The 41,175-nt window shown below is 65.3% G+C and carries 34 protein-coding genes; 24 read left to right on the top strand and 10 right to left on the bottom strand.

Features of this window, described 5'->3' with window-relative positions:
• From HUK65_RS13825 to HUK65_RS13835, 3 genes are all read right to left on the bottom strand, one after another.
• Positions 1–3,546: two-partner secretion domain-containing protein (locus HUK65_RS13825; RefSeq protein WP_179906861.1), on the bottom strand; the 3,546-nt coding region annotated here is incomplete at its 3' end.
• A gap of 19 nt (positions 3,547–3,565) precedes the next feature.
• On the bottom strand, positions 3,566–5,296 hold the full coding sequence (locus HUK65_RS13830) for a ShlB/FhaC/HecB family hemolysin secretion/activation protein (RefSeq protein ID WP_179906862.1): 1,731 nt from the start codon (positions 5,294–5,296) through the stop codon (positions 3,566–3,568).
• 201 nt (positions 5,297–5,497) lie between these two features.
• Positions 5,498–7,546, bottom strand: a complete 2,049-nt coding sequence (locus HUK65_RS13835; protein ID WP_235442154.1) for a caspase family protein — start codon at positions 7,544–7,546, stop codon at positions 5,498–5,500.
• Positions 7,547–7,699: 153 nt separating this feature from the next.
• Here HUK65_RS13835 and HUK65_RS13840 point away from each other — a divergent pair, with 153 nt between their 5' ends.
• The 6 genes from HUK65_RS13840 to HUK65_RS13865 all read left to right on the top strand — a co-directional run bounded on the left by HUK65_RS13840 (position 7,700) and on the right by HUK65_RS13865 (position 13,396).
• Positions 7,700–9,364: a class I SAM-dependent methyltransferase gene (locus tag HUK65_RS13840; protein ID WP_179906863.1), complete on the top strand. Its 1,665-nt coding sequence runs from the start codon at positions 7,700–7,702 to the stop codon at positions 9,362–9,364.
• A 191-nt stretch (positions 9,365–9,555) separates the two neighbouring features.
• Complete coding sequence (locus tag HUK65_RS13845; RefSeq protein WP_235442155.1) at positions 9,556–9,981, top strand: hypothetical protein; 426 nt, start codon at positions 9,556–9,558, stop codon at positions 9,979–9,981.
• Between the two features lie 8 nt (positions 9,982–9,989).
• Positions 9,990–10,628, top strand: coding sequence for a MotA/TolQ/ExbB proton channel family protein (locus HUK65_RS13850; protein WP_179906864.1), 639 nt, complete (start codon positions 9,990–9,992; stop codon positions 10,626–10,628).
• Positions 10,629–10,632: 4 nt separating this feature from the next.
• Positions 10,633–11,058 carry an ExbD/TolR family protein gene (locus tag HUK65_RS13855; protein ID WP_179906865.1) on the top strand — a complete coding sequence of 142 codons (426 nt, stop codon included), beginning with the start codon at positions 10,633–10,635 and terminating at the stop codon, positions 11,056–11,058.
• Positions 11,055–11,459 carry an ExbD/TolR family protein gene (locus HUK65_RS13860; protein ID WP_179906866.1) on the top strand — a complete coding sequence of 135 codons (405 nt, stop codon included), beginning with the start codon at positions 11,055–11,057 and terminating at the stop codon, positions 11,457–11,459. Before HUK65_RS13855 ends, HUK65_RS13860 begins: the two co-directional genes overlap by 4 nt.
• Positions 11,456–13,396 (top strand): DUF4384 domain-containing protein, encoded by a 1,941-nt coding sequence (locus HUK65_RS13865; RefSeq protein WP_179906867.1) that lies wholly within the window; start codon positions 11,456–11,458, stop codon positions 13,394–13,396. The genes HUK65_RS13860 and HUK65_RS13865 overlap by 4 nt, the downstream gene beginning before the upstream one ends.
• 815 nt (positions 13,397–14,211) lie before the next feature.
• Here HUK65_RS13865 and HUK65_RS13870 read toward each other — a convergent pair.
• Positions 14,212–15,057, bottom strand: a complete 846-nt coding sequence (locus tag HUK65_RS13870; RefSeq protein WP_179906868.1) for a M15 family metallopeptidase — start codon at positions 15,055–15,057, stop codon at positions 14,212–14,214.
• 236 nt (positions 15,058–15,293) lie between these two features.
• Between HUK65_RS13870 and HUK65_RS13875 the strand changes: the two genes are divergently transcribed.
• Together HUK65_RS13875 and HUK65_RS13880 are read left to right on the top strand one after the other, a co-directional pair.
• The gene (locus tag HUK65_RS13875; protein ID WP_179906869.1) at positions 15,294–15,869 is read left to right on the top strand and encodes an OmpA family protein; all 576 of its coding nucleotides are present in this window, start codon (positions 15,294–15,296) and stop codon (positions 15,867–15,869) included.
• A 67-nt stretch (positions 15,870–15,936) separates the two neighbouring features.
• Complete coding sequence (locus HUK65_RS13880; RefSeq protein ID WP_179906870.1) at positions 15,937–18,120, top strand: serine/threonine-protein kinase; 2,184 nt, start codon at positions 15,937–15,939, stop codon at positions 18,118–18,120.
• 206 nt (positions 18,121–18,326) lie between these two features.
• Here the strand turns inward: HUK65_RS13880 and HUK65_RS13885 are convergent, their stop codons facing one another.
• The gene (locus tag HUK65_RS13885; protein WP_179906871.1) at positions 18,327–20,144 is read right to left on the bottom strand and encodes a PHA/PHB synthase family protein; all 1,818 of its coding nucleotides are present in this window, start codon (positions 20,142–20,144) and stop codon (positions 18,327–18,329) included.
• Positions 20,145–20,888: 744 nt separating this feature from the next.
• Here HUK65_RS13885 and HUK65_RS13890 point away from each other — a divergent pair.
• The 11 genes from HUK65_RS13890 to HUK65_RS13940 all read left to right on the top strand — a co-directional run bounded on the left by HUK65_RS13890 (position 20,889) and on the right by HUK65_RS13940 (position 31,982).
• Positions 20,889–21,275, top strand: a complete 387-nt coding sequence (locus HUK65_RS13890; protein ID WP_179906872.1) for a hypothetical protein — start codon at positions 20,889–20,891, stop codon at positions 21,273–21,275.
• 507 nt (positions 21,276–21,782) lie between these two features.
• Positions 21,783–22,790 (top strand): LacI family DNA-binding transcriptional regulator, encoded by a 1,008-nt coding sequence (locus HUK65_RS13895; protein WP_235442156.1) that lies wholly within the window; start codon positions 21,783–21,785, stop codon positions 22,788–22,790.
• Between the two features lie 86 nt (positions 22,791–22,876).
• Positions 22,877–24,181, top strand: a complete 1,305-nt coding sequence (locus HUK65_RS13900; protein ID WP_179906874.1) for an ABC transporter substrate-binding protein — start codon at positions 22,877–22,879, stop codon at positions 24,179–24,181.
• Between the two features lie 98 nt (positions 24,182–24,279).
• Positions 24,280–25,146, top strand: a complete 867-nt coding sequence (locus HUK65_RS13905; protein ID WP_179906875.1) for a carbohydrate ABC transporter permease — start codon at positions 24,280–24,282, stop codon at positions 25,144–25,146.
• A gap of 10 nt (positions 25,147–25,156) precedes the next feature.
• Entirely contained in the window at positions 25,157–25,987 is an 831-nt protein-coding gene (locus tag HUK65_RS13910; RefSeq protein ID WP_179906876.1) for a carbohydrate ABC transporter permease, read from the top strand.
• A gap of 49 nt (positions 25,988–26,036) precedes the next feature.
• Positions 26,037–27,041 carry an ABC transporter ATP-binding protein gene (locus HUK65_RS13915; RefSeq protein ID WP_179906877.1) on the top strand — a complete coding sequence of 335 codons (1,005 nt, stop codon included), beginning with the start codon at positions 26,037–26,039 and terminating at the stop codon, positions 27,039–27,041.
• Complete coding sequence (locus HUK65_RS13920; protein ID WP_179906878.1) at positions 27,038–27,811, top strand: L-iditol 2-dehydrogenase; 774 nt, start codon at positions 27,038–27,040, stop codon at positions 27,809–27,811. The genes HUK65_RS13915 and HUK65_RS13920 overlap by 4 nt, the downstream gene beginning before the upstream one ends.
• Positions 27,799–29,286 (top strand): mannitol dehydrogenase family protein, encoded by a 1,488-nt coding sequence (locus tag HUK65_RS13925; RefSeq protein WP_179906879.1) that lies wholly within the window; start codon positions 27,799–27,801, stop codon positions 29,284–29,286. Before HUK65_RS13920 ends, HUK65_RS13925 begins: the two co-directional genes overlap by 13 nt.
• Complete coding sequence (xylB, locus tag HUK65_RS13930; protein WP_179906880.1) at positions 29,283–30,758, top strand: xylulokinase; 1,476 nt, start codon at positions 29,283–29,285, stop codon at positions 30,756–30,758. Before HUK65_RS13925 ends, xylB begins: the two co-directional genes overlap by 4 nt.
• A 60-nt stretch (positions 30,759–30,818) precedes the next feature.
• Complete coding sequence (locus tag HUK65_RS13935) at positions 30,819–31,415, top strand: nucleoside/nucleotide kinase family protein (protein WP_235442157.1); 597 nt, start codon at positions 30,819–30,821, stop codon at positions 31,413–31,415.
• Between the two features lie 240 nt (positions 31,416–31,655).
• Positions 31,656–31,982 (top strand): antibiotic biosynthesis monooxygenase family protein, encoded by a 327-nt coding sequence (locus HUK65_RS13940; RefSeq protein WP_179906893.1) that lies wholly within the window; start codon positions 31,656–31,658, stop codon positions 31,980–31,982.
• A 61-nt stretch (positions 31,983–32,043) separates the two neighbouring features.
• Here the strand turns inward: HUK65_RS13940 and HUK65_RS13945 are convergent, their stop codons facing one another.
• From HUK65_RS13945 to HUK65_RS13965, 5 genes are all read right to left on the bottom strand, one after another.
• Entirely contained in the window at positions 32,044–34,122 is a 2,079-nt protein-coding gene (locus HUK65_RS13945) for a TonB-dependent receptor domain-containing protein (protein ID WP_179906881.1), read from the bottom strand.
• Between the two features lie 91 nt (positions 34,123–34,213).
• Positions 34,214–35,002 (bottom strand): heme ABC transporter ATP-binding protein, encoded by a 789-nt coding sequence (locus HUK65_RS13950; RefSeq protein WP_179906882.1) that lies wholly within the window; start codon positions 35,000–35,002, stop codon positions 34,214–34,216.
• 6 nt (positions 35,003–35,008) lie between these two features.
• Positions 35,009–36,103 carry a FecCD family ABC transporter permease gene (locus tag HUK65_RS13955; RefSeq protein ID WP_407692435.1) on the bottom strand — a complete coding sequence of 365 codons (1,095 nt, stop codon included), beginning with the start codon at positions 36,101–36,103 and terminating at the stop codon, positions 35,009–35,011.
• A 4-nt stretch (positions 36,104–36,107) separates the two neighbouring features.
• Positions 36,108–36,947 carry a heme/hemin ABC transporter substrate-binding protein gene (locus HUK65_RS13960; protein WP_179906884.1) on the bottom strand — a complete coding sequence of 280 codons (840 nt, stop codon included), beginning with the start codon at positions 36,945–36,947 and terminating at the stop codon, positions 36,108–36,110.
• A 3-nt stretch (positions 36,948–36,950) separates the two neighbouring features.
• Positions 36,951–37,985 (bottom strand): hemin-degrading factor, encoded by a 1,035-nt coding sequence (locus tag HUK65_RS13965; protein ID WP_179906885.1) that lies wholly within the window; start codon positions 37,983–37,985, stop codon positions 36,951–36,953.
• A 190-nt stretch (positions 37,986–38,175) separates the two neighbouring features.
• On the opposite strand from HUK65_RS13965, the gene HUK65_RS13970 reads away from it, so the two are divergent.
• From HUK65_RS13970 to HUK65_RS13990, 5 genes are read left to right on the top strand one after another with little or no spacing between them, the layout of a single operon-like run.
• Positions 38,176–38,568, top strand: a complete 393-nt coding sequence (locus HUK65_RS13970) for a hypothetical protein (protein ID WP_179906886.1) — start codon at positions 38,176–38,178, stop codon at positions 38,566–38,568.
• On the top strand, positions 38,565–39,236 hold the full coding sequence (locus HUK65_RS13975; RefSeq protein WP_179906887.1) for a MotA/TolQ/ExbB proton channel family protein: 672 nt from the start codon (positions 38,565–38,567) through the stop codon (positions 39,234–39,236). Before HUK65_RS13970 ends, HUK65_RS13975 begins: the two co-directional genes overlap by 4 nt.
• On the top strand, positions 39,229–39,615 hold the full coding sequence (locus HUK65_RS13980) for a biopolymer transporter ExbD (RefSeq protein ID WP_235442158.1): 387 nt from the start codon (positions 39,229–39,231) through the stop codon (positions 39,613–39,615). Before HUK65_RS13975 ends, HUK65_RS13980 begins: the two co-directional genes overlap by 8 nt.
• Positions 39,612–39,998, top strand: a complete 387-nt coding sequence (locus tag HUK65_RS13985) for an ExbD/TolR family protein (protein WP_179906888.1) — start codon at positions 39,612–39,614, stop codon at positions 39,996–39,998. The genes HUK65_RS13980 and HUK65_RS13985 overlap by 4 nt, the downstream gene beginning before the upstream one ends.
• Complete coding sequence (locus HUK65_RS13990) at positions 39,995–41,017, top strand: TonB family protein (RefSeq protein WP_179906889.1); 1,023 nt, start codon at positions 39,995–39,997, stop codon at positions 41,015–41,017. The genes HUK65_RS13985 and HUK65_RS13990 overlap by 4 nt, the downstream gene beginning before the upstream one ends.
• Positions 41,018–41,175 lie beyond the last annotated feature (158 nt).

Raw genomic sequence — 41,175 nt, forward strand, 5'->3', positions numbered from 1 at the left:
GGCATCCGAGGCCACGATGTCATAGGCGCCGACCTGCGCCTCCGGCGCGGCGCCGTCGCTGTCGAGGGTGACCTCGGCGACCGTGTCGGCATAGAGGGGGTCGGTGATCAGCCCAGCCACCGTGAAGGCGGTGGTTCCGAGTTCCGCAAGGTCGCCATAGACCCTGGTCTGGTCCTCGGCGGTGATGGTCAGGGGCGCAGGCAGGATGTCGAATGTTCCAAAACTGCTGACAGGGCGGTATTCCAGCGCCGTGTCCGAGTCTTCCGTCACACTGCGCAGCCCCGTGACCGCCAGATCACGCAGGCCGACCGTCAGATCCGATGGCGGGGCGAAGCTGGCGCGGGTTTCGAAGTCATCGGTATTGCCGAACTCCGGCCCGAAGACATAGACGCCGGGGCCGCCAATGGTTGCGACTTCGCGCTCCACGGCATCGGTCCCAAGCACGCCATAGATGATCTCGAAGGGATCATCGGGGATCACCTGGGCGACCGGGTCGATGGCATAGAGCTGCGCATAGAAACCTGGCTCCGAAGGCGCCCAGTTTGCGGCAAAATCCCAGCCCGCCGCAGTTGCGATTGCCTGAAAACCGGTGAGGTCCTGCAGCTCGGCCGTGGTGAGGCCGTCGGTGTCCGGGCTGCCCGAGCTTGTCTCCTGACCTGTTGTCTCGCGGTCCCAGAACGCGTTCGTTACCCCGTCTTCATCAAGGCCGACGAGGCCGCCGATAAAGGCGGTAGGGTCGCCCGGAACGAATTCTGCATCCGCCGCGACCGAGCCGGTTGCAAGGCCCTGTTCGATGGTGCCCAGGTTGGTCCCGACCAGACCACCGATATCGGTAAACCCGGCGCTTGTTGCCGCGCCGCGGACCTGCCCTGTGGCATAGGCGCGTTCGATGGTGCCGTCATTGGTGCCCACCAGCCCGCCGACCGCTGCATCGGTGTCGCTGATCGAACGGACGTTGCCCGTCGCTGCGACATCGGTCAGGATGCCGGGGGTATGGTTCCGGCCGACCAGGCCGCCGGTCTCGGCGCGGCCGGTGCTTTCAAAGGTGCCGTCCGGTTGCGCTCCGATGGTGATGTCGACATTCGCGCGGCTTTGTTCTATCAAACCGAAATTGGCGCCGACAAGACCGCCGACCTCGAACCGTTCGGATATACCGGGGGCTATATTTCCGGTATTGGCGATCGTGCCTTCGGCGCGGGCCTGGCGGATGGTGCCGGTGTTGGTGCCCGCCAGACCACCAAGATCGACCGCACCGCGGGCGTTGGAAACGCCTCCGCCGATCACATCAGCATCGACTGTGGCCTGCTCGATCAGCCCGGTATTGACCCCGACCAGCCCGCCAATGGCGATGCCATCACCATCGACAAGGCCATCTTCGACAGTGATCCCGCGTATCGTGCCGTTCGCCGAATTGATCCCGGCGAGTATACCTGTCGGTTCGTTCGCTCCGGTCCCACCGATCACCACGGGCGAAACCAGGCGCAGGTTCTCGATTGTGCCGATATTCTCGGCGAACAGCCCCGCAGGCGCGTCCACACCCGACCGCGCGATCCTCAGATCGCTGATGGCAAAGCCGCGCCCGTCAAGGCTGCCCGGGAAGGGTTCGAAACTGTCTTCGGTGAAGCGCCCGCCGATGGGCACGAAGCCCTCAAGGCCGTTCCAGTCCTGGGTTCCCGAAGCGTCGATATCGCTGCCCAGCGCATAACTTTCGGCAAGGCGGGTGCCGACACCCTGCAGCCCGTAGATATCGCCCAGCACCCACGGCGATCCGATCGTGCCGTCGCCGTCCAGGGTACGCAGGAATGTCGCATCGTCTGATGCTGTCTGAAAGTCACCGGCATCGAAGTCCGGCAGGTCCGGTCCGACCTGGGTCCAGTCGCCGGCCAAAAGCGTGAAGCGCGCCACATTCACCGCGCCCTCGACGCCGGTGGTGATCTCCCCGCCCGCATCGACGGTAAAGCCGCCTGCGGGGGCGATGATTGCCTGCTGCAGGTCCACATTGCCGACCGCGCTGAAGTGCAGCTCGGCGCCGCTTGTCCAGGCGATTTCGGACAGGACCGTGATTGTGCCATCGCCGGGCGCGCCATCGAATGCCGTGCCGGTCTGGACCTCGACATCGCCCATCTCCAGGTTCGCGACCAGGTCGTCCACGAAGATGTTGGCCGGGCTGTCGTCGGGGGCAAATGCCCCGCCGTCAAATTCTCCGCCGTCTGTCGGTTCAATACCCGTGATGAAAACGTCATAGGGATCAAGCAGCAGGGTGCCCGCCCGGCCCATGGGCGCGCGCCGGTCCACCAGCCCGGCAAAGCTCAGCCGTGCCTTGCCCGACACTTCGACAAAACCGCCGTCGCCGCCCAGATCGCCCCCCCGGGCCGCGATCTCGCCGCGAAACACCGTGATGTCATCGGACCAGAGGACAACCGTGCCGCCGTCGCCCAGTTCGGTTGCGTTGGCGAAGATCCGTGTCGTCCCGTCAACTCCCAGGCGCTGCGCCGTTGGCAATTCGCCGCCGCCGTGGAAATCGCCACCGATGCGGATATCGCCGCCGCCGCCGGGGCCGCTGGCGTCGATCTCGGCGCCGGCCAGAGTGATCTCGGCCCCGGTGACGGTGACGCTTCCGCCTGTCGGGCGCTTCGGTGGGATGGGCGATCTGTCGACCACGGTTGCCTGCGCGCGGGGCGCGGCCCGGGTGGTGGCGCGCCCCGTCACCTGCACCTGTCCGCCCGCGCCGCCGCCCAGCATGATGGCGCCGTTGCGGCCTGACACGCTGCGCGCCTCGACCACGCCCGAGAGGTTCACGGCATTGCGTGCGGCATCGCGCGCGGTGGCGGCCAGCATTTCGACCCGGCCGCCGTTTGCCTCGATCCGGCCGGAATTGCTGACCAGCGCCTCGTCGCCGTCGATATCAGAGGGCAATGCCACCTGCAGGAACCCGTCGCCCGAAAAGTCCAGGGTCGCCCGTTCACCCGCGCCCATGCCGACGCGCCCCATGGGAACGCGGATCGTCCCGGCGTTCGACACCCGGCCGCCAAGAAGTGCGGCATAGCCCCCCGGAACGATATCGACCGTCCCGTGGTTGCGCACCGTGCCCGGGGCGCCGGTGCCTTCGAACCGAAGGCGGCCCTGCACGAAGTCGTCGTCATCAATGTCAAGTGTCGAGGCAACGAACCCGGCGGCACGGACTTGGCCGCCGGGTCCGATCATGATCCCGTTGGGGTTGACCAGAAACACCTGACCATTGGCGTTGATCTGTCCGTCAATCCGGCTGGTGGTGCTGCCGGTCACGCGGTTGAGCAGCATCGCATCGGCGCCGGGCTGCTGGATATCGACCCGTGCCTGCGCGCCAAGCGAAAAGCTGCCCCAATTCACGATGGCAGCCTGCGACCCCTGCCTGACCGCCATATGCCCGGCACCGGGCAGGGAGATATCGACCGCCCCATGGCCGACCGCGCCATCGGTTGGCAGCGTGGCGGGATCGGCAAGCGCCACCAGTGGCGACAACGCTGTCGTGGCCAGAAGCAGTGAACGAATGAGAGGGGCGCGCATGGTCAGATATCCCCTGAATTCAGAAACGTACCGTCCCTACAAGTGAAAAGCGATTGTCATTCTGCCCGCCGCCATGGCGGATGCCGCGGGCAACTTCGGCCCGTACGCTGGCACTGTTGAAGCGCGAGTCCAGCTGCGGCAGAACCTCGATCCCGACGCCGAAGCTGGACAGGCGCCGCCGCGGCTCTTCCAGGGCCGTGGGCTGGTGAAGCCACAGCACGCCCGAGGACGCGAAGGCATAAGGGGTCATCGTGGCCTGTACCTGTTCGGTCTGGATCGGAGCGCGCAATTCACCCCGCAGGACCACGCCGCTGTCGCCGCTTTCCGACCCCGAGGCCAGGCCCGAGAGTTCGGACATGTTGGCGATGCCGATCTGTTCGCTGGCGACCAGCGGGCGGCCGAATGCGGTCTGGGCACGCCCCGAAAATGACATCACCAGGGTTTCACCCAGCGGCCGCACCACCTGTCCCGAGACTTCCAGCTTGCCAAATCCGGGCCGCGCGCCGTCGCGCGAAAGGGGCAGCGCGGCAGTTCCGCTGCGCGCGCCAAAGGCATTGAGCCCAAGCGACGCAATGGCGTCAAACGCGTAAAGCCCGCCTTCAGGCAGGGTCTGGATCATCCCGGCCGACAGCCGCAGGATGCGCAGCTCATCGCGGTGCAAGGGGAGGCGGCTGCCATCGGCGGCCACGACATCCTGCCGGTCGCGCTGCATGTCGAAACTGGCCCGCGCCGTGATGTTCAGCGCCCGCGTGCGCACGACCGGATACGCCAGGCGGAACGAGGCGCGATCAAAGGTGCTGGTGGTGGGAACGCCATCCGTACGCGGCGTGGTGCGGCTTTCGGTCAGTTCCAGGTTCCAGGTCAGCCCGCTTGTGCCAACGGGCGCGATGACACCTGCAGCCAGGGTCCGCATTCGCGGGGTTGTGCTGAACAGCCCATCCGAGGCGCCACCGCGCGACGGGTTGCCCGAGGCGCGCAGATAGAGTGTCTCACCCCGGCCCAGCAGGCCGTTGAACTCCACCCCGGTGTTGAGGGAATAGCCGCCAAGGCTCCCCGAGTGGCTGGTGTCCAGCCCGGCAAAGGCGGTGACCGGCCGGAATTCGCCGCCCAGAACCAGGCGGGTGGCGCCGGGTGCGGTCCCCTGAGCCAGCGCCGAATCCAGGGCAACCCCGAATGTGTCCCCGGCGATCAGCAGCGCGCGCTCGATCTCGGCCATGCGCAGGCTGCGCTGCCCTTCAAGCGGCGCGGTCACCTGGGCGATGCGCCCGCGCACCGGATCGGGCAGCGCGTCGGCTTCGATGCTTTCGACAAAACCGTCGACGACAACCAGACGGAGGGTGCCCCCATCGCGCAGTTCCTGCTGCGGCAGGACCACCCGCGCCAGCACGAAACCGGCCTCGGCATAGGCGGCTTCAAGATCCTGCGCGGCAAGGAAGATCTCGGAAACGGGGATCACCTTACCGGTCAGGCGCGCCTCGGTCGCGCGATGCGCTTCGGTCATGGCGGCGAAACCGCCGTCGATCTCGAGGCCCCGGATGGTCACGGTCAGCCGGTCCGCCCCGTCCGGCGCGCCAAGCCCGGGGGCGCCGGTAAACTCCACCACGCCGCTCAGCGGACGCGCATCGGGCGCAAGCGTCGGAGGCGTGACATCCGCCGCCGTCTGGGCACCCGCGGCCAGAGGCGACAGAAAAAGCGCCAGTGCCAATGCCGGTAGCCCGGTTCGGTTGAATGGCGCTGTGCCGCGCTGCATATGCTTCGCGCCTCTCTGTCCAAGTCACGGTTCTGTGGCGCTGCCGAAACTCGCAGGCAGCGCAATGCTGGCCAGTGGTTAGTAAACGAAAAAATAGCACGAGGGCTGGGTTTGAACCTATCGCCGCGCGCGCATCGCAAGATAATTCGGCGAAATCCGGGTATTCTTGCCACAGTCGGCAGCGGCCGGGCGCGGAGCGGCTCAGTTCTGCGCGCTCATCAGGAAACCGCCATTGCGCCAGGCGCGCAGGGGATCGTCCAGAGACGGCCCGGTGGCCCCATCAATTGCGCCGGTGTAATGGCCGGCGGCCCGCAACTGCTCCTGCAGTGCCCGGATTGTGGGCACGGTCCAGTCGGTTTCAGGGCGGGTCAGTTCGTTCAGTGCCCGGCCATCGTCGGCCGCCACGGCGCGCAGCAGGAACCCGGCTGCCCGCGCAGGATCGCGTGGAACACCGCGGCCTTCGTCCAGAAGCGTTGCCGCGGCGTGGTAGCCGTTTGGCTCTCCCTCGCGGGCGGCGCGCAGGAACAGGTCCAGCGCCGATTGCCCCGTCTGCGCGATGCCGCGATCCTCCAGCACTCCGAGATTGAAGGTTGCGATGGCAGAACCGGCCGCCGAGGCCTGGTCAAAGAGATCGATCGCGCGCGCCACATTGCGTTCGACGCCGCGCCCCTCGAACAGTGCAACGGCAAGGTTGATCGCGGCATCGGGGCTTCCGGCTTCGGCGGCTTGTTCGTAAAGCCGTATTGCCGCGTCGATATCGCGCGGAACGCCGTCACCGACCTCATGCAGGAGGCCCAGGCTGACCATCGCCCGCAGATCGCCCGCCGCCGAAGCCTGCCGGTACAGCGCGATGGCCGCGTCCTGCGCCCCTGCTGCGGCCTTGGCGCGGGCCAGCAAGGCAACCAGATGCGGCACGCCCGGAAAGGCGTCAACCGCAGCCTGGCAGGCCGCAACCGCGGCCTGGGCGTTGCGCGCAAGGGTGGTGAATTCGACCCCGGAGGTATTGGCGGTGGCATCGCGCGGGTGGGTCGCCAGTCGTTCGCACTGGCGCACCGGGGCATCATCGGCCGCAGCCGGCAGGGCCTCCAGCATCCGGCGCGCATCATCTGCGTTTGCCCCATGGGGAAAGAGGTCCAGATACCGCGCGGCAAGGGGGCGCATGCGCGTGCGCTGCGCAAGCGACCAGAGCCGCTCGGCCTCGATATCCGCAGTGCCGGGCAGGCGCCGGATCACGCTGCTGCCCACATCGCCGTCACCGATCTGCAGGAAATTCTGCACATCGGCGATATGGGCGCCCTGCGGGAACCGTTCCAGATAGAGATGCATCAGCACCGGATCCTGCGCCCGCGAGGCCACCTGCCAGAGCATGGTTTCAGGCGATACGCTTTCCTCGCCGGGAAGGAAGCGGAACTGTCGGGTGAGCGAGGAATTCTCCCACGGAATCTGGCGCCCGCCCGTGGCCGACAGCACATCCCGCCGCACCCCGATCATCAGTTCGGATATGTCCTGACCGGGCGTGTGAATGCGGCTCAGGATCGCTTCGGCGAAAAAACTGTTCCGGCCAAGCCCGTCATAGGCAACGTCATCCGGGTTGGTGGCAAAGGCGAACAGGAAATCCGCAGCACTGCCCACCCGCGCCAGCCCGTCCATATCACCATCGGCGCCCAGCGGGTTGTCCCGGCACGCATCCAGGAAGATCAGCTTCAATCCCGGTGTGTCCTCAAGCGCAACCAGCCATTCATCCAGCGGTATCACCCCGTCCATGAAGGTCGCAGGGTCTGTCAAAGTGGCATCGGTCGGCACCAGATAGTTGCGCGCACCGGCCTGCAACCCGTGGCCTGCGAAATAGACCGCCGTAACATCGGCGTGATGTGCGGCCTCCAGAAACTCGGCAAAATGCGCCCGCATCTGATCTTGCGTGAGGTCCTCGCCCAGGTGGACGTCGAACTCCAGGCTTTCGAACGCCGCCGCGATGTCGCGGGCATCGTTGAGCGGGTTTTCCAGCACCGGGACATCGGTGTAACCGGCATTTCCGATGACCAGCGCCACCCGGACCTCGGCCCAGGCCGGGCGTAGGGGCAGCGCCAGCAGCACCAGCGCAAGGGACAGTGCCGCCACAGGTGCCGCATGACGCCGTGCCGCGCCCCAGCATGTGCCAGCCGCTGCGGGCATCGCATCGGGCATCGCATCGGGCGGGGCCGTCGCGGCATGGTTTCCGGGTTCGGGCGATACGCGCATGGGACGCAGCATGACCCAAACCCCGCGGATTCGCCAAGCCCCCGCGCGTCACGATCGCGTTCTGGTGGCTCAGCCTTGCCAGCGCGACGGCGATCCCGCTATGGTTCATGAAATCTCGCGCGCGCAGGCCGCGTGTGCTGGCATTCTTGCACAAGGGGATTGGCGATGAGCGACTGGACCGGGGGCTACGTCGCTGACATCGAATATCTGCCCGGTGTCTTTGAAGGGCAGGGGCCCGGCAACCTGGATCTGGCCTGCATCATGGCGGGGATAGAACCCGTCCGCCGGCCGGGCAGCAACGCGCCCTTTACCTATTGCGACCTGGGATGCGGGCAGGCCAGCACCGTTTCGGCCTTGGCCGCTGCCAATCCGGACGCGCAATTCTGGGGCATCGATTTCATGCCCGCGCACATCGCCCGGGCTGAAGCATTCCGCAGGGAAGCGGGGCTGGACAACCTGACGCTGATCGAGGCCGATGTGGTCGCCCTTGCCGGTGCGGCCGAAACCGATCTGCCCCGTTTCGACTATATCGCGCTGCATGGGCTCTATACCTGGGTTTCGGAGGAGGTGCGGGCCGGGATTGTCGCCTTTCTGGACCGGTTCCTGAAACCGGGAGGTGCAGCTTATATCGGCTATAATGTCATGCCGGGCTGGACGACCGTCGCACCGTTGCAGAAGCTGCTGTTCGAATACGGCGCCACCCGGCAGGGGCCCAGCGGGGTGCGCGTGACCGAAGCCATCGATTTCGCCAGGCAGATGAAGGCCGTCGGCGCCGAGGGGCTGGACGCGCTTGACAGCCAGCGGATGTTTCCCACCGGCATGCCTCCGGAGCTGGAGCAGCGCCACCTTGGCTATCTGGCGCATGAATTCCTCAATACCGGCTGGCGGCCGCGTTTCCACATCGATGTGGCGCGTGACCTGAGCGCGGCCAAGATGGAGTTCGCAGGCTCGGCCCAGCTTCTGGACAATTTCGCAGGGATCAACCTGTCGGATGAGGCAGAGAAGATGCTGGCGATGGTCCCCGCGGGCCCGCTGCGCGAGACCTTCGAGGATTATTTCACGGGGCGGCGGTTCCGGCGCGACATCTTCGTCCGGGGGCGGCGCAACATCCTGGCCGAGACGCGCGAGGCAATGCTGGCCGATGTGATCCTTGCCCTGGTCAACGCCCGACCAGACCCCGACCAGTCCGAATGGCCGCAACTGAGCACGCGGTTCACCCTGAACCGCCAGACCTACGACCCGGTCTTTGACCGGCTGGAGCAAGGCCCGGCTTCGATCGGCGAGCTGTGCGCCGCGGCACAGGGCGCGGGCCGACGGACCACGGGGAACGAGTTGCTGGGAATGCTGGCCGGTCTGGATCTGGCGCTACCTGTCCTGCACGATGTGGCGGGGTCGGTGGTCGAATCCTGCTGGCGCCACAATCGCGTGGTGACGCAGGCGGCGTATCGGTCGGTCCGCAGCACCCGGTTTCCGATTGCCGCGCCGGTCGGCCATACCGTTCTTGCCTTCAATGCGTTGCAGACACTGATCCTTGACGGGCTGTTCAGCGGGATCCCCGCCGAGGTCGATGGCTTGAGCGCGCATGTCATCGCGCGGCTCAAGCTGGACCCTGACGCGGTGCAGCAGCTCCCGGAAGCCGGGGCACCAGGCGAATCGCCGCAGCCTTCACCGGCGCCGGATGCACAGGCCGCAACCGATGACACCCCGGCCCCCCCGCCGGAACCGCGCCGCGTGGGTGAAGCCGTCCGCAGCAGCACCACCGATTTTCTGGAATACCAGCTGCCGATATGGCGCCAGCTTGGAATCCTGCCGCCGATCAAGCCCGAATGATGGTGCAGCCGATGCCGGGCCAGCCGACCGGATGACGCCTTGGCTGACGGCCGGTCCGGGCAGGGCCGAAGAAAAATCTTGACTCGCGCCGACCGGTTCCAGCCTACTGACCTGGACGGGCAGGGTGTCGATATGCCCCGTGTCCCCTCCGGACAAACCTGTGTCCCTGCCCGGACAAGGTGGAGGATATCATGTCATTTCGTGCCATGGCAGTCATTGCAGCCGTCCTTGGCATTGCGCCCGCCATCCCCGCGCAGGCCGAAACCGGACAGCTCAGGATCGAACTCAACAAGTTCGAAGAGACCGAGGACAGCGGCTGCCGCGCCTTCTTCCTGTTTCGCAACGAAACCGGCCTGACCCTGACCGGGTTCGAGATGTCGCTTGCGATCCTGGACCGGGACGGGGTGATTGACCGGCTGCTGACCATCGATGCCGCGCCGCTTCCCACGGCGCGCACAACCTTGAAACTGTTCGAAATCCCCGAAATCCGCTGCAGCGCGATTTCCGAGATCCTGCTGCACGATCTGCCCTCGTGCCAGCCGCAGAACGCCCCCGAGATGGATTGCTTCCCGCTGCTGGAACTGGTCAGCCGGACCGATGCGGCGATAGTCAACTAGGCGCAACCGTGAACGACATTGTCGACATCCTTCAGGCAGGCGGGCCGGTCATTCTGGTTCTGCTGGCGCTCTCGCTTCTGTCGCTGACGCTGATCGCGCTGAAGCTGGTGCAACTGCGCGGCGTGCGCTCCGGCGCTGCGCTGCGTGACGGGGCGCTGAAGCAATGGCTGGACGGACAGCACAGCGCAGCGCGCAATGCGCTGAGCACAGGGGCGGCGCCTGCCGACCGGGTGACCGCCACGGCCATGGCGCGGTTCATGGATGGACGCCCGGCGCAGGCCGTCGAGGCCGAGGCCGAGCTTCTGGGCAACCAGGAGGTCGAAGCGATGAATCGCCATATCCGCATTCTGGAGCTGGTGGCTGTCATCAGCCCGCTGCTGGGGCTTCTGGGCACGGTTCTGGGGATGATCGAGTCCTTTCAGCAGCTTGATCTTGCGGGCGGTTCGGCGAATGCCTCGGTGCTTGCGGGCGGGATCTGGCGGGCACTGCTGACGACGGCGGCGGGGCTTCTGGTCGCGATTCCGGCGGCAGCGGCGGCGGCGCTCTTCTCGGCCCGGATCGAGGCCGCAGCCCAGGCGATCGAACGCGCGGTCGGCCAGTTGCTGGTGATCGAGCGCGCCCGGGCCGGAACCGGGCCACAGGGCTGATCCGATGCGTCTGGCACTTCCCCAACCGCCGCGAGCCCTGATCTCGTTGGTGCCGCTGGTCGATGTGCTGCTGATCATGCTGGTCTTCTTCATGGTCACCTCGACCTATCTGGACCTTGACATGATCCCCGCAGCCGAGCGCAGCGAAGATGCCGCGGCCCCGATGCCAGCGCAGGCAGCACCGGGGGGCGCGGGCATGTTGCTGATCCGGCTGGCGCCTGATGGCCGTCCGTGGCTGCGCGGTCAGGCGCTGGATGCGGGCGCGCTGGCGGCGGCGCTTGACGCGCATCGCCGGGCCGGACCGGATGCCGCTGTCAGTGTCCTGGCCTCGCCGCGCGCCGATGTGCAGGCGCTTGTGACGCTGATGGATGCCGTCAACGACGCCGGATTGACCCGCTTGCGCGTCCTGCGCACCGAGGGTGTGCCATGAGACTGCAGCGCCCGCCCCCCCGCGCGCCCATGGAAACGATCATCGCCATGATCGATGTGGTGTTCTTTCTGCTGGTCTTTTTCATGCTCATCGGACGGATGGACGCCTCGGCCCCATTCGAAGTGCTGCCGCCCCTGGGTCTGAGCGGCTCGGACCTGCCCGCGGGCGGGTTGATCATCGCGGTGGCTCCGGATGGGCGGCAGGCGCTGGACGGGGTCGAAATGGACGCGGATGCGATCATCGCCACCCTGGCCGCCCGGGCTGCGGATGAGCCCGCGCTGCCGGTGCGTGTCAATGCGCATCATGCGGCCCCGCTGAGCCTGGTTCTGCCCTTGCTCTCCCGGCTGGAGGCCGCCGGTCTGCGCGATATCGGGCTGGTCGTCACGCCGAACCCGCCATGACGGCCGGGCGGGGGCAGTGGGCCGGCGCCGCGGCGGCTTCGGTCTTGGCGCATCTGGCGGTGGCCGCTGGCCTTGCCGTGACGCTTTCGCCGCCTCCGGTGCCGCCGCAACCACCGCCCGAGGCGCGCTTTGATCTGTCCGCACAGCCGGTCGAACAGGTCACCGCCATTGCGCAACCGACCGATGGTGCGGCCGTGCCCGAAGGACAGACAGGGGCGCCGACCCTGCCACCGGGGACCGTCCCCGTGGCGCGCGCGGCGCCGCTTGCCGCATCCGGCCCTGCGCTGTCGGCCACCGATGCGCCAACGGCGGTGTTGGCCGGACAGCCCCCGCCGGGCCAGGCTGCGACCGTGGTGCCGCCCTCTGGCGCGGCATTGTCCGCGGAGGCACCGCCTGGCGCTGCGCTGACCTCGGTGCGCCCACCCGCGGCCACGATGCACCCGGTGGCTGCCCCAACCGAAGCGGCCCCGCCCGCAACGACACCCGGCGCCGAGCGGATCGCCAGCACCGATGCGGCGCCTGAAGTCCTTTCCCCCGCCCCGGCGCAGACCATCACCGCAGCGGCCGCCCCCGCCCCGGCGCAAGGCATTGACGCCGCGCCGACCACAGGCGAAGCCGCAACAGCCGCGCCACTTCCGCAGCTTCCCGCCCCCGCCGCCTCAAGCGATGGTCCACGTCTTTCCGCAACTGCCCCCGGAGGGCAGGCGCTCGCCGGTGCAGCCCCCAGACCCGCATCGGCGCCAGCAGTCTCGGCCGTGCCCGAGCAGATTTCCAGCGCCTCGGCCGAGGCAACAGCGCTTGCCCCGGCCCCGCCCGCGGCCGAGGCCGCCCCGCCCGCACATCCGCCCGCCGATGCGCTGACCACCACCCGGGCGGAACCGCTTGCACTGGCCAGCCTGGCGCCCGTGGTGGACAGGGCCCCTGCGTCCGCTCCGCCAGCGCAGGCAGTCGCCGCCACCGCCACCAAGGCTCCGACGGTTCCCGCAGGCTTGCCTGAGGCGCCATTGCTGCCGTCACAGCCGCCGCAGGGCGCGCATGTCCTGGGCAGTCCGCCGGGTGATCTGGCACAGCCCGCCGCGCCTGCAAGCGCCGCGGGTGCACGTGCGCAGGCGGCACTGGCCTGGTCCGGGGCCGACCGGGACCAGATCGACCCGGTTTCGCTGGCCGCGATCCAGTCCTTCATGCAACCGGCCGAACTTGCCCGCCTGCAGGCGGGTGACGACCCGGTGCGCGACGGGATTTCGGCGCTTCTGGCCTCGGTGCCCTGCGCACGGATGCAGACCGTATTCCTGCCCGAGACCGGCACGCTGGAACTGCGCGGCCATGTCCCGGACGAAGGGCTGCGCGACCCGGTGCTGGAGGCGCTGATCGGGCAGGTCGGCGCTGCGATCCCGGTCGCCGACAACCTGCGGATCCTGCCGCGGCCGCAATGCGAGGTGCTGACCGGCATCGCCGATCTGGGCCTGCCGCAATCGACCCTGCAGGATACCGACCCCCGCCTTGTCGGCCCCGATGCCCACGCCCGGGAATACCATTACCTTGACGGTGACACGCTGACATTCGAGGTCACGACCCCCGATTATCCGGCGCATGTCTACATCGACTTTTTCGATGCCGACGGGATGGTCCTGCACCTGCAACCGAACGAGATGCTGGACACCGTGCTGATGGATCCGAAATCGACCCTGACAGTTGGCGTCGATGCCACCGGCACCGAGATCTTCAGCATCACCGTGGCGCCGCCCTTCGGCAATGAAATCGCCGTGGCCTTCGCCGCCTCCACGCCTGTCCACGAGGCCCCGCGCCCGGTGCGCGAACCGGCCGGGCCATATCTGGACTGGCTGCACGAACGCATCGCCGCAGTGCGTGCCGCCGACCCGGAGTTCAAGGGCGAGTGGGTCTATTTCTTCATGTCGACAGCACCGCGCAGGCAGTAACGCGTGCCGGAACCGGGAAGTTCATTCGCGCCGTTTGCCCGGGGCGCAGTGACGGCCCTGCTGCACAAGGCAGGCGAAGGACAGGTCCCGCTTTTGCCGGACCGATCCATTCCGGAGCATGGGGAGCGCCTATGCCGGGCGTAGGGAAACCATTCGTCACGGCACCCCTGATCCGGAACCCTGCGACCTGATGGTCGAGGTCCCTCGCTGGCCGGGCGGTCCCACATATTGCATACCGGTTCCGACGCGGCTTTGGCGGTGATCGCCGCCCCATCGCGGCCATGGCCTCTGGCGGTGCGCAACAGCGCAGGAACGTGCCGAACTTGCGGGCCGGTGGATGCGGGTGCAGCCGGACCGGGTTGCTGCGCGAACCGCGTGTACGGCGACCGGGTTCGACGAAAGGCACGTGTGCCTTGGATGATGTGCTGCTCGACCGTGGCGGGCTGATTGAAGGGTAAGGCTCTCCGTTCTGGCGAGGGCGGTGCTTTTCGCACTGCGAGGGGCGCCGGAAGCAAATTGCGACAGCCCAGATGCGTCATTCAGGTTGCAGATCACCAAAAGGCCGCCGTTCGACCGGAGCTTTGTGCCTTGGAGCGCCAGCCCCAGAGGCGGGTCGAAAGCCGCCCGATCATGCCGCCCGGCGCCCGCCCCCCCCCGGGGAACCCGTGGAAAACGGGCCAAAAGGTTGCCGCCCCAACCTTCCACACTGAAAACAAGAACTTCACAAGCGCAATATGAGCAGGTTGTATTGAGAATGCGGGTTGAGAAACAGATATCCTTTGCCAGGAGCATGCTGCCCCGCAGCCGCACCGGCATCAGATCCGCCCCTCCTCGCGCCACTGCAGCAGCTTTTCGCGGCTGACTTCGAAATGCATGCTGTCCTCACGTCCGAATGCCGCCCCCCAGATCCAGCCTTCGGCGGCAAAGAAATCGGCGAGGATCGTCAATCCAAGCTGTGTTGTCCCGGCGCCAAACGCATCAAGGCGACCGTCGATATTGAGATCGACAGCGGTGCCGAAGGAATGTGACGACAGCCTGTTGATCGTGCCTCGGATCTGGCGCACGCACAGGGAACCGGCGGTGCCGATCCGATCATAGAGGTCCGGGTCAGCGCGACGGATCTCGGAAAACACCCGGCCCAGCGACTCCACCGCAGGCGCCAGCATGTGAACGCGGATCGGCCCCACGTCATCCAGAACCAGCAAGTCGCGCAGATCGGGGTTGGTCATCGGCTGACATGTGTCGCTCAGATCTTCGCGCGGGCGCCCGAGCAGGTCTTCAAGAAAGCGTGGCGAGGCAACGCTCATCCCCTCGTTCAGCGACCGCCTGGAGGGGATCACCACGACCTGCGTATAACTGTCGAGGATCTGGTTTTCGGTGTCCCGCGGCCAGTCAGCATCGGGATCGCTGCGGTCGTAATAGGGCAGGAGCTCCTCCTGCGAGGGGTCGGGGCGCAGGGCGATCCGCGTTTCCATATCGTCTATTCGATCATGCAGCATCTGTATCTGCTGGCGCAGCATCTCGATCTCGATCCGCGCACCGCTGTCAACCGCCGCGCCGCCGCCATCGACCTCGGTGCTGTCGCGCGACAGCAGTGCAAACCAGATGCCCGGAGCCAACAGGATTGCAGCGGCAAGGATATAGACTGGCAGTTGACGCATCGATACGGGGTCCAGTCCCTGGCAACACACCACGGGAAAGGGTCGCGCGATTCTCGCTGCGGATCAAGTCACAACGCAGCTGGGCTTCACCGGGGCGCCCTGGTCGCGCCATCCTGTCACGCCGATTTGACGGATTGATCGCTGCAGTTGGCAGAAAGGCCTATTCCGTGTATTCTGGCAGGACATTCCGGGCTTCCCGCTGGTTTGAATCAGGGTCCATAAGGAAAGGTGGCACCATGAAGTCTGCCGGAACTGTCTTTGTTGCCCCGATAGCCCTTGCCGGGCTGTTCATCCTGGGGGTGCCGCTCCCCGCGCAGGCAACCGACGCCGACGAACTGAGCGCGAGCGAGCTTGAAGCGCTGTTCAGCACGCAACGCACACGCGGCCTGGTCCTGGCGCCGACCGGCGACAGTTCAGCGCCGTCGGATGCTGCCGCAACGCCTGAAGTGTCCAGCGACTATGTGCAGTTCGATCAGGCCGAACAGGTCAATGTCCGCATCGCCTTCGATTTCGATTCCTCGGCGCTGCGCGAAGATCAGAAGCCACGGCTGGCCACGCTGTGCAATGTCATGCGCGACAGCGATATCGAAGGCTTCCGGGTGGTTGGGCATACCGATGCAGTTGGCAACCACGCATACAACCAGCGGCTTTCGCTGATGCGGGCGCAGGAGGTGAAGCGGCACCTTGTCAATGACTGTGGCATTGCCGAGGATCGTCTGGAGGCGATCGGTGTCGGGCCGGATTACCTGTATGATCCTGACGATCCGCGCAGCCCCGACAACCGGCGGGTCGAGTTTCAGGCGATGAGCTAGGCAATGGCGCGGCGTCCAGGCCCAGCCATGGCAACCGGCCATTGCCCGGTCAGATGACGGCAGACGCATGATCGAGTCGCGCCCCCATGACATCTTCAAACCCGGCGAACTGATCAACAACACCTATCGCATCGAAGGGGTGCTCGGGCGCGGGGGCACGTCCGAAGTCTATCGTGCGCGCTCCGAAATCTCGGGGCGCATTGTCGCGATGAAGGTGCTCAAATCCGAGTTTGCAGGGAATGAGGATTACCTCGTCCTGATGAACCGCGAAGAGGCGATGCGAGACATCCGCCATGATGCGGTGGTGCGCTACTCCGAGAACCACCGCACCACCGAAGGCCATGTCTATCTGATCATGGATTATGTCGATGGTCCTGACCTTCACGCGTTGCTCAAGCAGGGCGGATTGCCGGCCGAGGACCTTTTGCTGATCTGCGCGCGCGTTGCCTCGGGGTTGGCGGTGGCGCATGCGCGCAACATCTTTCACCGTGATCTTTCGCCCGACAATATCATCCTCAAGGGCGGCAAGCCCGGGCACGCCGTGATCATCGACTTCGGGATCGCAAAGGATGACAGCCCCGGCGCCGAAACCATCACCGGGGGTGAGTTTGCCGGAAAATACGCCTATGCCGCGCCGGAACAACTGAACGGGCGAGCCGATGCGCGCTCGGACATCTACGCGCTGGGGGCGCTGTTGCTGGCCAGTTTTCGCGGTATGCCGCCCGATGTCGGACGCAATCCGATGGAGGTCTTGCGCCGCAAGGGCGAGCCGCTGGACACCGAAGGTGTCCCCGAGCCGTTGAAGTCGCTCATCGACCGGATGACACAGCCCGATCCGGAGCAGCGCCTGCAATCGGCCGAGGCTGTCCTGGATGCCATCGATCCGAAATACCTCCCCGACGATCTGCCCCTGCGCCCGACGACCTTGCCGCCGCAGCGCGAAGCTGCCCGCACGGACGAAGCGGCGCCTGCGACCGAACGTTCGCGCATCAGGGGCCGGGGCGGCGATGACCAGGTCCCGGCGCGCAGTGGCCGCAAGCGGGTTGTCGCCGGGGTCGCTGTCCTGGCGCTGGCGGGGATCGGCGTGGGGGGGTATTTCGGGGGCGTTCCGGGCCTGTTTCCGGGGGGCGCAGGCCTGCCCGTGGCCGATCCCTACACGCTGGTTGTTTCGCGCGCCGCGGGCGCCGCGCCCGTTGCCGAAGGCCATGTTCCCAGCGCCGAGGTGCGCGACGATCTGGCCGCAATCCTTGCGGCACAAGGCGGAGAGGCGCGGCTGGAGCTTGCCACCGGCGACATTCCCGATGGTTGGGGCGCCGGGATTGCGCGGCTGATCGATACCGTCATCGCGCTGGAGGAGTGGCAGATATCCGCCGCGGGCAGCCAGATCGAGGTCACCGGCATAGCCGAGGAGCGGGGCCAGCACGAGCGGGTCAGCTTCGCACTCACCGCGCCTCTTCCGGGCGATTTGTCGGTGAATTCGGATATCCTTCTGGGGCCGGTGCGGCTGCCGGTGTCCGATGTCCGCGAGGTGCTGGCCGCCGCCGCCGAGTGCGGACCGCTGCACCTGTCCGACGCGCCTGACGTCGCCTATTCCATGGGCGAGCGGATTTCCGTCACCGGCGCCATCGAAGGCCCCGAGATGCGCGAAGTGATCTTCGATGCGCTCTCGGCGATTGCCGGGGATCGTCCGGTGGTTCTGGATCTGGACGTGCTCAATCGCGGGTTGTGTCTGCTTGAGGGCACGCTTGCACAGGTGCCGTCGGGCGATATCGAAATGCGTTTCGGATTTGGTGACAGACCTCAGGACAATCCATCCGGGCGCTACTATGTCGGCGAAAACCCGGTGATCGACATCATCCTTCCGGCTGATCTGGAGGACGGTCACCTTTGGGTTTCGATCATCGACGTCAAGGGGTCGGTCTTTCATCTGCTGCCGAACATCAACCGACAGGAAACGGCCGTATCCGCCCTGCGTGCCGGGCGCGCCGAGACGCTTCCGGTGCGCGTTGCCTATGGGGTGGAGGAGGCGCAGGGCAATGCTCGGCTGGCTTTTCTCGTGGATGACACGGCGCTGGGCAAGAACAGGATACTGGTGTTGCACGGCCCCGAGCCGCTCTTTGATGAGTTGCGGCCCACTTCGGAGTCGATCGACAGCTTTTCCGAAGTACTGGACACGGCAATTGCAAGGTTCACGGGGTCGGCCACGGTCACGGCCAACAGCCGCATACTGGTCTCGGCCGAACAGGAGTGAAGCATCCCTCAGGTGATCGCCGATTTCAGAGCGGTCCACGGCGTTCTCGGGCCCGGGGCCATGGTTCGGCATGCAAATGTGTCCCTTGGGTGGGTGATGATCATCCGAAGCTGCCCCACCTGAACGGATGCCGTGGAGGCCCCGGCCAGCGCGAGCTCCACAATCAACGCGTCCACCTCCGAGCGAGAGCTGGCGATGACGGTCGCTCAGGGCTGCAGGACGTAGCTGCCAGGTGCGTCGCCCAGCCCGCGGGATTTCACCTCCGGGGGCGCTCCGGTGTCGCCGCTATGGGTTTTCAGCCAGTCCGCCCATTCGAGCCACCATGATCCCTTCTGCGGCTCATGCGCCGCCAGCCAGCGATCCGGGCCCTGATAATGCGCCCCGGCCGTGCGGTGGCCGATGCGGTAATGGCGCCGCGGGTGGCCGGGTTCCGACAGGATACCGGTATTGTGCCCGCCCTTGGTCAGCACGAAGGTCAGGTCGCAATCGGTGAAGAGCGCGGTCTTCCAGACCGACCGCCAGGGGGCGATGTGATCGGTTTCGGTGGCGACGACGAACATCGGCACCTCAATGTCCTTCAGCGCGATCACCCGCCCTTCGACGGCGAAGCGTCCGGCGGTGATGCGGTTCTCCAGGAAAATCCCGCGCAGGTATTCCGAATGCATACGTGCGGGCATCCGGGTGGTGTCATTGACCCAGACCCCGATATCGGTGGGCAGGTCGGGCTCTCCCAGGAAGTATCGGCGCACGGCGCGGGACCAGATCAGGTCCTCGGACCGGATGGCGGCAAAGGCGCCCGACATCTGCGGCCGGTCCAGATAGCCCTGCGACCACATCATGTCCTCAAGAAAAGCGACCTGGCTTTCATCGAGGAACAGCAGCAACTCGCCAGCTTCGGCGAAATCCACCTGCGCCGCCATCAGCGTGACCGAGGCCAGCCGGTCATCATGGTCGCGCGCCATGGTGGCGGCGGCAATGGCCAGCAGCGTGCCGCCCAGGCAATAGCCATTGGCATGAACCCGCGCCCCGGGCAGGATGCCGCCGATCACATCCAGCGCCTGCATGATGCCCTTCAGGCGGTAATCCTCAAGCGACAGATCGGCCTGATCTGCGCCCGGGTTCAGCCATGAGATGCAGAACACCGTGTACCCCTGATCGACCAGCCAGCGGATGAAGGAGTTATGCGGCGACAGATCCAGAATGTAGTATTTCATGATCCAGGCGGGCACGATCAGCACCGGTTCGGCATGGACCTGCTCGGTGCTGGGTGCATACTGGATCAGCTCCATCAGATCATTGCGATACACCACCGTCCCCGGCGTGGCGGCCAGCGCCGTACCCAGGGCGAAATCCTCGGGCACCGGACGGTGCTCCTGTGTCAGCACGCGGCGGGCGTCATCGGCGTAATGCAGCGCGCCGTCGAAGAGGTTGCGCCCGGCGTTCTTCCACGTGGCTTCAAGAATTTCCGGATTCCCCATCGGGAAATTCGAAGGCGACACGGTATCGAGAAGCTGGCGCATCATGAAGCCGGTGCGCTCGTTGTTCTGCTTGCGCAGCCCGCGCAGATCGGCGGTGGCTGCCTGCCACCAGTCCTGGGTTGCCAGAAAGCCCTGCTGCCACAGCGCAAAGGGCGGCCTGTCCCAGCCTGGATGCGACCAACGGGTATCGTATGTGCCGGGCGCGAAGGGCTTTTTTCCGGGCTTGCCCGAAAGCCCGCTGGCCCCGAACTGCGCCAGTTTGAGCCAGTTGTCGCGCGCACGCTCCATCAGTTCAAGCTGCCGTCCTGGCGCTCGGGCCAGATGCATTGCCCAGTCGCCCCAGGCATCGATCATGGCATGCGGGGAAATGCCGCCGGTCATGCGCGCAAGGCTGGCCATCACGCCGCGATCAAGGGCAGCATAGGGATGCAGGTCACGGTCGGACGCATCCAGCGGGCGGCGTGTGACCGCCGACAGTCGCTGTTTGCGACCGGCATCCCCTGTCGATGGCCGGCTGCGTGCAGGCTTTCCGTCTGTTCCGGTCATCCGAGCCAACCCTCCGTTGCTGCAGGTTTCCCGATCGATGTGGCGCGCGACCGGGGCGGGCCTGGTCGTCCCCGGGCTGGCCGCGATTGCTGGCAACCGCAAGAGCACGGAGTGGGCAGCCCGTATGGCACCTTACAGCGTAACAGCCAGGCGAACGAACCGAAAGCTGCGTTGCGGCGCGCTCAATCCGAATTCATCCGGTACAGACCCGCAGCAAGGTCCATGCAGACACGCAAGGAGCCTCCATGACATCGGCAATGTCAGTGGGTTGAAAGAACGCAGCGGCACCTTCCGCACGGTAGAGCGACGAGGGCCGCAAGGCGCCCCATCATCGCGGTCCCGGCGGGCTGCAGCCGGGGCGCCTTGGTCCCGGGTTATGCGCTCGGACAAGGGTCAACGGCACGTGCGCGATCCCTCGACGGGTTCAGATTGTCGTCATGAGCGCCGGCAGTGTCCGTGTGCGTCACCACCGGTAGATCTATCTGCAGGGCATCGCACATGCGCCCGCCCGAGCCCGCAGTGACGCAGTCCTGAGTGACCACGAAGGGTCAGTTCCGAACGCAGATTGATGGCCCGCGGCAAAAAAGCTTGCCCAAAAGGCGGATTCAGGTGACGCTGGGTGCGGGGGAAGGCAGCTTGGGGAATGTGTGAACGATGGGCGGGCGTGGATGCGCCTGAGGCCGCTCGGAAGGGTGGCCGGGGGTGTCAGCGCAGGGAATGTCCGTAAAAGGGGGAGGAACGTCATTGCCACACGCTTACGAAAACAAGGGATCGAAGTCGGGCTCGCAGAAGGGGACCTTCATTGGCAATCCATCCGCGACGCATATCCACCTGGTTGGCCGCAACGATCATCTGAAGCTTCAGAACAACGACAGAAAGCGCTACAACATCCACTGGCGCCCCAGCGCGAAGAACCTGGTCGACAGGCAGAAGCTCAATCAGGCGAAGAAGGCGGGCAAAGGGGATGCCTACCTGGCCCAGTTCAGCGAGACGCTGGCCGAGATTGACCACCTGCGCGCTGCCTGGGATGAAATGAGCGCCATGAACGACAATGGCGTTCCCGCCTGCAAGGCGTGGCTCCGCAGCTATCTGGTGGACTATCACGGTGTGAATCCGTCGAAGCTGCGCTGAGGGGTCCGCCCCACGGACACGGCCAGCGGTGCCGTCGACCCGGGTCGCGGCCTCAATGCTGCGCGTATGGCAGGGCGCCAGAGGCAGACCCGCTGTCATGCATCATCCAATGCGCCTGCCAGCATCTCCTGCCCGACAGACTGGACCTGCCGAGCGGCCAGCTTGCCGTCGGGCTACATGGGCGGGCGGCGCAGCTCCTTCACGCGCGGCTGGCCGGGGTCCGGGAGTGGCCTTTGCGGTGTTGGTGGCGGTGGACCTGCCAACGGCAAGGAGCCTGGCAGAGGGGTGGCAGGTGCCATCCGTTCCCAGAGAACCTTGACCACAAATCACTGACCTCACGGAAAGATGCGCTTCCTGACGCGTGGGGCAGGGCGCCCTGCGCATGTAGTCCCCTTGATCTTCGGGTTGAAACTTTGCGCGCGAAAATATATGAATTTTATCGGCCAAGTTCGAAGCTGGCCGACAGGGGAAGGACAGCATCTTGTGACCGGGCAGAAAATTCGCAACATGGAAGAGTTCGCGGCCGTAAGTGGCATCTCGCGCCCGACCGTTTCAAAGTACTTCCAGGACCCCGAGAGCGTGCGCTCCTCGACGCGCAAACGGATCGAAACGGCGCTCGAACGCTATGACTTCCGCCCCAACATCTTCGCCATGAACCAGAATCGCAAGCTGACCAAGATTGTGGGCGTGGTCGTGCCGTATCTGGCGGATCCGTTCTTTGCCGAAATCGCCCGCAAGATCGAACGGCGCTGCATCGATGCGGGGTTCTGGCCGATCCTGTTTTCGGCGCATGGCGAACAGAAACTGGAAAACGCCATCCTTGAAAGTCTGCGGGTTCTCAAACCCGCAGGGGTTCTGCTGGCGCCGCTGGGGCGCGTGTCGGACCGCCAGGCGGTAGAACGCTTTTGCGACGATGTGCCCACAGTGCTGTTCGACAGCAATATCGACGGTGTGGGCAAGGTCTTCGTTGGCTCGGACAACCATGATTTCGTGACCCAGAGTGTGGAGTATCTGGTGCGCACCGGGTCTTCTCCGGTCCTGTTCGAGATGCGAAACCCCGCAAACCCGAACGCCAACAAGCGCCGACTGGCGTATCTTGCGAATATGGAGCGCCTGGGGCTGGAGCCCCATATCGTCAAGGTCGATGGCGAGGGGTGGGATTTTGAACGTATCGGCTATGAAGGCGGGCTGAAGGCCATAAGGGACAAGGCCTTTCCGACGAATACGGTGCTGTGCAGCAATGACCGGCTTGCCGTGGGTTTCCTGACAGCCTGTTTCGAGCAAGGCCTGTCCGTGGGCTATGGCGGGGATCATGCGATGCGCGTGATGTCGCATGACGATCACCCGGTTTCGCGCTTTACCTGCCCCCCGCTGACGACCGTCGCGCATGATTACGATGCCGTGTCCAACAAGGCGGTCGAGGTGCTGTTTCAGATGCTCGAGGATGGGGCGATGCCCGAGACGCGCAAGGAGTTCCTGTATCCGACCAAGCTGATACTCCGAAAATCGGCCTAAACTTATCCCGTGTGAAATTTATATTGACCGCGTGGCAATATTTGAATTAACCTTCGCCCTGTTCATATCGTTCAGGGAGGAACAGCATGAGACTCGGAAAGTCACTTGTGGCATCGACGGCGCTTGCGCTGGTCGCAGCCTCGGGCGCATTTGCCCAGACGCTTACCATTGCGACAGTCAACAACGGCGACATGATCCGCATGCAAGGGCTGAGCAATGAGTTTACTGCCCAGACCGGGATCGAGCTTGAGTGGGTCATTCTGGAAGAGAACATCCTGCGCCAGCGTGTCACGCAGGATATCGCCACCAGCGGTGGCCAGTTCGACATCATGACCATCGGCATGTACGAGGCACCGATCTGGGCCGAGCGCGGTTGGCTGGTCTCGCTTGACGGCCTGCCCGAGGAATATGACATCGACGACATCCTGCCTGCCATGCGCGCCGGCTTGTCGTTCGAGGACAGCCTCTATGCCGCGCCCTTCTATGGCGAAAGCTCCATGGTGATGTATCGCACGGATCTGATGGAAGCGGCCGGGATGGAAATGCCTGAGGAGCCCACCTGGGATGACATCGCCGCCGCCGCCGCCGCGATGACCGATCGCGACAACAACATCAACGGCATCTGTCTGCGCGGGCGCGCTGGCTGGGGCGAGAACATGGCCTTCATCACCACCGTCGCCAACTCCTTTGGCGCGCGCTGGTTTGACGAGGACTGGAACGCCCAGCTTGACAGCCCCGAATGGCTGGAGGCGGTCACCTTCTACAATGACCTGCTGCAGAACTATGGCCCTCCGGGGGCAGCCAACAACGGGTTCAACGAAAACCTGACGCTGTTCCAGCAGGGGCGCTGCGGCATGTGGCTGGATGCCACCGTGGCCGCCAGCTTCGTGACCAACCCCAGCGATTCGACCGTGGCTGACAGCGTGGGCTTTGCGCTGGCTCCCAACAGGGACGGGCTTGACAAGCGCGCCAACTGGCTCTGGGCCTGGGCGCTGGCCATCCCTGCCGGCACGCAGCAGGAAGAGGCCGCGATGGAGTTCATCAACTGGGCCACATCGAAGGACTACCTTGAGCTGGTGGCAGAGCGCGAGGGCTGGGCAAATGTGCCTCCGGGCAGCCGCACCTCGCTCTATGAGACCCCGGAATATGCGGAAGTCCCCTTTGCCGACATGACGCTGCGGTCGATCAACGCGGCCGATCCGAACAATCCGACCATCGATCCGGTTCCCTATGTTGGCATCCAGTTCGTCGCGATCCCCGAATGGGCCGGCATCGGAACCGCTGCCGGTCAGGAGTTCTCGGCCATGGTCGCAGGGCAACTGACTCCGGAACAGGCCCTTGAACGTGCTCAGGCCCTGGTCACGGATGAGATGGAGGCGGCAGGTTACTGAGCCCCTGCTGCCCCGGGTCAGGGGCGCGCATCGCGCGCCCCTCTCCACCATCCTTCACCATCGACAAGCCCGGCTTGTCCTGATGAAAGGCCAGTGCCATGTCCACCAAGGCTTCGCGCTCTGCTGCGCGGCTCATGTTGGCACCCGCAGTTATCCTGCTTCTTGCCTGGATGCTGGTGCCGCTGACGATGACCCTGATCTTTTCGTTCCAGCGCTACCTGCCCATGCGCGGCGGGTTCCAGGGCTGGGTCGGATTTGAAAACTACGCGCGTTTCATCGGCTCCAGCGCCTTCTGGCCCGCCATTCAAACCACCATCATCATTGTTGGCGGCGTCCTGCTCATTACGGTGATCCTGGGGATCCTGCTGGCGATCCTGCTCGATCAGCCGATGTGGGGGCAGGGGATGGTGCGTATCCTTGTCATCGCGCCTTTCTTCGTCATGCCGACCGTTTCGGGGCTGGTGTGGAAGAACATGTTCATGGACCCCAACAACGGCCTGCTGTCGCATCTGTGGCGGTTCTTCGGGGCCGATCCGGTCATATGGTTGTCGGATGCCTCGATGCTTTCGATCATCCTGATCGTCTCCTGGCAGTGGCTGCCCTTTGCGACGCTGATCCTGCTGACCGCCATCCAGTCACTGGACAGCGAACAGATTGAAGCCGCCGAAATGGACGGTGCGCCGGTCCTGTCACGCTTCTGGCATATCATCCTGCCGCATCTGGCGCGCGCGATTACCATCGTCATCCTTATCCAGACGATTTTCCTGCTGGCAATCTTTGCCGAGATCTTTGTCACCACCCAGGGCTCGTTTGGCACACGCACGCTGACCTATCTGATCTATCAGCGGGTGCTGGAAAGCCAGAACGTGGGGCTCGGCTCTGCCGGGGGTATCTATGCGGTCATTCTCGCCAATATCTTTGCGCTGCTTCTGATGCGCATCGTTGGCAAGAACCTGGATCGTTGAGGAGGGGATCATGGCACGCTCTGTCACGACACAACGCAAGTCACTCAATACCTTCATAGCCTGGACCATCGGCCTGCTGATCTTCTTTCCGATCCTGTGGACGATCCTGACCAGCTTCAAGACCGAAGCGCAGGCCATCGCCGACCCGCCGGTGTGGTTCTTCTTCGACTGGACGCTGGAAAACTACCGCGTGGTGCAGGAGCGCTCCAACTACAACCGCTTCCTGTGGAATTCGATCATCATCGCGGGCGGCTCCACGATCCTCGGCATGATCATCGCGATCCCGGCGGCCTGGTCGATGGCCTTCGTGCCCTCACGCCGCACCAAGGATATCCTGCTCTGGATGCTGTCGACCAAGATGCTGCCTGCGGTGGGGGTGCTCTATCCGATCTACCTGATCTTCATTCAGCTTGGACTGCTGGACACGCGGATCGGGCTGACCATCGTTCTGATGCTGATCAACCTGCCGATCATGGTCTGGATGCTCTATACCTATTTCAAGGAAATCCCCGGCGAGATCCTTGAAGCCGCCCGCATGGACGGGGCCGGGCTGAAAGAGGAAATCCTCTATGTCCTGACACCCATGGCCATCCCCGGCATCGCCTCGACCGTGCTTCTCAACATCATCCTGGCCTGGAACGAGGCGTTCTGGACCCTGAACCTGACCGCGGCCCGCGCGGCCCCGCTCACGGCCTTCATCGCCAGCTATTCAAGCCCCGAGGGCCTGTTCTATGCGAAACTCTCGGCGGCCTCGACCATGGCGATTGCGCCGATCCTGATCCTGGGCTGGTTCAGCCAGAAACAACTTGTGCGCGGTCTTACCTTCGGCGCCGTGAAATAGGGACTTCCCTCAAGTAGCGAAGCGGCAGGGCAAACAAAGGAAATCCGACATGGGACAAATCGTTCTGGAACAGGTGACGAAAAGCTTCGGCGATGTCACCGTCATCCCGCCACTGGATCTGATCATCGAGGATGGCGAATTCACCGTCTTCGTCGGCCCTTCGGGCTGTGGCAAATCCACGCTTCTGCGGCTGATCGCGGGGCTGGAGGATGTGACCTCGGGCGAAATCCGCATTGACGGCACACCAAGTGCGACCACCCCCCCGGCCAAGCGCGGCCTTGCGATGGTGTTCCAGTCCTATGCGCTTTATCCGCATATGACGGTGCGCAAGAACATCGCCTTTCCGCTGCGCATGGCGGGGCTCGACCGCGCCGAACAGGACCGGCGCGTCGAACAGGCGGCTGCCGTGCTGAACCTGACCGACTATCTGGATCGTCGCCCAGGGCAGCTTTCGGGCGGGCAGCGCCAGCGGGTTGCCATCGGCCGCGCCATCGTGCGCGAACCGGCTGCGTTCCTGTTTGATGAACCGCTCTCGAACCTTGATGCCGCACTGCGGGTCGGAATGCGGCTGGAAATCAGCGAGCTGCACAACCGGCTGAAAACCACGATGATCTATGTGACCCATGATCAGGTCGAAGCCATGACCATGGCCGACAAGATCGTGGTGCTGCGCGCCGGCCATATCGAGCAGGTCGGCAGTCCACTGGAGCTGTATAAGGCGCCGCGCAACCTGTTTGTCGCGGGTTTCATCGGCTCGCCCAGGATGAACCTGATCGGGGGCGCAGAGGCGGCAAAGCACAATGCGACCACGATCGGCATCCGGCCCGAACATATCAGCATCTCTGCCGAGGAGGGCGCATGGTCGGGTGTCGTGGGGGTGTCGGAACATCTGGGGTCGGACACGTTCTTTCATGTGCAGGATACGGGGCTTGCGGAAACTGTGACCGTGCGTGCCGATGGCGAGGTGAATTTCCGCCATGGCGACCGCATCTATCTGACCCCGCGAGAAGAGCGGCTGCACCGCTTCGATGAACAGGGGTTGCGGATCGCATGACACGGCTTGCCGGAAAGACAGCGCTGATCACAGGGGCAGCGCGCGGGATCGGTCTGGCGTTCGCCGAGGCTTACTTGCGCGAAGGTGCGCAGGTGGCGCTGGCCGATATCGATATCGACCGTGCCCAAAAGGAAGCCGCGCGCCTTGGCCACAGGGCCTTCGCGGTCGAGATGGATGTGACCCGGCAGGACAGTATCGACACGGCTGTTGCCGCAACCGTGGCGCAGTTCGGCCAGATCGACATCCTGATCAACAACGCCGCGATCTTCACGGCTGCGCCCATCGACGAGATCACCCGCGAGGATTATGCCCGCTGTTTTGACATCAATGTCGCAGGCACGCTGTTTACCATGCAGGCCGTGGCGCAGCACATGATCGCGCGCGGGCAGGGTGGCAAGATCATCAACATGGCGTCGCAGGCGGGGCGACGGGGTGAGGCGCTGGTGGCGGTCTATTGTGCGTCCAAGGCCGCGATCATCAGCCTGACGCAATCGGCCGGGCTGAACCTGATCCGGCACGGGATCAATGTGAATGCCATTGCGCCCGGTGTCGTCGATGGTGAACACTGGGACGGGGTGGATGCGTTCTTTGCGAAATATGAAGGCAAGGAGCCGGGCCAGAAGAAGCGTGAAGTGGGCGCGGGGGTGCCCTTCGGGCGCATGGGCGTGGCCGAGGATCTGACCGGGATGGCGGTTTTCCTCGCCTCCTCCGAGGCTGATTACATCGTCGCGCAGACCTACAATGTGGATGGCGGCCAATGGATGAGTTGATCCCGCTGTCCCAGGCGATGCTGGGGGAAATCCCGTCCTCCATCACTGTGCCGAACTATGACCGCAGGGCGCTTCGGCCCGGCATCGTGCATATCGGGCTTGGTAATTTCCACCGCGCGCATCAGGCGTGGTACACGCACCGGTTGATGCAGATGGGGCTGGCTCAGGATTGGGCGATCATCGGCGCAGGCGTGCGCCCCGGTGACACGGCCATGCGCGAAAAGCTCCTTGCCCAGGATTGCCTGAGCACGCTGATCGAGCTTGATCCCGCCGGAAAATCAGCCGAGATCACCGGCGCAATGCTGGATTTCCTGCCGGTCGAGAGCGACAACGCCACGCTGATTGCGCGCATGGCCCAGGCGGACATCGGGATTGTGTCACTGACCGTGACCGAGGGCGGCTATTACCTTGACCCGGAAACCGGCGGTCTGGATGCCGGCCATGAAGATATCCGCCATGATGCCAGCCGCCCATCGGCCCCGCGCACGGCATTTGGTGCGATGGTTGCCGCATTGCGCCTGCGCCGTGAGCGGGGATCGGGGCCATTCACCAGCCTGTGCTGCGACAACCTGCAAGGCAATGGCATGATCCTGCGCCAGACCGTCGTGGGGCTTGCGCGCCTGTCCGACCCGGACCTTGCCGATTGGATCGACGCCGAATGCAGCTTTCCCAACAGCATGGTGGATTGCATCGTCCCCGCCACGGGCCCGCGCGAGATCGCCCTTGCCCACAGCTTCGGGATTGCCGATGCCGCCCCTGTCACCCATGAGACGTTCCGCCAATGGGTGATCGAGGATGAGTTCTGCGCCGGACGCCCTGATTGGGACCGTGTCGGTGCGGTTTTCTCGTCCGATGTGCATGTATATGAGGCGATGAAGATCCGTATCCTGAATGGCGGCCATCAGGTGATCTGCGGGGCGGGCGAACTGCTGGGGCTGGGCACCGTTGCGGCGACCATGGCCCATGACCGCATCCGCGCGATGTTCCGCAAGATCGCCCGTGACGAGATTGCCCCCCATGTGCCCGCCGTGCCCGGGGGGGCGGCCCTGGATTACATCGGCCTGATCGAGCGGCGGTTTGCCAACCCGGAAATCCTCGATACCACGCGCCGGGTCGCCTTTGACGGCTCCAGCCGCCACGCCGGGTTCCTGCTGCCGTCCATTCGCGATGCGCTGGCCCGGGGCACGCCCCTGGAGGGGCTGGCGCTGGCCTCGGCGCTTTGGGCGCGCTATTGCCTGGGTGTGCGCGAAGACGGCTCGGTCATCGCGGCCAATGACCCGCTGTGGCCAAGCCTGCAAGCCGCCGCCCGGGCCGCGCAAGAGACCCCCGCCGCATGGTTGGAGCAGGTATCGCTTTACCGCGATGTGAAGCACGCCCCGCGCTTCGCCGATGCCTTTGTGCACTGGTATGGGCTGATCGCGTCCCGCGGGGTGAATGCAGCCATCAGCGGCTACCTCGCACGGCAGACCGCATGAGCTATCTGGGCCTTGATCTGGGGACTTCGGGCCTCAAGGCGCTGCTGACGGATGGCGAAGGGGCGATCATCGGGCAGGCCGAGCAGGGCTATCCGGTCGCCCACCCGCATGAGGGCTGGTCCGAGCAGGACCCGGCGGATTGGGTTGCCGCGCTCCATGATGTGATCGGTGCGCTGCGCGCCAGCCACCCCGAATTTGCCGATCTGCGCGGCATTGCCGTTTCCGGGCAGATGCATGGCGCGACGCTTCTGGACAAGCGCGACAAGGTGCTGCGTCCGTGCATCCTGTGGAATGACACCCGTAGCCATGCCCAGGCCGCGAAGCTGGATGCAGACCCGGCCTTTCGCCGGATCAGCGGCAATGTCGTCTTTCCGGGGTTCACCGCGCCCAAGCTTCTGTGGTTGCGCGATCACGCGCCGGACATCTTCGCGCAAGTGGCCAGGGTGCTGCTGCCCGCGGCCTATCTGACGCATGTGCTGACCGGGGATCATGTGGGTGACCTGTCGGATGCATCGGGCACGTCATGGCTGGATGTGGGTGCGCGGCGCTGGTCGGATGAGCTTCTCGCACGCTCCGGCATGGAGCGCGCGCAGATGCCGCGGCTGGTCGAAGGCAGCGCCCCCGCGGCAGAGCTGCGCCGGGATCTGGCGCGGGACTGGGGCTTGCACCATCCGGTCATCGTGGCGGGTGGGGCAGGGGACAATGCCGCCACCGCCTGCGGTCTGGGGTTGCTGGATGAGGGCGCGGGTGCGGTGTCGCTGGGCAGCTCGGGCGTGGTCATGATCGCGCGCAACAGCTGCGAACCGGCGCCGGACACGGCCGTGCATACGTTCTGCCATGCCCTGCCGGGGCGCTGGTATCAGATGGGGGTGATGCTGGCCGCGGCCGACAACCTCAACTGGCTGGCAAATCTTGTCTCGATGCCGCCGCAAGCCCTGATTGCCGAACTCGGCGATGGTATCCGCCCCCCCGGCGCGGTCCGGTATCTGCCCTATCTGGCCGGAGAGCGCACCCCCCACAACAATCCCCATCTGCGCGCCGGGTTTTCCGGTATCGGCGCCAAGTCCAGCCGCGCGGACCTGACGCGCGCCGTGCTCGAAGGCGTCGCCTTCGGGCTGCGCGATAATCTGGAGGCGCTGCGCGCCGCCGGTGCTGCGCCGAACCGGCTTCATGCCGTGGGCGGAGGCGCGCGGTCGCGCTATTGGGTCGGTGTGCTGGCAACTGTTCTGGGCCTGCCGATCGCGGTTTCCAATGCGCAGGCAGGTCATGGTGCAGCCCTGGGCGCTGCACGGCTGGCGCGGCTTGCCGCAACCGGGGCGCCTGTGGCCGATGTCATCACCCCGCAGCGCGACACGCAAGAGGTCTTGCCAGCCGCAGAGCATCGTGCCGCGTTCGAGGAGGCCTTCGCGCGGTTTCAGCATGCCGCGCGCGCCGAAGGTCAAGGTACCGAAACCCTTTCGCCGACCGTCTGAACCGAATGGAGCGCCACCTTGATTGCGACCAGGACCCCGGATCCCGTTCCGCCAGAGCTGTTGACACGGCTTCACCGCCTGCGCGGCGCGGGCCGCAAGCTGGTCGCCGTGGCAGGCGCGCCCGCCAGCGGAAAATCCTTCCTTGGCGCCGCCCTGTGCGATGCCCTGTGCCGCGATGGCGTGGCCGCAACGCTGGTGCCGATGGATGGCTTTCACCTGGACAATCGCATTCTGGATGCGCGCAACCTTCGCGCACGCAAGGGCGCGCCGGAAACCTTTGATGCGGCGGGGTTCATCGCCCTGATCCAGCGCTTCCGCACCGAAAGGGAAGTCGTCTATCCGCTGTTCGACCGCGCGCGCGATCTGTCCATCGCAGGGGCGGGCGTGCTCGATCCCGCATGCGAGGTGGTCGTTATCGAAGGCAATTACCTGCTCTTTGATGAACCCCCCTGGGTGGATCTGGCAGGCCTGTGGGATTTTTCGATCTGGCTGGACACACCGGAAGAAACGATCCTGCAGCGCTGCGTCGCGCGTTGGCTGGCGCATGGGCATGATCCCGAGGCCGCCCGAACACGCGCGGAACGCAACGATCTTGCCAATGCGCGCCGCATCATCGCGGCACGATTGGCCGCAGACATGACGCTCTCGGACCCGTGAGGTGAGTGCACGGGCAGGGCCTTGTCCATGACGGGTCAGGCAGATGCCCGCGCATGGTCAATGCCGTGACCGAGACGCGCAGCCATGAGCCGAAAAACACTTTTACTTCTGCGGGGAAACTTGGGATAAATGCCCACCCCAGCCAGCGTTTTCTGCGCAGCCCGGCATCACTGTCGCAGGCGTGATGTCGTGATACGGCCTGCACGGTGTCTTGTTCCAATCAGCAAGGAGACCATGCCGATGTTCATCGCCATGAACCGCTTTACCGTGCCGCTGGAGAATGCAGAGGCTTTCGAAGCCCTCTGGCTTGGCCGCGAGTCCCATCTTGATCGGATGGCGGGCTTTGTCGAATTTCACATGCTCAAAGGCCCTGAAGCTGACGGGATGCGGCTTTATGCATCGCACACCGTCTGGGAGTCTGAGGCGCATTTCCGCGCCTGGACGCGCAGTGACGAATTTCGCGCCGCCCATGCCCGCGCCGGGGACAGCCGCAAGTTGCACCAAGGTGCGCCGACATTCGAAGGCTTCGCTGCGATCCAGCATCTTTCTGCAGACGCGGCGGCCTGAAAGAAGCAGCGCGGGAAGGGCTCCCGCGCTGCCAGTCATCCGCCTGTATCCTTGCCTTGTTTTACCAGGTGAATTGTTGTCCGACGGTCAGCCTGATGTCCCGGCCGCGGCGGGGTTCGTTGCTGGCAAGACTGCCGTTCAGGACATTGCGGTATTGCTTGTCGAAGAGGTTGTTGACAGCAAGCTGCACCTCCAGCCCCGCCATCGCGCCCTGATCCGGCCGCCAGGTCAGGAACAGGTCATTGACGCCGTAGCCGGGAAAAGCGTCACTATTCGCCCGCGTTGCGCTGCGCACGAATGTCCCGCGCCAGCCGTATTCCAGCGTCTCATCGAACGCGCGCGCGCCCAATTCCAGCATCAACTCGTCCGAGGGCGTGGAATTCAACCGCGCACCGGTGCTCTGATCGGTCCCCAGGATGCGCGAATAGGCAAACGTGCCGAAAAGGCTTTCCGCATCATAGCCGCCTTCCAGCTCGATCCCGCGAATATGCGCCCTCGAGACGTTGACATAGGACGGGACGCCTGCGCCAAGCGAACGCTCGATCTTGTCGGTGATCCGGTTCGAGAAGGTCGTGAGTTTCAGATCAAGACTGTCCCCGGTCATGAACAGGTCACGCCCGCTATAAGACAGACCCGCCTCGACAGTGCGGGCACGCTCCGGGCGCAGATTGGGCGAAATCAACCCTCCCTGAAACCCGGCATTGAACAACTCATCCAGCGACGGCGCCCGTTCGGTCTGCGCCAGCGCGCCGAAGACGGCCCAGTCTTCACTCAGTTTGTAATGGAGCGCCAGCGAAGCTGCGCGCGCCGTCGTGCTGCGCGCCTCCGCCCCCGTGGCGGCGGTCACTTGCCCCGAGGGCGTCAGCGACACACGGTCGGCGCGCAGGCCCAGAACGGCGGTCAGGCGGTCATCCCAGATGAATTCGTTCTGCAGAAATGCACCGATCCGGCGATCCGTGCCTTCGGGGTGGGTATCGCGCGGGCCGCTGAGTGCGGTCTGGTGGGTGCGTTCCTGCCGAGATCCCTCGACGCCCAGGGTCAGATAGTTCTCCCAGCCATCGCCTTCGAAGGTGGCGCGGTTCTGCGCACGCAATCCGAACGTCCGATAGCCGTATTGCGAGTCCTCGAACAACTCGCTTTGGATTGGAGCTGTCGCGTTGAACTGATCCACCTGCGTGCGCGAGAAGGTCAGTTGCACCTTGGCATCCAGCAGCGGATTGCCGCTGGCCGGATTGGCCCAGATGATCTGTGCCGTGTCATCCTGCACCTTGCGGTCGACCAGTCCGAAGACGGGCGCGCCGATGTCGGCGGAATAATTCGCGTCATCCTCGTCGCTGTGCCAGCGCGTCAGCGAGAAGCTGAGGGTCTGTTCGCGACCCTCGCCAAAGCGGAATGTCCCCTTCACCAACCCCGAGGTCGCCGACATGCCCGACCCCGTGACCCGCGTGCCATCCCCTGACCTGTAATCGCCTTCGCGGCGTTGGTTCACCGCGGCAAGGATTTCGAACCCTTCGCCGAACCGCTGCGCCAGAATGACCGATCCGAGCGCACCCGACCCATTGGTATTGCCGCCCGCTTTCAGGCGCAGGGCCGTATCGCTGCCCTCTTGCAGAAAATCGGCGGCGTCCTTGGTCTCGAACGCCACCACCCCGCCAAGTGCGCCCGAGCCGTAAAGTGCCGACGACGCAGGGCCGCGCAGCACCTCGACACGGCGATAAAGCTCTGGCTCGCCGAAGAACTGGCCCATGCGGTATTGCTGCGAGAATTTCTGCACCCCATCGACCGACACGATCACCCGGTTCTGATCCGACGCATCCGCCGAGCCGATACCGCGAATGTTGAAGCTTTGCCCCGTCATGCGGTCGCCACCAAAGGCGGTTGCGCCGGGAATGGTGCGCAGCAGATCGCCGGGTTTCGCGGCCTGTTCGCGGTCGATATCTTCCTGTTCCAGCGTGCTGACCGCCTGCGGCGTATCAATCGCCACCCGCGCGCGGCCAAAGCCCAGGACAATCCGACCAAGGAAGGATGTGGGCTGCACGCTCTCGGCCTGTTGGGCAAAGGCTGGCACAGGGGCCAGCAGCAGGGTCGTTGCGGAAATGGTAGCAAGAAGGCGCGCGCGGCGCCTGTTCGGTTGTGACATTGGTATCCCCTTTGAGTGCTCTCTGGCTGGCGATACCGCTGGCGTTATGGTGAACGCGCTACTTAACCCAAGTTAAAGAGTCAAGTATTCGTCAGGCGATTTCTGCCGCCTGTGGCAGGATATAGGTGGCGCCCTGCGCAGGCGGGCTGGAGACGCGCAACCGGCAACCATAGGCGCGCGACAGGTTCTGATCGGTCAGCACGTCCTGCACTGCACCTTGCGCCAACACGCGCCCGTCCAGCATCAGCACCACGCGGTCGGAAAACATCGCCGTCAGGTTCAGATCATGCATGACGGCGATAACCCCGCCGCCCGCACGCGCGAAACGCTGCGCCAGATGCATGACCTGCAACTGATGCCCAATATCGAGCGCCGCGACCGGCTCATCCAGAAACAGCCAGCGGGGCGTGCCGTCCTGCACCGGCTCCCAGACCTGCAACAGCACGCGCGCCAGTTGCGCGCGGGCCTGTTCGCCGCCCGAAAGCTCCTGAAAGAACCGCGCGCCATAGCCCGCAAGCCCCACCCGCTCCAGCGCGCGGGTCGGCAGGTGCGCCGCATCCGGGCGCAGGGCGATGCGCCCGGTCAGGCCCAGCCGCACCACTTCATGCACCGTGAAGGGAAACGCCAGCACGCTTGCCTGCGGCAGTACCGCGCGGCGTTCGGCCAGCGCATGAGGGGCAAGCGCGCGCATGTCCTGCCCGTCGAGGGTGACTGTGCCGCGACTGGCCAGATCACCGGTGATCGCGCGCAGAAGCGTCGTCTTGCCCGATCCGTTCGGCCCGACGATGACGGTCATCGCACCGGGTTTTGCGCTCAGCCCCGCACCATGCAGCACCTGTTTGCGGCCCAGCGTGACGGAAATATCGCGTGCGTCCAGCATCAAGCCTCACATATCCACGATGCCGCGACGGCGCAGCAATATCCACAGAAAGACCGGCCCGCCCAGCACAGCCGTCACAATTCCGATGGGCAGTTCTGCAGGGGCGATGATCAGCCGCGAGATGATATCCGCGAGCAGCAGCAGCCCCGCCCCCAGAAGCGCCGCTGCAGGCAGCAGAAAGCGATGATCCGGCCCCATGACCAGCCGCAACAGATGCGGCACAACAATGCCTATGAACCCGATCCCGCCCGACACAGCCACCGCCGCACCCGTGGCGGCGGCGACAGTCAGAATGGCCAGGTTCTTCATCCGCTGCACGGCAATGCCCAGATGCGCCGCAGCGCCTTCGCCCAAGGCCAGACCATTGAGCGCCCGCGCAAGCATCGGCGCGACGAGCAGCGCCAGCACCATGATGGGGGCGGCCGCGGAGAGTTTCGCCCAGCTTGCCCCGGCCAGCGAGCCCAACCCCCAGAAGGTCAGATCGCGCAATTGCTGGTCATCGGCGATATAGACCAGAATGCCTGTCAGCGCGCCTGACAACGCCCCAAGCGCAATACCTGCCAGCAGCATGGTCGCGACCGATGTGCGCCCCGCACGGGTTGAAACTCGGTAGAGGATCAGCGTCGTTGCCCAGCCGCCGAAGAACGCGGCCAGAGGGACCAGATGCATCCCCGCGACGGCCAGGATCGCAGGCGGCAGGAACGCCCCCAGCACGATCGCCAGCACCGCGCCGAGGCCCGCACCCGCACCCACGCCGACGATGCCCGGATCGGCCAGCGGGTTGCGAAACAGCCCCTGCATCACTGCGCCCGAAACTGCCAGAGACGCGCCGACCAGCATCCCCGTCAGCAAGCGCGGCAGGCGGATGTCGAAAAGCACGACGCGTTCGCGCAGGGTCAGTTCCTCGCCCGATATCCATTTCATCAGCACATCACTCAGCGACACGCCTGCCGCGCCTGTGCCGAGTGAAGCGATGGCCGCCAGCATCACGAACACCATCAGCGCAAGGATGGTCACGCGTGCGCGACCAGAGCGGTCGCCTGTCACGCGGTCAGGCGTCGCATCCCGTCCCGCGCTGCGCCCCCAGGGCAAGGCCACCATCGCCTCAGCCCCCCTTGTGCGGCTCTGGATACAGCGCGCGGTGCAGCTCTTGCGCGGCTTGCGCGGTGCGCGGGCCGAACCCCAGCAGGTAGATGCCATTCATGCGGATCACCGCCCCGGTTTGCGCCGCAGGCGTCAGGCCAAGCGCCGGATGCGCCAGAATTTCCGCGTCCGAGAGCGCATGATCGCCGCCACGATCCATCATCAGGATCATATCGGGCGCGGCAGCGGTGATCGCCTCGTCACTCAGCAACCGATAGCCCGCGAAATCGTCAAAGGCATTTACCCCGCCCGCCAGTTCGATCATCGCACTCGCCCCGGTGTCGCGCCCGGCGGCGTTGATCCGCCCGCCCTGCGCCGACAGGACAAAGATCACACGTTTGGGGGTGCTCACCGCCTCTGCCTCGCCGCGCAGGGCGGCAAATTCGGCCTCAAGCTGCGCGACAAGCGCCTCACCCTGTGCGCCTGCGTCCAGATGCCCGGCGATGGTCATCACCCGCTCCAGCACGCCTGCCGGACTGGGGTCTTCCGTGATCTGCACGAACGGCACGGACGCCGCCTGCATGATCTGCACGGTTTCCGCAGGCCCCGCCCCCTCTGATGCAAGGATCAGATCAGGGTCAAGCGCCAGAAGCCCCTCGGGCGAGAGCGCACGCATATAGCCGACATCGGGCAGCGCCTCGATTTCGTGCGGGAAACTGGCCGTCGTGTCGCGCCCGACAAGCCGGTGTTCCTGCCCCAGCGCATAGACGATTTCGGCGAGCCCGCCGCCGACGATGACAACGCGCTCCTGCGCGGCCAGTGGGGTTGCGAGAAGGGCGAGCGCAAATGATGCACGCAGCATGGTTCACGCCCCGCTCAGGCGCGGCAGGGCTTCGGCCATCACACGAAAGGCGTTCGTGTCAGGGTCACGCTTGCCGAAAATCTGCACGATCAGCGCGCCTTGCGCATCGAAGGCCTCGATCGAATGGGCCATGCCGTCGCGGATCGGTTTGATAACATGCCAGACCTCGGCAATGTGATCGGCGCGCAGATGCAGGTTGAAACGCGGGTCCAGAACATTAATCCAGGGGCCCATCGGCTCAACCCGTGCAACAGGGCCGCCATGGATCTGGATGCAGCCCTGATTGCCCACGAAGATCATCAGCGGGATCTTTTCAGCAGCAGCCTGATGCAGCACCTGCGTCACCGCATCGGGCCGCAGCGCAAAGGCCCAGGGCGCATCCGCCACATGGTAAGCGCCCAGCCGGTTCATCTTCAGCTTCGAGACCATGCGCAGGAACTGATGCGTATCGGTCATCTCGCCCCATTCGCGGCGCAACTCCTCGGCTTTGTCAGCGCGCAGTTTCGCGGCCTCGACAGGTGCGCGGGGGGTCAGCGTAATCGTATCGTCCTGATCAGGCAGGCGCAGATCGCGCACGAGCGTTTCAAACGCCGCACGATCAGAGGCATCGGTCAGAAACACCTTATGGACTGCATCGCCTGCCGCATCGAAAATCTGCACAGAGGGGCGCGGGCCATCCAGCAGCGCGAAACCATGCGCCCAGTGTCTGGGGAACATGCGCAGATCAATCTCGGAACCCAGCACCATGGACGCATGCGCGCCGGAGTGGTAATCCTCGTATGTGCCCGTGCGTTCATGCACGCAGGAGGCATTGCGCGTCAGCGCCATCACCTCGCCCAGAGTCTGGATGGCGGGAAACAGCCGGTCCAGCCCGGCATCAATGCGCAAAACCTGCGCGCCATCGACATGGGCCGCGACCAGCGCGGCCTCGGTCACGCCAAGGCTCTCAGCCAGATCACGGGCGCGGGCTTTTGGATTTTCCGCGCGGGCAGTACGCAGATCGGCGGGGGATAAGGGGGCGAGAGTATCCAGCGACATCAGAGGGCTCCTGAAACTTGATGAGGGTCAGGCGCGTGTCTGGCTCGGGGCTGGATGGCGCATGAAGCGAGAGGCGCTTCATTCTTGACAGATTTACTAAGTCAATGCTAACGCCCCTGCAAGCAGAAATTCTGCCCTGCCAGCCGATGCGCCAGCCTTTCCCGAAAATATGAATCTGAAAGGCAGCATCATGCGTGCGCTTGCATTTTGTCTTGGGCTGGGTCTCGCGCCCGCAGCCTCCGAGACGCTCTCGATCCGGCTCGATCAGGCCAATCCGGGCGCGGATCAGTGCCAGTTGGTCTTTGTGCTGGAAAACGGGTTTCCGACAGAGTTCGAGAGCCTGCAAGCCGAAGTCGTGCTTCTGACGCCCGAGTCCCGCGTGCTGCGCCTGAGCCTGCTGGATTTCCAATCCCTGCCCGCAAACGGCCTGCGCGTGCGCAGTTTCAATCTGGCGGGGCTGGAATGCAGCAGTATCGGGCGGGTGCTTTTCAATGCGATGGGACCATGCACGCCCCTGGACGCGCGCAGCTGCACCGCTGCGCTTGAGGTGGACAGCGCCACGGAAATCGAGGTGCTGAAATGACGGATCTTCTTGATGCCCTGCAGGATTTTCTGGCGCTTGGCGGCCCGGTTGTTGCCATCCTGCTGGCCATGTCCGTCCTCGCGCTGGCGCTGGTTCTGGTCAAGCTCTGGCAGTTCCGGCGCGCTGGCGTGGGCGATCATGCCGCACTGATCACGGCGCTCGATCAGGCCGATCGCGGCACCACGCAGGCCGCGCTCCGGCAGGCCGCGCAGGCGCGTAGCCATCTGGCCCCACTGGCCGTGCTGGCGCTGAATGCCACAGGTGACACGGACGCCCTGCGCGCGCGGCTGACGGGGCTGGCCGAGGAGGCCATCGCGCGGCTGCAATCGGGCTTCCGGCTGCTCGATTCCATCGCGCAGGTGGCCCCGCTTCTGGGGCTGTTCGGCACGGTTCTGGGGATGATCACCGCCTTTCAGGCGCTGCAGGAAGCGGGCGCGAATGTCGACCCGTCAGCACTCGCGGGCGGCATCTGGGTGGCGCTTCTGACGACGGCCGTGGGCCTTGGCGTCGCCATGCCCGCCGCGCTGGTGCTGACATGGTTCGAATCCCGCATCGCGCGCGAGGCACGTCTGGCCATGCAGATCGTCGATGTGGCGCTCTGCCGGGGGCTGGCGCAGGACAGCTGCCCGATGGAGGCGCGCGCCGGCGCGGCGCTCGCCCATGCCTGAACGGCTGGCCTCCCCGCTGCGGCGCAGGCGGCTGTCGATGACCTCGCTCATCGATGTGATCTTTCTGCTTTTGCTGTTCTTCATGCTGTCCTCGACCTTCGCGCGGCAGGGCGAATTGCCGCTTGATCTGGCGATGGGCGGGGCGGCCAATGCGCCGGAAACACCGCCCACCTTCGTGCAGTTGCACGAAGACGGGTTGCGGCTGGATGCGGTGCCCACCACGGCGAATGCGTTGCGCGCCAGCCTCGCCGAACGTGATGAGGGGCTGGTACTGCTGGCACTGGGCGAAGGCGTGAGCGCGCAGGCTTTCGCCGAAATGCTGCATCTGTTGCAGGGCCTGCCGGGTTGGCGGCTGGCCGTGCTGGGCGCTGCCCGATGAGGCGCGCGCTGAGCCAGTCCGACCGCCCGCGCAGCGAGCCGACGATTGCGTTGATCAATATCGTCTTTCTGATGCTGATCTTCTTTCTGATCGCAGGCAGCCTTGCGCCCCGCACGGACGGGGATGTGGCGCTGGTGACGCTGAGCGAGATCACGACCGAGCCGCCCTCGGACGCGATGGTGATGCTGGCCGATGGCAGCCTGCGCCATGCGGGCGACACGCTGACGCCCGAGGCCGCACTGGTGCGCTTCGGGGATACCGCGCGCGTCCGCCTGCTGCCCGACCGTGACGCACCTGCGGGGGAACTGGTTGCCATGGCGCAGGGCTTGCGCGCGGCGGGGGTCGCGGAACTGGTGATTGTGACCGAAAGGGGGCTGGAATGACCGCAGCAGCGCTTCTGCGCGCCTGTCCGCAACGCAATGGCTGCCCGCTGGTCAGCCCGCGCGACCTGCGGCGGCTGGACATTGCGCCCCGGCTGAAAACTCTTGCGCTGGCAGCGGGCGCGTCATTGATGTTGCATCTGGGCGCGATGGCAGCACTCGCCCCGCGTGAGACCGCGCTGATTGCGGGTGGCGGTGAGAATGCACCCGCAGCGATTGGCACCAGCTTCGCGGATTTTGCCGAAGGCGTGCTGTCCCCGTCCGAAGCAGAACCGCTTGACCCGGAAGATGCGGAAACGCGGCATCGCGAGGATCCGGTGACACCTCTGGCACCACAGGTTCCGCAGCCTGTCACTGCGGCACCGGCGCTGCCCATGGCCCCCGATCCCGATGCCGCCCTGCTGCCTGCCGCGCCGGACCCTGAAACGATAACCAGCGCGCCGGAACTGGTGCCGGACACAGCCCGGCCTGCGCAGACAACCGCGCCACAGATGATCACCCATGCCGCACCGCCCGAGCGGGCGGCGGCCGCGGCCCCCGAAACCATGACCCCTGACACCAGCCTGTCAGAGCTGGCCCCCGAGACCAGCCGCACACCGCCCCCCCGCCCGGACCGCACGGCACCGCCCCAACCCACAAGGCAGGCCCGCGCCCCGCAAGGCAATTCAGCCCAAACCGTCACACGCGGCAGCCAGCAGGGCAGCACCGGGCAGGCCGCCAATCAGGCCCCCGCCCGCACGGAGAGCAGTGCGCAGGGCGACGCCGCCGCGTCCAACTACCCCGGCCAGGTGCTGCGCCGCATCCAGCGCACACGGCAGGTCCGCAGCCCCGCGCGTGGGCAGGTTCTGGTTGCCTTCAGCATCGGCAGCAATGGCGGATTGGTGTCAGTCTCGGTTGCGCGCTCATCAGGTCATGCCGGGCTGGACCAAACCGCCCTTGACCATATCCGCAGGGCCGCTCCATTTCCGCCGCCGCCCGCAGCAGCGCAACGTCAGTTCAGTTTCGAATTCGTCAGCCGGTGACGGGGGTCCTGACATGGTCTGCTCCATGCGAGCAGCACCACGCCGCCCTGCCTGCGCGGAGGCTTCGCGCAGGGTTCTCTAAGAGTCCGATTCATAATGGTCTGAATGATTTCAGGTTCTTGCGATGAGGCGGGTGAGGCGACGGATGTGGGCGATGA

Source organism: Rhabdonatronobacter sediminivivens, from assembly GCF_013415485.1.
Classification (GTDB): domain Bacteria; phylum Pseudomonadota; class Alphaproteobacteria; order Rhodobacterales; family Rhodobacteraceae; genus Rhabdonatronobacter; species Rhabdonatronobacter sediminivivens.

Coding starts and splice junctions, on each gene's coding strand:
- HUK65_RS13830 (WP_179906862.1), bottom strand. CDS start 5,296: ATGCAGCGCGGCACAGCGCCATTCAACCGAACCGGGCTACCGGCATTG.
- HUK65_RS13835 (WP_235442154.1), bottom strand. CDS start 7,546: ATGCTGCGTCCCATGCGCGTATCGCCCGAACCCGGAAACCATGCCGCG.
- HUK65_RS13840 (WP_179906863.1), top strand. CDS start 7,700: ATGAGCGACTGGACCGGGGGCTACGTCGCTGACATCGAATATCTGCCC.
- HUK65_RS13845 (WP_235442155.1), top strand. CDS start 9,556: ATGTCATTTCGTGCCATGGCAGTCATTGCAGCCGTCCTTGGCATTGCG.
- HUK65_RS13855 (WP_179906865.1), top strand. CDS start 10,633: ATGCGTCTGGCACTTCCCCAACCGCCGCGAGCCCTGATCTCGTTGGTG.
- HUK65_RS13860 (WP_179906866.1), top strand. CDS start 11,055: ATGAGACTGCAGCGCCCGCCCCCCCGCGCGCCCATGGAAACGATCATC.
- HUK65_RS13865 (WP_179906867.1), top strand. CDS start 11,456: ATGACGGCCGGGCGGGGGCAGTGGGCCGGCGCCGCGGCGGCTTCGGTC.
- HUK65_RS13870 (WP_179906868.1), bottom strand. CDS start 15,057: ATGCGTCAACTGCCAGTCTATATCCTTGCCGCTGCAATCCTGTTGGCT.
- HUK65_RS13875 (WP_179906869.1), top strand. CDS start 15,294: ATGAAGTCTGCCGGAACTGTCTTTGTTGCCCCGATAGCCCTTGCCGGG.
- HUK65_RS13880 (WP_179906870.1), top strand. CDS start 15,937: ATGATCGAGTCGCGCCCCCATGACATCTTCAAACCCGGCGAACTGATC.
- HUK65_RS13885 (WP_179906871.1), bottom strand. CDS start 20,144: ATGACCGGAACAGACGGAAAGCCTGCACGCAGCCGGCCATCGACAGGG.
- HUK65_RS13895 (WP_235442156.1), top strand. CDS start 21,783: ATGGAAGAGTTCGCGGCCGTAAGTGGCATCTCGCGCCCGACCGTTTCA.
- HUK65_RS13900 (WP_179906874.1), top strand. CDS start 22,877: ATGAGACTCGGAAAGTCACTTGTGGCATCGACGGCGCTTGCGCTGGTC.
- HUK65_RS13905 (WP_179906875.1), top strand. CDS start 24,280: ATGTCCACCAAGGCTTCGCGCTCTGCTGCGCGGCTCATGTTGGCACCC.
- HUK65_RS13910 (WP_179906876.1), top strand. CDS start 25,157: ATGGCACGCTCTGTCACGACACAACGCAAGTCACTCAATACCTTCATA.
- HUK65_RS13915 (WP_179906877.1), top strand. CDS start 26,037: ATGGGACAAATCGTTCTGGAACAGGTGACGAAAAGCTTCGGCGATGTC.
- HUK65_RS13920 (WP_179906878.1), top strand. CDS start 27,038: ATGACACGGCTTGCCGGAAAGACAGCGCTGATCACAGGGGCAGCGCGC.
- HUK65_RS13925 (WP_179906879.1), top strand. CDS start 27,799: ATGGATGAGTTGATCCCGCTGTCCCAGGCGATGCTGGGGGAAATCCCG.
- xylB (WP_179906880.1), top strand. CDS start 29,283: ATGAGCTATCTGGGCCTTGATCTGGGGACTTCGGGCCTCAAGGCGCTG.
- HUK65_RS13940 (WP_179906893.1), top strand. CDS start 31,656: ATGTTCATCGCCATGAACCGCTTTACCGTGCCGCTGGAGAATGCAGAG.
- HUK65_RS13945 (WP_179906881.1), bottom strand. CDS start 34,122: ATGTCACAACCGAACAGGCGCCGCGCGCGCCTTCTTGCTACCATTTCC.
- HUK65_RS13950 (WP_179906882.1), bottom strand. CDS start 35,002: ATGCTGGACGCACGCGATATTTCCGTCACGCTGGGCCGCAAACAGGTG.
- HUK65_RS13955 (WP_407692435.1), bottom strand. CDS start 36,103: ATGGTGGCCTTGCCCTGGGGGCGCAGCGCGGGACGGGATGCGACGCCT.
- HUK65_RS13960 (WP_179906884.1), bottom strand. CDS start 36,947: ATGCTGCGTGCATCATTTGCGCTCGCCCTTCTCGCAACCCCACTGGCC.
- HUK65_RS13965 (WP_179906885.1), bottom strand. CDS start 37,985: ATGTCGCTGGATACTCTCGCCCCCTTATCCCCCGCCGATCTGCGTACT.
- HUK65_RS13970 (WP_179906886.1), top strand. CDS start 38,176: ATGCGTGCGCTTGCATTTTGTCTTGGGCTGGGTCTCGCGCCCGCAGCC.
- HUK65_RS13975 (WP_179906887.1), top strand. CDS start 38,565: ATGACGGATCTTCTTGATGCCCTGCAGGATTTTCTGGCGCTTGGCGGC.
- HUK65_RS13980 (WP_235442158.1), top strand. CDS start 39,229: ATGCCTGAACGGCTGGCCTCCCCGCTGCGGCGCAGGCGGCTGTCGATG.
- HUK65_RS13985 (WP_179906888.1), top strand. CDS start 39,612: ATGAGGCGCGCGCTGAGCCAGTCCGACCGCCCGCGCAGCGAGCCGACG.
- HUK65_RS13990 (WP_179906889.1), top strand. CDS start 39,995: ATGACCGCAGCAGCGCTTCTGCGCGCCTGTCCGCAACGCAATGGCTGC.